Here is a 57,671-nt window from a genome sequence, read left to right as displayed (position 1 = left end):
GTACTGCACCGAGAAGTAAGAGAGCCTGCCCCGCCGCCGCATAGCTTTTTATCTCGGCACCTCCTCCCGCAAGGATCAGGGCTTCACGTACAGGTTTAAGGACGTAATAAGCAGTCAGAATAAGAAACAGGTTTATGGTCAATAGAAGGACGGTCGGTCCTTCCCCGGCTCGAACTTCGGTGAAGAGCCCAAGGAACTGCTCTAGCACGCTCTTTCTGGATCTGACTTCTACAGTCCTCATAAACTCCTACCCGGAAATCCGTTTTCTTTGATCCGGATAGGCCTTACATCGGATCAATGAAGACGGGTTTCTCCTCTGACTTTTGGTTAAATCCAGGGCAGTCTCCGTTTTCCTACTTTAATTCTCTCTCTCAATGCCTACAACGGTTCTATGTGAACCGTTTCGTATAAACACTTCTACCTTCTTCTTCCAGTTTACCTGGTTTTTACTTATCGTTCGTATCCTTACCATCCAATAGGGAGAACCATCCTGTGGAAGAGGTAAAGAAGGAGAAGATAGCGATTGAGGGGGACCTAAGGGTTCCGATGAGCCTCGTTGATTATCGAATCGGAACCATTGATACTCATAAGCTTCCACCGGAGCCAGCTTAGCCTCTACTCCCAGGTTTTTGAAGTTTAAAGTTCGGGTCTCGTCGTTTAGTTGAAAATCATCCAGGGGATTAATCTGACTCAAGTAGTACTGAATAATCTTATCTCTTCTTCGAAGGAGGGTTTCAATCAGGTAGTTCTCGGCTTCTGGATTGGAGATTTGTCCGGTTTTCACAATGGCCCGGATGGCTTCATCATTGAAATGCATGACGGTACGGGTTGCCCAAAAGGCATCTTCGTTCTGCATCCGAATGAATGCAGGATTGGGATAGTTGGGTTTCCAACTCTCCGGTCTGAAGAAGGAAGATTCGAATCTTCCTATCTCGGGATAATTGGGATATTTGATATGCTGCCAGGGACGACCTTTAAATCCTAACGTCAAAGCAGACTTCCATATAGGGTCCCATTCCAGGAGATAGGCAAAACCTTCACGACGTGCATTGGGTTTTACAGAGGCACTACCCAGCGTGGCGCCAAAATCGATGAGGTAATGTTTAACATAACTCCGTCCTTCCTCGGTGACGTACATATCCAGAGAGTTAATACTGCGGGAGTCGTTGTGATTCAACCAGGCAGCAAAGACGCGTAGTCCCCGTAACTCGCGCCGATCTTCATGGGGGAAAATATCGTTGGGGTCATCACTTCGTGTTCCATAATATTTAAAAGGCCCTAACGGCTCTCCAGGAAGTTTAAGGCTTGCAACAACTTGAATGGTTCCATCTGGACGTTTAGGAACCTTCTTGAGAAGCTCTACGACATCCTCCAGGGTCATCTTTCTTTTCTTGCCATCTTCCCCGGTAACCACGGCTTCGGGATCGATTTGAAGTTGATCTGGTTGCAGAAAGGCCAGATAGTTTTCGGGCACGTTATATCCAAAGGCATAGAAAAACTTGGTGCTGATTACCTCGGTAGAGGTTGCCATCTGGGGATATTGTAAAGGATCGAACTTGATAAAGTAGATATCTCCTCGTCCATCTCGGATTACAAACCCGGGTGTAATTCCTTCGGATTTAGCTTTAATAATCGTCCAGGGTTGCGACCTGTCAGGTCCATCCCCCCGGTTGGGACCCCGAACCAATTGCTCCACGGTCATGGGATGAAGTCCAATTCGGTTGGTAAACCAACTGGAATCAGGGACCTCTCCCAAGGTATTAATATTTTGAGCCCGCCGGTTAAAGCTACCCCCTGGGTCTGCAAAGGTGTTCTCCAGGAAGTCATAGACCTGGCTTAACTCAATTTGCCGGGGCTTAGGGATGGAAAATCGATCGGGATCTACCCAGATGGGATCATCCGGTAAGAATTTTGGGCCTTTATCGGTTGTTGAAGGTTGCCTGTCTCCCTTGAGCTGAGGGGAAAGATATGTGGCCGGTTGGTTCTGACTTTTAGCGATGGCCCACGGATGGCCCATGGTACCCAACAATAATATCAAACTGATGACCTTGAAAGGTCGTTCGAACCATTTTTTATTCTTTGTATTCTTTACCATGGTTATCCATACAAAAGTCTGAAGTCACCTCATTTTCCTTTGTGAGGTGATCTAAAACATTCTAAGAGTTTAGAACGACGATCCGAATTTAAAATGAAACTCAGTGCCCTCGCCGCTATGACCTACATCAAATCTGAAGATGACTGCCGAAGGGGCCTTAATTCTGATTCCAAAACCGTAGCTGTTCTCTAAGTCCTTGAAATTAAAATCTGAACGGTCGGGAAAGACTTTTCCCGTATCATAAAAGAGGGCAAGTTCTAAAGCTGAGGCAGCCTCAAAGCGATATTCTGCCGAAAGGTACAACAGGTCGTTATCTTGAAATCGGAAGGTAGCAAAACCCCGAAGCGTATCACCTCCACCGAGCGTTTCTTGAAGATAGAAGGGAACCTGGCTCCCCTTGTCCGCATCGCTCAAGGACGTGAAGAAACGTAAAGCCAGTATCTGGGATCTTGAAAATAATGGCAGGAATTGCCGGGTTTCGAAGATAAAACGGTTAAAGTCAAATTGACTTTTATCCACATCATCAAATCGAGTAAATGAAAAACCTACCAAACCCCCTTTATGAGGATTCCCGGATACATCCCGGTAATCAAAGAGTACAAAGGGTCTCAAGAGAAAAAAATCTGGTTGCTCTGTCAATCCCGGCGCCGAAGTCTCGTTGAATAAAGCCTGGGTATCCGGAAAACGATCATCGGTCCCGCCACCGATATCGAATTGTTGAAACCCTAACCGGGTCCCTACTCGAAGCCATCGAGAAAATCTATATCCTATAACGGCATCATAGGAAGTGTTCTTGAGCCTGAAATTCGACCGATCTTCTTCTCTGGATTGGGGCCCAATACCGAAAAAGTCCTCTTGGGGAAAATCCCGATAACGAAGGTCCACGTAATAAAAGGAACCTCGTTGTTTTATCGGAATATCTCCCAATTGGTAGATACGCTCGGAGCGAATAGACTCCAAAAGAAGTCCGGGCTCCGCTTGTGGAATCTTTCCAAATTGAAAGGCATATTCTTGATAACCATGCAATGAGCCAGCTGCCGAGAGTTGAAGGTCAAGGGATGAATCGCCCAAATCGGGTTTCCAATAACGAACCCCCAGGGAGATACCAGATCCTGTACTAATACTTCCGGCTTGAGGGTAGAATCCTTTGTAGTTAAGATGTAAGAGTTTGTCGAGATTTTGTTCTACCCAAAGGAAATCCCTTTCCAATCCTGTCTGACGATAAGGCTCGATTTTTTGAAGCTTTTGAAGACGCTGTTGTTCTAGCTGTTCGGTTCGACTGCCCGGGCCTTCCTCTGAGGCACTTAAAACTCCACCCGGGATAAGTAGAAGAATGATGAGAAAGAGCTTTTGTATCATGGGTATGACTTATGTGGATAAACCGTCAGGATCAAGTTTTCCTCAATTTTTCCTCCGCGTTTTAATTTGTCAACATTTAATTATCATACATTCAACTTATAACAGGTTATAAAAGATCACGATCAGGATGTACTAAAAGAAATTTGGATACATCTCTTTCCTTTATAAGTTATAAAGTATAAAGCAACTTTATTTTTTGGCAAGTTTTATAAGTAAAAAGTAGGGGCGTACGGCCGTACGCCCCTACTCTTCTGGGTTAACCTCTAGTTTCGACAAACATCTTTTCTGCAACCAGGGACACGCAGGAGGTTCAGCTAAGCCTTATCCTGGCGCGTGTGGGGAAACACCCCCCCTTCCCCCTCGAGGGGGGGTGTTCAGACCAAAAATAAGGCTTTTCCCCTTCTTAGCTTGATAGGTATGCCGTTTACCCCATGCCATGGCCTGTCCCAAGCTCAAGGGAAATAGGTGGAGGGAAAATTAGGATGGGGGGGCTCATATCCAAATGTCAGATCTGATTAAAGTTTAGGCATCTATTTACTAAGTTATAGGCAGTTTGTGTAATACTTTCTCTTTCTATATTTTACCTTATCCTCTTAGCTTTTATTTCCCAGCAGATCTAGAAGAAGGTGATTAAAAAATCATCAAAATTTTTATCAACCCACTACTCCGTCGTAATTAAATTTTAACCAGACAATGGCATTTAGGTTGCACTTTTAGGGATTTGCTGGTAAGCTGTTTTCAAGCATTATCTATCGGGTTTCAACCGCTCTGATAGAACGGAAAAGGTAAAGCCGCGGCCTGGAAGGTTCGAGTAAAATTCCCTTTTCTCCCTTTTATCGTAGGGAGAAGAAGGAGTAATCCTGGGCCGGGCAGATACATTTTTGGATTTGGAAAGTTGAGGAACCCCGTTTTCCATGGGAACAGAGGTTTCTCAATGAAGGAAAAGACATGTATTTAACCGAACGAGAGCAAGAAAAACTCTTGATATTTCTGGCCGGTGAGTTGGCCAGAAAGCGGCGAGCACGAGGACTCAAGCTTAATTACCCGGAAGCCGTTGCTTTGATTACCTCTGAGATCCTGGAGGGTATTCGGGACGGAAAATCCGTTACCGAGCTTATGGCTTACGGGGCGACTATCCTCACCCGGAACGATGTAATGGAGGGAGTTCCGGAGATGATTACAGAAATTCAAGTAGAAGGGACGTTTCCCGATGGGACGAAGTTGGTTACGATCCACGACCCGATAAGATCCTAGAAGGACAAAAACCCGGAAGTGTGGAGGCAGGAAGATACGAGGGCAGAAAGTTCCTGTATCTTTGAGTTTTCACGCTTCGAATCAGATGATTCCAGGTGAATATATTCTCAAAGAAGAAGATATTCTTGCAAATGTCAGTCGGAAGGTCATCGAGCTGGTTGTTACCAACACCGGAGATCGGCCTATTCAGGTAGGTTCTCATTATCACTTCTTTGAAGTGAACCGGTTTTTACAATTTGATCGAGAGAAAGCTTATGGTATGCGGTTGAATATCCCCGCAGGTACGGCGGTTAGATTTGAGCCCGGAGATCAGAAAAGGGTCGAGCTGGTAGAAATTGGAGGAAGCCGCACTATCTATGGGTTGAACGGTTTAGTTGGAGGCAATTTAGAGGAGAAGAAGGCCATAGCTCTAAAAAGGGGAGAATCCTATGTTAAGAATACCTAGAAGAACCTATGCGAATTTGTTTGGTCCTACCACAGGAGATAAAGTTCGACTGGCCGATACCGAATTGATCATTGAGATTGAAAAGGATTATACCCATTATGGAGACGAATGTGTCTTTGGGGGTGGTAAAGTCCTTCGGGATAATCTGGGCCAGTCGGCACAGCATACACGGGCCGACGGGGCCTTAGATTTGATTATTACCAATGCCATCATCCTGGATTACTGGGGAATTGTAAAGGCAGATATTGGAATTCGAGATGGTCGTATTTGGGGTATTGGCAAAGGAGGGAATCCGGGGGTCATGAACGGGGTGGATCCTTCCATGGTGGTAGGGCCTTCTACCGAGGTGATCGCCGGGGAAGGCTTGATCGTTACCCCGGGGGGTATTGATTCCCATATCCATTTTATCTGTCCGCAGCAGATCTGGGAAGCCTTATATGCCGGTATTACAACCATGGTCGGAGGCGGTACGGGGCCTGCTACGGGAACCAACGCAACCACCTGTTCCCCCGGAGCCTGGAATATTCACCGGATGTTGGAAGCTGTAGAAGGTTTTCCCATGAACTTTGGGTTCTTAGGAAAAGGGAATTCGGCCCTTCCCAAACCTCTTATTGAACAGATTGAAGCAGGAGCTATTGGATTGAAACTTCATGAGGACTGGGGGACCACCCCGGCTACCATTGATTGTGCCCTCTCGGTGGCAGAGGATTACGATGTACAAATTGCCATTCACACCGACACCCTGAACGAATCGGGATTTGTTGAAGATTCCATTGCCGCTTTTAAAGGTCGGACGATCCATACCTATCATACGGAAGGGGCAGGCGGGGGGCACGCACCGGATATCATCAAAGTTTGCGGGGAAGCCAACGTCCTTCCCTCTTCAACCAATCCCACCCGTCCTTTTACGGTTAACACTGTAGAAGAACATCTGGATATGATGATGGTGTGTCATCATCTAGATCCTAAAATTCCTGAAGATGTGGCGTTTGCCGAATCCCGGATTCGGGCAGAAACCATTGCTGCCGAAGATATTCTTCACGACCTGGGGGCCTTTAGCATGATGAGTTCAGATTCCCAGGCTATGGGTCGAGTAGGAGAAGTTATTATTCGAACCTGGCAGACGGCCGATAAGATGAAACGACAGCGAGGACGTCTCCCCGAGGAAACAGGAGATAATGATAACTTCAGAGTGAAACGATACATAGCTAAATACACCATTAATCCGGCTATTACCCACGGTATTTCCAGTTATGTGGGTTCTATCGAAATAGGGAAAATAGCCGATTTGGTACTTTGGAAACCGGCGTTCTTCGGAGTAAAACCGGAAATTATCCTCAAAGGGGGATTCATCGCAGCCAATGCCATGGGTGATCCCAACGCTTCCATACCAACTCCCCAACCGGTTATCTATCGCCCCATGTTTGGCTCCTTCGGAAAGGCTCCGGCAAGTACGGCTTATAGCTTCGTATCGGAAATATCTCTGAAGAAGGGAATCTCGTTTAAACACGAACGTCCCCTTCTACCGGTTAAAAATTGCCGTAATATCGGAAAAAAAGATATGAAACTCAATGCCTATCTTCCGAAAATGGAGGTTGATCCGGAAACCTACGAAGTTCGGGCAGACGGGATACTCTTGAAATGCGAACCGGCTTCAGTACTCCCCATGGCTCAGCGATACTTTCTCTTTTAAAGACGGGGGGGATGAAAAGTAGGACATTTTTGTCCGTATCTTGTTTCTGGACTCCTCTCTCGAAATACCCCTGAGGTTCTGCTGCAAACTCTCCTTGCACTGCGGCAGGACCTCTAGACCTTATTCTCGATTAAGATTGGATCACAAGAAAAAGTACGGGCGGACGGCCGTCCGCCCGTACTCTGAGTTATAGGCATAGCCCTGGGTCTTTACCTTTTATATGATCCTGGTTCAAGAACTCAAGCGATGGGATCTGACCGGAAAAGAAATTGAATATATTCCCATGACCTGGGAAGACCGGCAGAGGACCCGGCAGCGAATTAAAACAAAAAGCGGACTGGAATTAGGTCTGACTTTACCCACGGGAACCCTTTTACAGCCCGGGGACGTCCTTCACGTCGAAGGAAATCTTGCTTTTATCGTGGCTGCCCGTGAGGAAGATGTGCTGGTGATTAAACCCGACGATTGGAGAGAAGCCGCCCTGGTAGCTCATCACATAGGCAATCAACATAAAACCATTGCCATCGAGCCGGACGGTATTCTCGTTCTCTATGATCTTCCTCTGGAAGTTTTTTTAAAAAAAATAAAAGTTACCTTCCGGCGAGAGCTTCGTCCCTTTAAGCCACACTTTCAAAGTCATTCCCCATGACAAAAAAAGAATTTAATTTTTCCTAAAATATGGGCCTTCGACATCTTCGACTTCTCCAAATAGCCGATTCTCTCTTCCCTATTGGAGCCTACTCTTTCTCGGAAGGGCTAGAAGCCTATGCTCAATCCCATAGCCTTTCTAAGGAAAATCTGCTAAAGTTATTAACGACCGCTCTCCGACAGGGAAAAGGAAAAGGGGATGCCCTGGCTTTAAAGTTAACCCTGGAAGCACTCGAGAAGCAGAACCTGAAAGAGGTTTTGGAGCTGGATGGGTTATTGACAGCCCTTAAACCGGTAAAAGCTTTCCGTGAGTCCAGTATTCGAATGGGGATCCGATTTTTAAAAACCCTTCAAGAGGTCTATCCGGACCCTCTTCTGAGCCAACTCCTCCAGGCTATCACCCAGGGAAAAATGCAGGGACATTATGCCATAGCCTATGGAGCCGGATGCTTCATTTTGAAAATTCATAGGGAAGAAGCCCTACAGACCTACCTTTCCTCCTGGACACTTTCCATGATCTCGGCGGCCATTCGCCTCTTTGCTTTAGGACAGGTAGAGGGACAGAAGCTTATCCGGGATCTTCATCCTATCATATGGGAGGTAGTCCATCGGGTCCTTACAGGTAAAAAGGAAGATCTAGCTCCATTTACCCCGGCCCTGGATATCCGGGGAATGCAACACGAATTCTTGTATACGCGGTTGTTCAGGTCCTAGAAATTATCTCTAACCTCCTTTCTTGAATCCGACCAAAAAGAAGGGTGACATTTTGCCTTACGGCAGGGACATGTAACCCTCCATTCCGGCTTTTGTTCAGCCCTTTTGAAATGGGTTCTTGAGTTTTACCCTATTCTACCCTGACCTTTATAACCTCTGAAAAGAGAATACGCCCCGAAGGTCCCAGGATCCCTCCCTTGAGCCCTATCTGGGAAGCTTTTTCGGTTCCGTACAAGAAAGCTGCGGTAAGGGTATATTCTCCAGGGGTTTGAGGAGCTTTCAAGGTGTAAATAACCCTTGCCTCCGGAAATTTTTTCTCAGCAAGGTCGGATTTGATTCCGTTAACCAAAATAAAGTTGATATTCCTCTTAAGTTCCGGAAGACGCTTCTCCAACCACCAAGTTTGAGATTTTCCATCGGGTCCAATAACCTGAGGAGCTTCCAGGATTTCCCAGCCAGTTGCAGACACAGGACTTGCCTGATCTCGTAGATTAATATCGACGAGCATAATTCCTATCACCGGGCCTGCTCCTCCCTGGGTGGTAACCATGACCTTAATCGTCTCTCCCGGTTTGGCAGATGGGGGGGCCTGGAGGGAAACTTTGGCATTTATATCTACCATTCTGACATCTTCCAGTAATCGAGCCCGATCCTCGGGACTGACCTGCTCGTAGGGCCCTTTTCCATCCCGGATAGCTTTATAATGCTTATATTCGATCAATTGCTCTGGAATCTTCTCTGGAGGAAGATCTCTTAGATACTCTGGATCTGCAACGGAATGACAGGAGGCACAAAAAGGTCCCGCGTTGGTTACATACTGAACCGGACCTTTAGGATAACCGGAGATCGGAGGATTCAGAAAAAAGGTTCCTAAGAAGAGAAAACCTGCATAAATTCCTGCTTTCTTTAAGCGGACTCCCATGACTCCTGATCTGAAAGGCGAATAAAATGAAATAACCCCCGAATCATTTCATTCGCGAACCTTGATGACAATTTCTTCGGGTTTAACCATGTCCAACTCTTCCCGGGCAATCTTTTCGGTCCAGAAAGGATCCTTACGTAGGGATAGGATTTCATCTGCCAGATTTTTATTTTCTTCTTCGAGCTGGTGGATTTCTTCTATCAATCTTGCCTTGATTCGCATCACCTCGTGAACTTTAAAAATTCCCGTTTCTTTAGAAAGTAATCCCTTTAATAAAAAGATCAAAATAATCGATAAAACAAAGTAAATCACCGAGTCAACACCCAATTTTGAAAACATTAAAACAAAAGACAAAGGGCAAAAGACAACAATGAGCCTAGTTATTTTTACCTTTTGCCCTTTGCAATTTCCGGTAAAAAGTATAAGCGATTTTCCAACCAAAGAGAGGCAAAAATCAAGAGATTTTTAAAAGTTTTTTCTCTTTTAATCAAATCACAGAAGGAAAGGAAGATCTGAGGAGGGCTTAAGGTCGTGTATTTCCCAATAGGACTTGCAGGAATCCGGATTCCTTCTTTAGGGAAGTTAAACCCCAAAGGGGAATTTTGATAGGGGAGACCCCATGCCCAAAACGGTATCAAGGGACTGACTGCAATCTCTCTATTATTTAGGAATTAGGGATTGGGAATTGGGGGAATTAAATCTCCAATTCCTAATCCCTAATTCCCAATTCCTAGTAGATTTTTTCTGGGGTCTCGGGTCCTGTCTGGAAGGTTCTCTAGGTGTGATTCCTGTAAGGAGTTATCCCACCCAGACGTATTTCCCCGTGGCTGAAGCCAAGATATCCCCGTCTGGGGACTGAATTTTACCTTCGGTTTCGAGAATATTTCTTTTCCTGCCGGCTACCCATCCCATGATGTAAATCTCTTTTCCAATGGGAACGGGTTTTGAAAATCGGGTCTCCATGCGAGCAGTTGAAACCCTACCGGGCCGGCTGGCATAAAGAGCGGCATAGGCCATGGCTTCATCTAAAAGCGTACATATGATTCCTCCATGGGCAATACCGTTATAACCCTGGTAAGGGGTCGAGAGGATGGTTTTTGCACGAACAACCCCTTTTTCTACTTCATGAAATTGAAGTTTAAGCCCTACCTGGTTATCCTGTCCACATCCAAAACATCTGTCTGCACTGGCTCGGATTTCCTCAAAGGTCATTGCATTGAGCTAAGGAGTCTAAAGTACCTAAAGCATAAAATTAACTTTGACTCACTTTAGGCCCTTCAGAGCGCTTGAGAACTTAAAATGTTACAGATATTTTAAACGTTAAACCGTATCTCCATCACATCTCCATCCTGGACTATGTAGTCTTTTCCTTCCAGTCGAAGAAGCCCTTTATTTCTGGCAGCTGCCAGAGACCCACTTTTAATAAGGTCTTCATAGCTAACCACTTCAGCCCGGATAAATCCCTTCTCCATATCTGAATGGATAACTCCCGCGGCTTGTTGAGCTTTGGTTCCTTTTCGAATCGTCCAGGCCCGTACTTCTTCCTTACCTGCAGTCAGAAAAGAGATGAGTCCTAAAAGCTCATAGGAAACCCGGATCAGCCGGGTTAATCCGGATTCCTTGATCCCCAGGTCTTCCATAAAAGCCTTTTCGGTTTCCTTATCCCCTAATTGAGAAATCTGGCTTTCTATTTCTGCACAAAGCTCGATGACAGGGATACCCAGGCTTTGGTATTTTTCTTTTAAATCCCGATAACGCTCCGGGAATTTGAGTTCTTCCTCACCGATATTTAAAACGATCAGCATGGGCTTGGCCGTTAAAAATTGGAAACCTTTGATGAGTTTTTTTTCATCTTCCGATAACTCCAACTGCCGAATGGGAATGCCGGCTTCCAAATTTTGTTTCAATTTGGTTAGAAGTTGAAGTTCTGCGACTCCCTCCTTTTCTCCTTTCTTCTTGATATTGATTTCAACCCGTTCCATCCGTTTTTCCACAATATCCAGATCCGACAGAGTCAGTTCCAGATTGACGGTGGAAATATCTCGTTCCGGATTAATGTCTCCGCCGGCGGGAGGAACCTTATCATTCTTAAAGGTTCTTACGACATGAATCAGTGCATCCACATTTCGGATGTGAAACAGAAGTTCCTTACCTAATTCCCCCTTCACACCCCCCTCTCGTCTCAATCCGGCTATATCGATATACTCCACAGTAGCCGGCGTCACTTTTTTTGGTCGGAACATTTCGGCCAGCCTATCCAGTCGTTCATCGGGTACTTTTACAATACCGATGTTGGGTTCCGCATCGGCGGGCGTAAAGGTACCCGTCTGTACCTGGCGCCCCGTAAGTACATTAAACAACGTTGTCTTTCCACTGTTTGGAAGACCGATAATACCTAACTTCATTAACTTCAGTGGGCTAAAGTGTCTGAATTAACTTCAGTGCCCGAAGGATCTTTTAATTTTAATTCCTTTTAGGTTCTTTAGGGCACTTAAAAACCCAAAACACTTTAGGCGTTAATCAATTTTCTTCTGAGAATTTCCAGGCTCATCATGGCAATTCGGGTCTGCACGAAACTTGCAGGCCCTCCCATTCCATATTTTTCTGTAACAGGTTGCGGACCCAACCCTGCAATAGAGATAAAGGTCGTGGGAGGGGTCTCCGGGGGTTGTTTCTCATTCCAGTTGAGGATTCCCGCAACCCCCAACCCCAAGCTAGCACCGGTGAGGGATCGAATTCTAGAAGCCATCTCCTCGGCTACCCGGGCACTGGCCAGACCCTGTTCCTGGATCAACTCCCGAGGAACTCCCAACAGGCTTACGACTGCCTCTTCTGTCAAGGTAGTCACACAACCTCTAAGGATAGAGAGGGCTTCCGGGGTAGTCGATAGCTTGGAAGCAATAAGTCCACCCGTGTTAGATTCCGCCACGGCCAGGGTCTTATTTTGCCTTTTGAGGGTTTCTGCCACAACCCCTTCCAAAGTATCTTGATCGGTTCCAAAGATCTGGTTAGGGAGTCGTTCCCGGATTTTTGCTTCCATCTCTGCAATAAGTCGATCTGCCGTAGCTTCATCCTCTGCCTTTGCAGTAATCCGAATATCTACCTGGCCTACATGGGCCAACAGTCCTACAGTAGGATTGGAACTGTTGACAATAAGATCTCCGATTATATGGTCTATCCTGCTTTCTCCGATACCACTGTTCTTTAAAACCTTTGATTTAATAAGCCCCTTCAATCCAAATCTCTTTTTTAAGAAAGGAATAACGGTCTTCTCCATCAGATACTTCATTTCCGATGGAACTCCCGGGATACTGATAATAACCCCCTTTTCATCATCCACGATAAACCCAGGGGCTGTTCCTACGGGATTTTCAATGGGGATGGCCCCTTCCGGGATAAATGCCTGTTTTCGGTTATTCGGACTGATACTGGTAAAACCCCGACTTCTAAATATTGCTTCAATTTGATCCATCAAATGTTGCTGAAAAACTAGCTTACGTCCCGTTGCTTCGGCTACCATCTCCCGGGTTAAATCATCTTCGGTAGGTCCTATCCCTCCCGTTGTAATTACCACTTGAGACCGGTTATGAGCCCGCTCCAAAACTTCTTTTATGCGACCGGCATTATCCCCAACCGTTGTTTTGTAAAAAAGGTTCAACCCAATGGCGTTAAGTTGCTGCGCAATATAGGTTGCATTGGTATCAACGATTTGTCCTAATAAAAGCTCCGTACCGATAGCAACAAGTTCGGCTTGTACTTGCATAGGATCCCTCCTTGTCCTGTTCGGCTTTCGCCTCTGAGTTTAAAGTTTTTCTAAAGCCTTCTGGTAGATCAATTTGCAAGTAAATTCAAATTTATTTAAAGCTTTTACTCCACGGCCTTTAAACGGATTAGTATTTTCCAGCTTTACCCGACCCAACTCCTTTAGACCCTATAATCCCTTTCACAAAGGAATCCATTTACCTGTGGGAGTTATTCTGACAACTTCACTTCCCTTCAAACGGGTGACCGGCGAGTTTCTTTCCTTATCAAAAGTAAGGCCTGGGGAAGTTTTAAGGTTTTTTGCAAAAATAAGAACTTTTTTATCTGAAGTTACTTTAATAACTCCGTTGGTACTCCAGCAGGCCCTGAAGAAGTTACCCTGCTTATCAAAACCTCTTCCGGTAGGAAGTAAGCTTATGAAGGAGAATCTGGCTCTATAGAAGTCTCCCTCAGCCTCTGAGGAAAGGTCGAAAGGAGCGTTATATGCAGGCAGTGGAGTTTCGATATTTCCGGATTTTAAACCATAAGCTGGATAAATAGATATGCCTATTCCAATCCTACTCCTCTGTATCAACTGGAGACCGTTTTGCATATTTAACTTTAATACGGTTATCTTCAACGGGCAACAGAAAAATCATGTAACTATACCAATTTAGTAGGTGTCACTTTTTCTGTCTGAACACCCCCCCCTCCAGGAGGGACTGACATAGGGTTGCTGCTGCTGAATCCCCCCTGGAGGGGCAGAGGGTACTTCTTTTTCCACCTACTAAATGGATACGGATACAAAAATCATCCAGGTGAATAATGACCCTGATTTTCCATTGACTTAGCCGTTAAATTATTGTAAATATGGATCTATGGACCATCTTGTGGAGCTTTACTTAAATTATCTTACAGTGGAAAAAGGATTGGCTCAGAATTCGCTGGAGTCTTATCGACGGGATCTAACAAAATATCTAAAATTTTTGGAAACTTCAAGGATTACGGACCTTACCCAGATTACTAAACGGGAGATCTGGAATTATAAGATCCGGCTCAAAGCCCAGGGACTGGCCCCCACTTCTATAGCCAGGATGATGGGTACTGTCAAAGGATTTCACCGCTTTCTAATCTCAGAAGGACTCACCCAGGAGGATCCGACCTTATATCTTGAATTTCCTAAAACTGAAAGTAAATTACCCCAAGTCATGAGTTTGAAGGAAGTAGACAGGCTGATGGCAGTTCCCGATGTTTCTACAACCAGTGGACTCCGGGATAAAGCCATGTTGGAGGTTTTATATGCCACCGGAGTTCGGGTTTCCGAGTTGATCTCCCTGACCCTCCAGCAGGTTAATTTAGAAATGGGATATATTATTTGTGTTGGGAAGGGATCCAAGGAACGTCTGATTCCTTTGGGAAGTGAAGCCATCTTATTTGTAAGACAGTATCTGGAGCGTGCCCGGGGAAAATTAGTTAAAAACCCTTCAGTGCCTTATCTTTTTTTGACCCGTTTTGGAGATAAATTTACCCGCCAGGGATTCTGGAAAATCATAAAAAAATACCTGCGCAAAGCCAGGTTAAACCCGGCGATTTCTCCCCATACGCTGAGACACTCCTTTGCAACTCATTTGCTGGAACGAGGCGCAGACCTCAGATCCCTACAAATGATGCTGGGGCATTCGGATATTTCCACAACTCAAATCTATACCCACATTGCCGGGCACCGATTGCGAGAGATCTATAACCGGTATCATCCCAGAGCTAATTGAAGGAGCCGATTAAACATAAATGGGTCATTTCCCTCGCCGTTATGCTGGGGCCGATGATGGAAGTCATTGACTCCAGTATTATCAATATTGCTCTTCCCAACATGATGGGGAGTTTGGGGGCAAATCTGGATGAGGTTACCTGGCTGGTGACCGGTTATATGGTAGCCAATGTAACTATTGTTCCCATTTCTGGTTGGCTGAGCATGCGGTTTGGTCGTAAGCGCTACTTCCTGGTTTCCATTTCACTTTTTACCATAGCGTCGGTTTTATGCAGTTTTGTCCATAATCTTTATCTCCTTATTTTAATAAGGATTCTTCAAGGAATTGGAGGAGGTGCCCTGGTTCCTACCTCTCAAGCTGTCCTTATGGAAACCTTCCCCCCGGAAGAGCAGGGGACCGCCATGTCTATTTTTGGATTTGGGATGATGGTCTGCCCGTCCCTGGGTTCCATCATCTCCGGCTGGGTAACCGATAATTACAACTGGTCCTGGAGTTTTTACATCAATGTTCCCCTGGGAATTCTAGCCTTTTTCCTGGTTTTGTTCTTCATCGAAGATCCCCCTTACTTAAAACCTGCTGGCTCTCGTATCGATTACATGGGATTTATCTTATTGGCTATAGGAATTGGATGTCTGCAAACCGTTTTACAGAAAGGAGAACGGGCCGATTGGTTTGAATCTAAACTTATTACCTGGCTGAGCCTCGCAGTAATGATAACTTTACCCCTATTTATTTTACGAGAGCTTAAAACAGATCACCCGGTTGTCAACCTGCGTGTACTGTCCAACCGTTCCCTTTGGGTTGGAACGATCTTTACAACAATCATAGGGTTTGGATTATATGGAAGCCTGGTATTAATCTCTGTCTATTTTCAGAATCTTCTCCACTATACCAGTTGGGAAACCGGTAAATTTTTCTTCTACTCGGCAGCAGCTATTGCTGTCGTAATGCCTATTTCTGGGAAGTTGCTTAATAAGATTTCTCCCCGGTATCTGGTAGGTACCGGGGTAGGCTTCTTTGCTCTGGCCATTTATCGTATGTCCCACTTTACCCTGGAGACCAGATATGAGGAAGTATTCTGGAATCAGATCATTCGAGGAATCGGCCTTGGGTTGTCTGTGGCTCCTCTGAATGTCATTGCTTTGAAAACCCTGGATAAAAAAGATATTCCATCGGCCTCAGGGATTTATAATTTGATGCGTCAATTGGGGGGTAGTTTTGGAATCGCCATTTTGGTGGCACTACTTACCCGGGGAGAGGCCATGCATCGGGTAAATCTCATTCAGCATATCCATACACTCAATCCCCTGGTCGTTCAACGACTCGATACCTTAGAACAAGGGTTGCTGGCCCGGGGAGAAGATTTGGTCTCTGCTAAACTGGGAGCCCTGAAACTCCTGGATCAGACCGTTCATATCCAGGCACTTATGTTATCTTTTGTAGACAGCTTCCAGTTCCTTGTCACTCTGATCTTGTTGTCCTTACCCCTTTTATTTTTATTCAAAAAAAGGTAAGTATGAGCGGATCTGTAAAACATAAATGGATTATATCCCTGGCCGTCATGTTAGGGACGATGATGGAAATCATCGATGCCAGTATTGTTAACGTGGCTCTGCCGGATATGATGGGCAATTTAGGGGCCACCCTGGATGAAATAACCCTCATGGTCACCGGATACATCGTTGCCAATGTGATTATTATTCCCCTTTCCGGCTGGTTGAGTATTCAATTCGGTCGAAAACGCTATTTCCTCGTTTCCATTGCCATCTTTACCATAGCTTCATTTTTCTGTGGTTTTGTTCAAAACCTCTATTTCCTTGTCTTTGCCCGAATTATTCAGGGAATCGGAGGAGGTGCCCTCGTTCCTACTTCCCAGGCTATCCTCATGGAAACGTTCCCACCGGAAGAACAGGGTACGGCAACATCCATTTTTGGGTTGGGTATGATGGTAGGTCCGACCCTGGGTCCGACCCTGGGAGGATGGATTACCGATAACTACGACTGGCCCTGGATTTTCTATATTAACCTCCCTATCGGCATTTTGGCTTTTTTTCTGGTGTTTTTCTTTATCGAAGATCCTCCTTACTTAAAACCGGTAAATACCCGGGTAGATTATATTGGATTTATTTTGCTGGCCGTAGGTATTGGATGTTTACAAACCCTTTTGGAAAAGGGAGAGCGAGAAGACTGGTTTGAATCTAACTTCATCATCTGGCTCAGCATCATAGCAGGGCTGACACTCCCCCTGTTTGTCTGGTGGGAGTTGAGGATAGAAAATCCCATCGTTAACCTCAGGGTCATGGCAAACCGCTCCCTTTGTATTGGATCTATCTTCAGTATGATTATCGGTTTTGGATTATATGGGAGCAATGTTTTAATTTCGGTATATTTTCAAAACCTCCTCAATTACAGTAGCCTGGAGACCGGCAAGGTCGTTTTTTATGCGGCCTCTACCATTGCCCTGATCATGCCGATTTCAGGAAGATTGGTCAACAGAATTTCTCCCCGTTATATGGTAGGACTGGGGATTAGCTTCTTTGCCCTGGCTATTTATCGGATGTCCCATTATACTCTGGAGACGGAACATAGTGAGGTGTTCTGGACCCAAGTTATACGGGGAATTGGCCTGGGACTATCCTTTGTCCCCCTGAATATTATTGCCTTGCGAACCCTGAATAAAAAGGATATTCCCGCAGCCTCGGGTATTTATAATCTTCTGCGACAGCTCGGTGGGAGTTTCGGCATTGCCATCCTGGTCGCTTTATTAACCCGAGGGGAAGCAGTCCATCGGGCCAACTTGATTCAACATGTCCATCTGCTTAATCCTCTGACAGTTCAGCGATTAAATACCCTGGAACAAGGTTTACTGGCCCGGGGAGAGGACTTTGTATCGGCTAGAATGGGTGCTCTTAAACTTCTCGATCATACGGTTAATAACCAGGCCTTGATGTTATCTTTTATCGACGCCTTCCGATTTATCGTCCTCTTAACCCTGCTCTCTCTACCCCTTCTGCTCTTGTTCAAGAAAGGATAAAAACCCCAGGGAGTCCCAGGAGAAAGATTTCCAACCTGGAATGTGATGCCTGTTTCTATTTTATTGTTTATTGACGTGATCCGAAATTGCTCATATTTTTAATTTAATGGACGTCATTACTACTCACATAACGGCTGACTTTGACAGCGTTGCCTCCATGGTCGCTGCAAAAAAGCTCTATCCACAGGCTAAAATCGTCTTTTCAGGCTCACAGGAGAAGAATGTCCGGGATTTCTTGAAACAAACAGGATTTCCCTTAGAGTGTGAAAAGCTTCGAAAATTAGATCTGGATCAGATAACCCGGCTTATCATCCTCAATACCAGCAGTTCTAAACGAATCGGTGACTTTGCGGAGATTCTGGATAAGCCTTCTTTAAAAATTCATATTTATGATCATCATCCTATAGAAAACAAAGATATCGAGGCAGAGAAGGAAATCATCGAACCTGTTGGAGCTACCACCACGATCCTGGTTCACATTCTAAAAGAAAAAGGACTTCCCATAACACCGGCAGAGGCGACCCTGATGGCTTTGGGCATTTATGAAGATACCGGCTGTTTAACCTTTCCCAATACGACAGAAAAAGATTTACTGGCCGTCGCTTATCTTTTATCTAAAGGAGCCGACCTATCGCTGGTATCCGATTATATCCAGAAGGAGCTTACCCCAGAACAGGTTGTTCTGCTAAATGAACTCATCCAATCCTCTACCACCCTTCATATCGAGGGAATAGATATTGTGCTCATCAAGGCGGTTTTTGACCGATACGTGGAAGAGATATCCTATCTGGTTCATAAATATCGGGATATGGAAGGGGTAAACGTCGTGTTTGCTCTGATTATGATGGAATCGAAAGTTTATCTTATCGCCCGGAGTCGGATAGAAGCGGTGGATGTGGGAAAAATTGCTCAGGAATTCGGTGGAGGGGGCCACCGTACGGCAGCGTCGGCTACCTTGAAGGATGTGACTCTGGCTCAAGCTGAGGAACAGCTTCTGGCAGTTTTACGTCGGCATATTCAAGCGGCTCACCTGGCCAGGTATATCATGTCCACGCCGGCCATTACCATTGATCAGAAAGCCAGATTGAGCGAAGCCAAAGACTTACTGGATCGGTTTTCTATTAACAGCCTTCCTGTGGTGGATCAGGAAAAACCCCTGGGATATATAACCCGTGAAATTGTTTATCGGGCTATCTTTCACGGATTGGAGAATGAAAGCGTGGGGGATTATATGATCACCGATATTTATACTGTAGCTCCCGATACGCCCTTTTCCCAAATCGAGCTTCTTATGAGCCAGAATCCACAAAAAATTATTCCGGTTGTTGAGGGCGAAAAAATTGTGGGTATTATAACCCGGACAGATATCCTCAAGGTTCTTCAGGAAAGTGCCCTCAAGAAAACCCTGGCAACCAGCGATCGAGAAGTTACCCATGGCAGATCCCTGGAGAAACTCCTCCAGGAGCAGCTCCCTCCCAGGGTTTTTCAGCTTTTATATGAAATCGGACAGATTGCAGACGAAATGGGTTATTCGGCCTATGTGGTGGGTGGATTCGTTCGAGATTTACTCCTGCGGGCTGAAGAAAATTTAGATATAGATATCGTGGTGGAGGGAAACGGTATTCTTTTCGCGCAAAAGGTGGCCGAAAAATACCAGGCCCAGGTCAAAAGTCATCCTAAATTCGGAACTGCTGTACTAAAATTCCCGGATGGCTTTAAACTGGATATGGCTACGGCACGAACCGAGCATTATGAATACCCGGCTGCCTTGCCTACCATTACCCATAGTTCTCTAAAACTAGATTTATACCGCCGAGATTTTACCATCAATACCCTGGCCATTAAGCTCAATCAGCGGGAATTCGGAAAAGTTTTTGATTTCTTTGGTGGCCTTCGGGATTTGAAAGATAAAGTTATTCGGGTTCTCCACAGTTTGAGCTTCGTAGAGGACCCGACTCGGGTCTTTAGGGCCGTGCGGTTTGAACAGAGATTCGGTTTCCGTATCAGTCCATTTACCCTAAACCTCCTGAAAAATGCCGTACATAAGCATTTTATAGATAAGCTAAGCGGAAAACGTTTGTTCACAGAGCTTTTCTTGATCTTGCAGGAAGTCAATGTTCTTCGTATTGTGGAAAGAATGATAGAACTGGATCTCCTGGAAGCGATCCATCCCGGCCTGAAGATAGATCCTTCCCGTCGGGATGCTTCCATAGAGGAAATCAAAAGCCTGTTGCGGGGTATTCGAGCTGCAATCGCCTGGTACGAACTCCTTTACCTGCCTAAAATAGACACCTGGCTGGTTTACTTTCTTGGATTGGTGGATCCTCTATCCTCGACCCAAATAGAAGAACTCATAAAACGGCTGGCTCTACCGGCCAAAGCCGTCCGGTTACTCCGAACTTATAAGACCTGGTATCAGGTTGTGGAACAGAAGTTCTCAAATCTCTCAGAGGGATCAACCCAACTCCATGACGAAACCCGAGAGACTTTAAAAAATAGCGAGATTTACCGTATTTTTAAGCCGATCCCAACAGAAATTCTTCTGTTCATCATGGCCAAAACAAAAAACGATCCAATTAAGAGGGCTATCTCGGCTTACATGAGTAAACTACGGGGAATCAAACCTTTAATTACCGGCCAGGACCTGATTAATTTGGGACTTAAACCGGGTCCTGTTTTCCACCAAATCCTGGATGAGATACTGGAGGCCCGGTTAGATGGAAAAGTAGAAACAAAGGAAGATGAACTGGAACTTGTCCGCCGTCGGTTGTCCATTATTCATGGTACGGAACAACAGAAAATAGACAACGGACAACGGACAACAAAGTAATGGCCTACAAAATAGCCGTATTACCCGGAGATGGAGTGGGGCGGGAAGTTATTGCCGAAGCTGTGAAAGTATTAAAGGCCCTTAAGTTAAAAGGGTCCCAGGAGTTTATATTTACCGAGTGTTTGGTGGGGGGTGCAGCTATTGATGAGGTCGGGGTTCCTCTACCCCCAGAGACCTTAGAGACCTGCTTGAACAGCGATGCCATCTTATTTGGAGCTGTAGGAGGCCCTAAATGGAATGACGTGGCTTACCATCTTCGTCCAGAAAAAGCCTTGCTGGATATCCGGCAGACTCTGGGACTTTACGCAAACCTCCGACCTGTTAAAGTTTACCCAGCATTGGTGGATGCTTCTCCTTTAAAGCGAGAAATCGTGGAAGGGGTGGATATTCTGGTCGTGCGGGAACTTACCGGAGGGATTTATTTTGGAAACCCCAGAGGAATCGAAATTGTAGGGGCGACCGGTGGGTCGCCCGTACATGAAGAGCGAGGATTAAATACCCTGGTGTATACGGCTTCAGAGATACGACGGATTGCCAAACTGGCCTTTGAGATAGCCAGAAAGCGCCGTAAAATCTTGACCTCTGTTGACAAAGCTAATGTTTTGGAGACAATGCAACTCTGGAGAAGAACCGTAACCGAAGTAGCCAGGGATTATCCCGACGTGACCGTCGAGCATCTCTACGTGGATAACTGTGCCATGCAATTGATTCGATCTCCCAAACAATTTGATGTCATTGTTACTGAGAACATGTTTGGGGATATTCTCAGCGATGAAGCCGCCATGCTAACAGGCTCCATTGGCATGCTTCCTTCTGCCAGTATCGGGGGTAAGATAGGTTTCTATGAACCTATCCACGGAAGTGCTCCGGATATAGCCGGGAAAAACAAAGCAAACCCTATTGCGGCCATTGCTTCTGCCGCCCTCATGTTACGTTATTCGCTTCATTTAGAAAATGAAGCAACTCGCATAGAAAGGGCCATCTTAACGGCTTTGGAGAAAGGATATCGAACCCAGGATATTGCCCAGGAAGGAACCCGGATCTTGGGAACCCAAGAGATGGGAGATGTGATCGCGGAAAACCTGGCCTAGCCCATAAAAGGATACCTGTCTTCTCCCATGAAAATCATCAAAGGACTGGAAAACGTTCAAGAAAGATTCACCTGTCCCATATTAACTATGGGAAATTTTGATGGGGTACATCTCGGCCATCAGAAGATCTTTGAGCTGGTCCGGAACCGCGCCCGGGAAGTTGGTGGCACTTCCATCGTTCTGACCTTTGATCCCCACCCTCAAAAAGTTTTATTCCCGGAAAAAGAGTTTTTTTTGCTTAATACCCTGGAAGAAAAGATTCAAATAATAGAAAAGATCGGGATCGATGTGGTTATTTGCGCCAGGTTCACCCGGGAGTTTGCCAATAAAAGTTCCTATGAATTTGTTAAAGAAATTCTTCACGAACAGCTTGGGGTCCAGGAAGTCTATGTGGGCTACGATAGTACCTTTGGAAAAGGAAGAGAGGGGGATACCCAGGAGTTAAAATACCTGGGAGAGAAGTTCGGATTTAAGGTGGTAGTGGTCCCTCCGGTTCAGATCAAAGGGAAACCGGTGAGCAGTACCCGGATTCGAAAACTCTTAAAAGAAGGGAATGTAGAAGAGGCCGCTCTGCTTCTCAACAGAAGATACTCCATCGATGGAGAGGTTATTCAGGGTAAGGCCTTAGGTAAAAAATTGGGATTTCCGACGGCCAATTTAAAACTTCACCACGAACTTATTCCCAAAGAAGGGATTTATATCGTAGGTGTTCTATGGCGGAATAAAATGTTTAAAGGAGCTTTAAACATAGGCTTTAACCCCACTTTTCCTAACGAGAAATTCAGTGTCGAAGTTCATATTTTGGATTTTGATCAAGACATTTACGGTGAACGAATCAAAATTATCTTCTACAAGCGAATTCGCGACGAAATTGCCTTTTCAAGTGTCGATGAGCTCGTCAGGCAAATTGGCAAGGATGTAGAAATCACCAGAAAATATTTTGCGGAGCTTGAAGTACAGGAGTCAAAAGTCAAAGACCTGGACGTGGTTGAGCAGGAAAATTAAGCCTCCCTAGAATAAATCCCTTTTTCTATGAAGACCCTGACCAGATCTGGATCCAAATGGGATCCGGCTGCAACTTTTATCAGGCTTAAGGCCTCCGAAAGGGGGAGACCCTTCCGATAGGGTCTATCAGAAACAATTGCGTTCCAGAAGTCAACAATGGCTATAATTTTGGCCAGGAGAGAGATTTCTGAGCCTTTCTTACCCTGGGGATAGCCTTTACCATCAACCCGTTCGTGATGTTCCTGAACGGCTCTGATAAGCTTATCCCTATGCCTGCTCTTTAATTCGGCTATGATTTCTGCACTGAATTGAGGATGTTTCTTCATGATGGTACTTTCTTCTTCGGTTAATTTACCGGGTTTATTCAAGATAGCTTCCGGGATTTTTATCTTTCCCAAGTCTCGAAATAAAACAGCCTTTCTAAGTATACGTAGATCTTCTTCGGAGAGTCCTATGGCTTTCCCTATCTCCATGGCCTGGGTAACCGTACGGTCCACATAACTCTGCATAAAGCCCGATTTGCCGTCCAGAATCTTAACTAAACTTTTCATAAAGTCATTATATTCCTGGACTTCTCCTTGCAGAGTCTGAATTTCTTTTTTTAAAGCTTCGTTCTCTTTTTTTAACTGAGTTAACAGCGCCGTCTCCTGATCCATAGGATTTTTGTCTTTCATGTTATAAACCCCTTGAATTTTCTGCAAATTATCGGTTAAACTGAATTAATTATAACATGTTAATTTTAGCCGGGTATCTTGTCAAGCTTTATACAGAAGCCTGAAGGTGACGCGGGGGAACTCTGTGAAAAATATCGGGAGAAGCCTTTTAACCTTTCCGGGAAAAAGGAATGGTAAATTTCAAAGAGGAACTTTTTTAACATAGTTACGTCTTTATTCACAGAGTGAAGCCCTATGGTCACATGAAAACAGGTTTCCCGGACTATATAAGTTCCATGTCGGAAAATCTGCCGGATACTATTTCCGAAGAAACGATCATCAGACGGTGTCAAGATGGCGATCATCAGGCTTTTAATTTACTGGTCCAGAGATATCAAAAGCTGGTTTATAATTTTATTTATCGTTTGGCTCCTAATTGGAGAGACGTAGATGATTTAGCACAAGAAGTCTTCATAAGAGTTTATAAATCCATTTCGATGCTTAAGGAAGCCAAACAGTTTAAAAGTTGGCTGCATCGCATTGTTATTAATCTTTACTATGATGAGATCCGCAAAAGGAGACGGGTTAAAGAGGTCGACTTAGAAGATAATCCAAAAATAGAAGCCGAAGCGTTGTATACAACTTCTTCAGGAAATAATCCGATTCGATCCCTTGAAGAAAAAGAACTGGAGAGGGTTTTACAAAAAGCAATGGATCATCTCTCACCGGATTATAAAGTAGCCATTATGCTTAGAGAGATCCAGGGTTTATCCTATGAGGAAATTGCACAAACTTTAAAGTGCTCTGTCGGAACTGTTAAGTCGAGAATATTCAGGGCTCGGGAACTTTTAAAGGAAGAATTAAGGGAATATTTGCAATGATGGAGGATGAAGAAGGGTTGTACGGGCGACCGGCCGGTAGTCCCTACATCTTTCATCTTTCATTTCTCAGACAGATATGAATTGTGACAATTTTAAAATACTCCTCTCAGCTTATGTAGATGGAGAAGTAGATCCAAAGGAACGGGTTGAGGTGGAGTCCCATTTGACGACCTGTCAAAACTGTTCAGCCGAGCTTAATCAACTTCATCGCCTCAAAGAGTTATTTCGTTATTTGGAAGTCAAAGAACCCGCTTTAGGTTTCAGAGGTCGTTTAAGTGCTAAATTAGCTACGGCTCGGCAAGCCTCATCTTTCTGGTATCGTATCAAAGTCTGGACTTCGGAACAACTTCCCCAGTCTCTGGTTTATGCCTTCCTCTGGCTGATTTTAGTTATCGGAGGTACATCTATTTTTTTAAAATATCAACCGATGAAACCGTTTGTAAATACGGCTCAGGTTCAATCTTCCCAATTAGAGGAACTTTATGCGGAAGATATTTTATTTGAGCCACTCCACCATTCTAGGCAAGGAGAGGAACTGATTTCGTTTAACTTAGAAGCCACTCCTTTTGATGATCTTTTCGAGGAGCCTGACTCAGGAGGGTAAGTTATGAAAAATAAAAAATTATGTATAGGGCTGTTTGTGGGTCTAGTTTTAGTGTTGGCCGGTATTCCTGTTTTTAGCCATCGGTCTGTTACAACCTGGGTGAAGGAATCCTCAGACCCCCTTCTCATGGCCGGAGAAAAGGAAAAAGGAGGTGAAATCCCATCCGATTCCGAAAATTATCTCTCCAGAAATGAGCCCGGGCAGAAGAGGAAACCAAAGGAAGATCTTCCGGAATCATCTCAAGAAAAGGGCAAATCCTGGCAACAAGATGCGCCCGGTCCCTTCAGATTTAGATTGGATTGGAGTGCTCTAGATCTTTCTCCGGAACAAAAAGCCCAGATCAGGCAGAAACGAAGAGAATTTGTGATTGCAACTTCAACACTCCGCGAAAAACTCCGATTTGCCAAAGCCGATTTAGGGGATACGATCTCTAAAGCCCCATTAAATCCCGATAAAATTAGGGAACTGACCGATCAAATCCTGGAACTGGAATCTCAGTTGATCCAGTTGGCCCTTCGAAATCTCTTAGAGATTAAGAAAATTCTGACCCCTGCCCAGGTAGATAAGCTCCCGTTTCTGGCATCCGATTTTGCAAAACGCTGGAAGGATTTGGATTTAACTTCCGATCAACTGACTAAATTGGGCGGGATTCTTAGGGAGTTTATCCCAAAACGACGCGAAATCGATAACAGAGTTCAATCTCTGACCGGGGAATTGAGGGATCTCTTTATCCAACCGACGACAGATCAAAAGCAGGTAGAAAAAATAACCCAGGAACTTATCCAGGCAAAGAAAGAGCAGGCCCAACTCCGCGCAGACTTTATCATCAAATCCAGAGAGGTCCTCACGCCCTCCCAACTGGAGAAACTGGCTACCCTCTCTTCTTCTCGTTCCCAGCGTTCTTCCCCTCAAGGTTCGGAAGAACCTTCCGGCGAGGATAAGGAAAATTGAGGGGATATGGAACACGGGGACGCAGGGACATTTACCATGGTTTTCTATTCCCGTGTCTTTATATCATACGGCGAATCGTTAATTTAGATCCCTGTAAGGGGCGACCGGCCGGTCGCCCATACTCTCCCTGTCCCCATTTCCCCGCGTCCCCGCGTCTCTATTCCCCGCGTCCTATCTTCTTTTTACCTTCCCATAAATACTTTTCTAAATCCACACGTCCGGTTTTGTCAAAAACTACGCCTTCGGCTTCTAACAGCATTCTTTGAATAAGGGGTTCATGGGGCATATCTAAGGACGATCTTGGGCTTATCTTCCCTTGGGAGTTAATAACTCGTTGCCAGGGAACTTTTAAATGGTCCGGAGCCAGATGGAGGGCATAACCTACCGCACGGGCGGCATGGGGACGGCCCAGAAGGGTTGCAATCTGACCATAGGTAGCCACTTTTCCAGGCGGAATCTGTAAAACCAACTCATAGACCTGTTGATAAAAATTCATATTTCTAAGTCCACCATTTTATCAATCCGATAAAAATGGCAATAGCCAGGGTGAAACTTAAGGCCAACACGCCTAACAAAAACAGGATTCTACCCCATAGTTCCTTCTTTGAAACCATATCTGCCTCCTTGAAGAACTTCTCTTTCAACCCCTTTGTACTTACATAAGAATCACTTCAAGAACTGTCAAGTCTAATATTTAAAGAAAACTGTAGGGGTGACCGGCCGGTCACCTGTACTAGTACCCGTAACCAAAGGAATCGCCTGGAATAAAGTTCCCTATCAAGGATAACAAAAATAACTCCCTTGATTTAAATTCTCTGAGCCCCTATACTGGTTGTATGATTACAGTACTTGCTGGTGGGGTGGGAGCCGCTCGATTTCTGCAAGGTTTGGTTCAGGTCGTGGCTCCGCAAGAGATTACCGTCATTGTTAATACCGGAGATGATATCGAACTCCACGGTTTACATATCTCTCCGGATATCGATATTGTTATCTATACCCTGGCCGGAATTGTAGATGAATCTAAGGGTTGGGGTATCCAGGGGGATAGTTTTCATTGCCTGGATATGCTGGGGAAGTATGGTCATGCTACCTGGTTTATGTTGGGAGATCGGGACTTTGCGACGCACATTTACCGAACCCATTTACTCAGACAGGGATGGAGTCTCTCTCAGATTACCGACTCGATTCGTCGGGCCTTTAACCTCGAAGTTCGTATCCTTCCCATGACGAATCAGCCGGTTCCTACCCTGATCTTGACAGATCAGGGAATCCTTCATTTTCAAGAATATTTGGTTCAGCGCAAAATGCAAGATCCTGTGAAAGGCGTTCAATTTAGAGGTATAGAGGATGCGGATCCGGCTCCGGGGGTATTAGAAGCAATTTTGCAGGCAAAGGGTATCATCCTCTGTCCCAGCAATCCCATCATCAGTATTGGACCCATTTTAGCCGTGAGGGGAGTTCGGGAAGCTTTACGGAAAACTCAGGCCAGGATTGCAGCTATCAGCCCCCTTGTTGGTGGGGCCCCCCTAAAGGGTCCGGCAGATAAGTTGATGCGAGGACTGGGTCTTGAAGTCTCGGCTTATCAGGTCGCTCAACTCTATCAGGATTTCCTCGATATTTTTGTCCTGGACCCAATCGATCAAAATCTGGTTACAAAGGTAGAATCTTTAAGGCCTCCACCGGAACCTCCGCTACGGGTTGTGGTAACCGATACGATTATGAGAGGGCTCAAGGAGAAAATAGAATTGGCTCAACGTGTTATGGAAGAACTTCTAAGATAAGTGCTGGGTATGTCCGAGCTCCGAATTATTGGGATTACCGGTATTCCTGAGATTATGCCGGGGGATAATCTGGCAGAGATTCTCCTTCAGGCACTTTTACGCCAAAGGATTGTCCTGGAGGAAAAGGATATTTTAGTTGTTAAGCAGAAAATCGTCTCAAAAGCCGAAGGGCGACTGGTTTGGCTCAAGGATGTAATCCCGTCGGAGTTTGCCCGATATATTGCCGTGCAGGCGGGAAAAGATCCCCGTCATATCGAAGTAATCCTTCGTGAAACGAAACGGATTGTCAAAATGGATCGGGGGATCCTCATTGTAGAAACCAAACAAGGATTTGTATGTGCCAATGCAGGAGTAGATGAGTCTAATATAGCCGGAGAGGGGGTTGTGTCCCTGCTTCCCCTGGATTCAGATGCTTCGGCTCAAAGAATTCGAGACTACTTGATTCAGAAAACCGGAATATCCCTCGCCGTTATTATCTCAGACACCTTTGGCAGACCCTGGCGAGAAGGCCTTGTGGATGTAGCCCTAGGAGTTTGTGGCCTGAAACCTATCCAGAATTATAAAGGGCAGCGGGATCCTTATGGACATCTACTTAAAGCCACAGAAATAGCCGTTGCCGATGAGCTGGCTTCGGCGGCGGAGCTGGTCCTGGGAAAAACAACCGGAGTCCCAGCAGCTCTCATCAAAGGATACTCCTACACCCTCGAAAACGGTAAAGGAATCGATCTGATTCGACCTGCGGAAAGGGATCTATTTCGATAATTTCTCTTCAGTTTTCAACTTTAGTCGCCATAAAACGTAAAAAAAGTTTAAGAAGTTCGTGTTTAGATTGATTTGCAGACGGTTTGAACTTTTTCTCAAAATCGTCGAATATTTTTTTGAGGAACTTTGCAGGGAGTCCCGTCTGTTCTCGGATGGATTCCCGAAATGGATCATCAATGGCTATCTGTTCCAGGTAAAGTTGGAAAGCCTCTTGAAAAGGGGAAAGTCTGGCCTTAAGGGAGTTATGAGTGCCTGGGGGAGCTGCAAGAGTTTCTTTTCCCCGTTCGGCGAAATAAAGACGGATCTTGGAAGTCAGATCCTCAATTAATCTGGGTAAAACAACCGGACAATCGCCGTAACCATACTCCTCTTGAAACTTGATTTCAAGGATTTCAGGAAAAAGATGGCTGAAGAGATTATTACGCTGTTTAGCAATAAAATAAAGGAGATGTTCTCGTAACAGAGGAGAAAACCGTTTACCTGGAATCTGCCATTCCTTTTCTACGGTATCTGAAATAATTTTTCTTAAATTCTCCGCATGTTTAACCCCCAAGGTTTCATGTATAAATTCCCTGGTTTTTGTGAAATCCATAAACTGATGACTACCTGGAGCGCCTGCTACAAACGTTTTAAAAGAGACGAGGCTGCTTTATAACTTTTGTTTTTAACCTCCATTCACTAACTTTTTCAAATCTTTACCGGGTTTGAAAAAGGGGACCTTTTTGGAAGGTACTTCAACGCTTTCCCCGGTTTTAGGGTTCCGTCCCACCCGGGATTGACGATCCCGTGCTCGAAAGCTACCAAACCCTCTAAGCTCTACTTTATCCCCCTTGGTTAGAGCCTCAATAATACTTTGGAAGACCGTATTTACCACGATTTCGCTATCTTTTTTTGAGAGTTTGGCTCGCTCGGCAATTTTCTCCACAAGATCGGCTTTAGTCATCTGAAATCCTCCTTAAACCTTAAAAATAAAAGGGATTTTCCTGATTTTCACCTCTGCTGCTAACAGGAAAAACATTAACAACATTATTTATGCCCGTCAAGTACTTTTTACTTTAGTATCGATATTCCTTAACGTTATGGTAGAGTCCGCAGTTTAAATCGCTGAATCTTTCCCGTAGCTGTTTTCGGTAACTCTTTTACAAATTCAATCCAGCGGGGGTATTTGTAAGGAGCTATTTTGTTTTTCACAAAGGCCTGGAGTTCCTCCACCAGTTCAGGGGAGGGATGGTATCCTTCCCGGAGGACCACAAAAGCTTTCGGCTTGATAAGGTTTTCTTCGTCCAGAGCCCCTACAACAGCACTTTCCAATACAGCCGGATGTTCAATCAGAGTACTTTCTACTTCCACCGGAGATACCCACATTCCGCCTACCTTTAGCATGTCATCGGATCGTCCGCAGTACCAATAATATCCTTCTGAGTCCAGGTAATATTTATCTCCGGTCCGAATCCACTCCCCCAAGATTGTTTGCCTGGTTTTTTCCTGGTTATTCCAGTAGTAGGCGGCTGTACTATCCCCCTTAATAAGTAAATTTCCTATTTCCCCAACGGGTACTTCTTGATCCCCTTCATCCACAATCTTGGCTTCATAACCCGGAACCACCGTGCCACTACTTCCGGGTTTGACCTTACCCGGTTGATTTGATAAAAAGATATGAAGAACCTCCGTGGATCCAATTCCGTCCAAAATTTCTACTCCAAACCGATCCTTCCATCTTCGATAAATTTCTGCAGGAAGAGCTTCTCCGGCTGAAATACAGAGTCGGACCGAAGGGGGAACTTCATACTGTGCATCCTTCTCTGCAACCTGAAGCATAGCCCCATATAAGGTAGGAACTGCGTAAAAAAGGGTCGGTCGATACTTTTTTAAAATCTCAAACATCTTATCCGGAGTCGGGCGACCTGGATATAAAACTGCGGAAGCCCCTACCCTGAAAGGAAAATACATGTTATTTCCCAATCCATAAGCAAAGAACAACTTAGCTGCCGAAAAGGTAATATCCTGTTCGGTAATCCCGAGAATACCCCTGGCATAATATTCGGCACAATACATCATATCATGCTGTAAATGTACAGCTCCTTTGGGGAGACCGGTACTTCCCGAACTATAAAGCCAGAAAGCCACATCGTCTTTATGGGTCTCTGCGGCTTCCAAATTCGGCGAAGCCCGGTCCAGCATTTCATAGAAGGATAGTTGACTCTCCTTAGCCTTTCCTACCACAACAATATGGCGAAGATATTTAAGCCGTTTCTGGATCTTTTCGATCTCGGGTAATAGGGCTTCATGAACAACCAGGACTTTAGCTCGACTGTTGTTAAGGAAATATTCATAATCTGCTGCCCTCATCAAGGTATTGACCGGAACCGGAACCGCTCCAATTTTAATCGCTCCCCAAAAAGTTGCCACAAACTCAGGAGAATCCAGCATGATCATTAATACCCGCTGCTCCATCTCAACGCCCAATTCTTTGAGGGCATTTCCGGCTTTATTAACCCTATCGAAGACCTCTTGATAGGTGTAGGTTTTATCTTCATAATATAGAGCGATTTTCCGTCCCCGCCCTTGGACGAGGTTTTCATCGATAAAGGCGGTTGCTACATTGAAGGTGTCCGGAATCCTGAGCTCTCTCATAACTCTTTAGCCATCCGAACACTCAGACATCAAAACTGAAGATCCAGGATAAAAGCAGGGAGTCTTTTATCCTTAATTTCCAATTCTGGATGCTTGGATCCGGATAGCTCTATCCCTCTTGAGGTAGAAGGGCTTTCTGCAAATCCAATAACTTTCTTCTGATCAATTGGAGTTGGAAAAGCTTTTCGTCTAAAATTTTAACCGTCTGCTCGGCTTTTTTCTTGCTCTTCACCTTGACTTCCAGGGCCCGTTTTAAAGCATTTTGAACACTCTCCATAACCGCGTTAATTTGTTGATCCATAATCTCCGGCAGTTTACCGGCACGCTGTTGGATTCGTTCCGCGAATCCCTGGCAGAGTTGTTCTCCCTGTTGCTTCAATTCGCTTTCTACTTTTCTGAGCATTTCCTGCCACATAAGCCCCTGGAAGTACTTTTTAGGTAACAAGAGGGAAAAAGGGGAAATTTTAAAAAGGGGTTGATTCTCCGTTTCCATTGAGGGGAAGTAAAAGTCTGCCTCTTCAGAAGGTTTGGCAGGGAACATTTCGCTTTCAGATTTTTGCAATTCTGCAAGCTGGGGCTTTTCTATCTGGATATCAAAGAGTTCCGCAGCAAGTTGTCGGATCTGCCCGGCTAACCCATAGATTCGGTCTATAAATCGGGTAACCGCTTCATCAAATTCCTTCTGAATCTCCAGGTACTCAGGTAACACCGAGGCTTTTAAGGCATTCTGGACAGATTGTTTAAAACAGGTTTCCAGCGTCTGTACCAGGGCTTTTCTCTCATCATCCTGATGGGCTTCATAGCAGATCTGAAAAGCTTCCTTAACAAAAGCGACTTGCTCTGGCTTTACAGGTCTTGGTTTCAAACTTTTTAAGAGTCTCTGGGTGGTTCCCTGAATTTGATCTCTTAAATCCTTTTGTTCCTGTTGTAAAATAGCCAGACGTTCGTTAAAGATTTTTGCATTACTTTCTAAGTTTCGATGGGAAGTCAGGTAAGCCCCCCTCTCCATTTCCAGAGCTACTTTGACCTCTGCCAAAAGCTTCAAACCCTGCTCAATAGCAGTTAACAGCACAAACCTCCCCTTTTCCCGAAGAAGAAACTCCTCAAGGGCTCTCTCAAAGTCAGGGAGGAGACTGGCCGCGACTTTTTGGGGATTTTTTTCGAGCTCCCCCTCCAGAGCTAATTTAGCCGAAATGGGATAGATTTTCAGGTTTTGAAGATCCAAAGTCGTTTCGATGATACGCTTCGAGAATTCAAGGGATTTCTGCTTTTCTGCTTCATTTACCTGATCAATCTTATTTTGGAGGATGAAGATTTTATTGGTGAAATTTTTGATCTCCTTCAGGAACTCAATTTCTACCTGGCTGATCGGCGGATCTGCTGTGATCAGAAACATCGCCACATCGGCCTCTGGAAGATAATTTTGCGTAATCAGCGTATTGCTTACATGCACGGAACTAAAACCCGGGGTGTCTACGACTATGATTCCATTTCTTAAATAAGGGGCCGGAAAGGAGATTTCAATGCGCTCGACATTCTTTTGGTTACGAGGATTTCCTTCTTCGGTGGCATAATCTGAAATTTCTTTAACGTCTATTTCCCGACTTGTCTTGTTTTTGAAGTAAACATCGATTTTAAAAGTTTCTCCATATTTTATTAACGTAATAACAGACGTAAGGGGAATAATGGAAGTAGGTAAAAGATCCTCTCCTAAAAGACTGTTGATAAAAGTCGATTTTCCTCGATTAAAATGTCCCAGAACTACAAGATTAACCTTGTCTTCTTTAAGTTTTGTAACCAACTCTGCAGCTTCTGCTTCTCTTTCTCTATATCCCCGTTCTGCTATAAACTCCTGAAGCGCCTGAAGTTGAATAACAACCTTTTCTTTCAAATCGGTATAATTTAATGTACGATGCTCCAAAAATCGCCTCCTGCTAGCTGGGCTATCCAGGAGTTTGACCCTACCGAAATCTCCACTCTTTCACCGGGTCTATCCTGGAATCACTGATAAAGACTTTTAAAACTCCATGGTTTGATTTTTTGTTATAAAATAATATCGGGTTATTTTCAACTATTTTTTAAAGTCCACAGACATAATACTTTGTAAAGTTAGATTTGAATAACCGTTCTGCCCTCACCCCCGACCCCTCTCCCCCCTTCCCTCCCCGTCCACGGGGAGGGTGAGAGAAGAGGAGAGGAGGTATTTGGGAAGTTGATCTGGGGATTTGCCAGCTCCCCTTTCTCGCAGCGTGGGAGAGGAGCCGGGGGTTTCGTATTTTTTATATTCCTGCCCTAAACGGACTTTATCCACTGACTGATTACCTCTCTCCCTTCATCTTTTGTGGGGTCTTTCATCCCAGATAATAATACCCCTCTTTACCCTCAAGGTGGGCTTTCGGGAAGTTCTATCTCCAACAACACAATACTAGGATGAGATCGATTTCTACGCAAGAAAAATATGGGTCGATATTCAGGAATAATCCCATGGTCAGGTTTTCATTTGACAAATCTGTTTAAAAGAAGTACAATAAAATTACCAATATAGATTAAAATTTCATTCCATCTAGATAGAACGAGAGGGATATTCCTATAGAGTATTTCCCTTAGATTCTCCTAGATAGGAAATCATAAAGGGAGGGGTTATATGGGTATCATCTCTTGGATTATTTTCGGTCTTATTGTTGGAGTTATTGCCAAGTTTCTCATGCCGGGGAGTGATCCAGGTGGTATTATCCTTACTATCATCCTAGGTATTGTAGGTGCCCTGGTTGGTGGATTCATTGCAAGTAGTATAGGTTGGGGAAGTATAACCGGGTTCAATATCCGTAGTATAGTGATCGCCGTATTGGGATCTATCCTTCTGCTGGTTATCTATCGCTTACTCAGACCCGGACCGAGAACGCCTGCTTAATTGAGATTACTTAACCGGTAATTTCCGGGTAAATCCGGGTAGAAAAGTAAAAACGCAGATTTTTAGTAATGAACAGATACCGGTAGATCCTTAAATCTGTTTATTCTAAAAATCTGCGTTTTTTTTATCCTTATCGAAAGGTTCCCGGGCTAAATTCATAAGTTCGGGAGGGATGGGACTCCAGGGTATTAAAATCCCACAATGTCTGCTGGATGGCGTCTCGATCCTCTGTGATACGTTTTCCTCGAAGGGTTATAAATTTTTGAGCCCGGCTTGTAACCACGCCCAATCGATCTAAATCCTTTCGATCCCTCAACAGTTCCCGTCTTCGATACCGAAGAATCCGTTCCACAGATACCGGACCGATCCCGGGAACTCGAAGCAATTGCTCCCAATGGGCGGTCTGGATCTCCACAGGGAATTGTTCGGGATGATGGATCGCCCAGGCTACCTTGGGATCCATCTCTAGGGGAAGATTTCCTTGCTTATCAAAGACCATTTCTTCGAGTTGATATCCATACTCCCGCATCAGATACTCTGCCTGATAAAGTCGTTGTTCTCGCAACACAGGAGTTTCTCTTCTATTTTCTAAGGGTGTATCCCGAATGGGACGGAAAGCACTAAAATGGCTATGATGAAGAATCTTCTTTCTCCTGGATAAATCCTCCACCAGCCCTAAGATTTGCCGATCCGTATCCTGACCGGCTCCTACTACAAACTGTGTGGTAATTCCGGCCGGTAAGACAGGGTGAGAGGGGAGTTTTTTGGAAAAACCCGACTCCGCCCGGAGACGTTGTTTCGTTTCATGGGCGAGTTGAAGATCTGCCAGGGATCGGGATAAATTTTTTTCTGGGGCAAGTTCATTCAGGATACTCTGGCAGGGTGCTTCCAGATTTAACGAGACCCGATGGGCCAGTTGAACAGCCCGCTCAATCTGAGCTGACTCGGCTCCCGGCATTATCTTAACGTGAATGTACCCATGGTACCGATACCGAAACCGAAGGATTTCTAACAACTTGATGAGTTGATCCATAGCCTGAGCAGGACGTCCCGGAATTCCGGTGGTTACAAACAGACCATCGGCCCATCTTTTTCGTACGGCCTCCAGGTAAGTAGAAGCGATCGTTTCGGGTTCTAAAGCGACACGGGGAAGATGACGGTCCTTACGCATAGGACAGTACGTACAGTTGAACCGACAGGCATTGGTCATTAAAACACGCATGAGTGGCATACCTTGAGATCCCCGATAAGCCAAAGGACGAAGGTTCAAGGGATTTAAAATAGGATCTCTACCTATAGGAATTCGCCGGGTATCTCGATCCTCCAGAGCCATCTCGGTTAAAATTTTAATTTTTTCTTGTAGTTCCATCGCTTTACCCTCCGGGTTGTTTTGATAAGGATTGGAAAATAGCCTGAAACTCTTTCTTAAGAAGATAGGCGAATAAAATACGAATGTCAAATAAAAAAGATCCAGACGAAAGGATCAGGCTTACTATTTTTCATTGACATTTAGAGGGAAGGATATAAAGTAATCTTGATCGATTCCTGCCAGACAGATCTATCAGGTTTGAGGATAAAAGTCGGCGGGCCTAACTTCCTGTGGAATCCCCTGCAGAATATATCCTCTTCCCTGGAACTCACACACATTCTACCGGTATCGGTGTTCCGACAACTCATTTTAACTTTTAGCCGATCTGGGGATATCCTTTGCTGGATACTCTGGTGAGAAAAAACAAAAAGTTTCTGAGGGCGTAACGCATTTTTCATAACCTTTCAAAGAAGGGAGGATGAATCTATGGCCTATCAAGAATTGTATGGAGGGAAGTGGGAGGAAATTCAATCTAAAAGGGTGGATACGCTATACGGGAGGAAACTTCTCCGACCGGAAGATTTCAAGCACTACGAAGTTACCACGCAAGATCCCCGGGGTTATGAAGTAAAGTTTCATTATGTACGAGAAGGAAGCGGAGAGCCTTTATTCCTTTTGCATGGGTGGCCGGGTTTCTGGTATGATTACTGGATGAACATTAAAGAGCTTGCGAAGCACTTTGACGTTATAGCTCCGGACAATCGAGGATATGGGGACTCTGGTAAACCTGGTTATGATCCTACCACAAGGCGTATTAAGCTAGATCCCCTTCAGCATTATGACCTCGATACCACCGTGGATGATCAGATGAGGCTGGCAAAGGCTCTGGGGATAGAGAAAGCCTATTGGTGTGGGCATGACTGGACATCCCTGACCATGCATAAATTTGTTAGAAGATACCCGGAGATGGTAAAAAAACTTGTCCTGGTCAATCCCTTCCTTCCGGGAGCCGAGGCGAGATATCTTTCTCCAGCTTTCTTTGCCCATTCCTGGTATTCCCAGTTCCATGGAACTCCCCTGGCCGTAGAATTGGTTGAATCCAGTAGAGAAGCAACCAAGATTTACTTTAGATGGTTTTTCCAATGGTGGTCTTACAATAAGAACCTTTGGACCCCGGAAGAATTGGAGATCATTACTGACAACTTCACAAAACCCGGAAACATAGAGGGAGGATTTAGCTGGTATCGGGCAAACCTCGGTCCGTTGTCTAAAGGTTGGGAACCCATAGATTATACCCCTACCCATATTCCGACTCTGGTGCTCTGGGGGGAAGGAGACACCTGTGTGGTGATTAATTGGGCCGACCTTGTTGTTCAGTACTACTTAAATCTGACCTTTAAACCGGTTAAGAAGGCCGGTCACTTCCTGATGCGTGAGGCTCCCGATGTCTTCAACAAAGAGGTCACGGAGTTTCTTAAGCAGGCTTAGGAAAGATAGAACGACGGGGAAGTTTGTCTCTACACCCGCTTACTCTTCTGCTGCAGCCAACGCGCTTTAGCGCGTTGGCTGAGCCTGACCTGGATAGGTAGCCTTGGGTTTCCTGTTGAATGTCTTTCCCTCCAGAAGGCCAACCGGAAAACCTCAGTTATCCAGAAACCCTGTACTCAGGGAATAGATGGGGGGTAACCACTCTGCCAAAACCTCCCAGGTAACTCCCTCATCTCGGCTATAGAACAGGTGTCCCCCTTTGGTTCCTACATAGACCCCACAAGGGTCACAGGCATCGGTCACCAGAGCTTCTCGGAGTACATGGAGATAGGCATTTTCTTGAGGTAAGCCCTTATAAGCTGCCTCCCAGGTTTGTCCGCCATTTCGACTCCGATAAACCCGGAATCGCCCATCTACGGTTACCCGATTCTGATCGCTTTCCTCCGGGACCACATAGATTGTTTCAGGATCATGGGCATGAATGGCTATAGGGAGACCGTAACGGGAAGGGAGTCCTTCGCTGATGTCTTCCCAGGAAGCACCTGCATTACGGCTTCGGTAAACTCCGCAATGGTTTTGTTGGTAGAGGACCTCGGGGCGTTTGGGGTGGAAAGTCAACTTATGGACGCATTGTCCGGCTTCTGGGAAAGGATTCGGAAGATAATCCGCACGAACCCCCCGGTTGACAGCCTGCCAGGAATGACCTCCATCATCGGTACGAAAAACCCCACCGGCCGAGATTCCTACAAACATCCGTTGAGGACGGGTAGGATCTAGAAGGATACTGTGAAGACTCAAGCCGCCTTTGGCCGGTTGCCAGAGGTGTCGGGTAGGATGGTTGAGGAGAGCCTCCAGGGGGGTCCAGGTATTTCCTTCGTCCTGGCTCTTGAAGAGGGCTGCTGGCTCAACGCCTGCATAAAAGGTCCCCGGCTCTCCCTCGCGTCCGGGTTTAATCTCCCAAATCGAATTTACTGTCATCCCAAGGCCCGGCGGAAATTTGGGACTTTCCTTGGGAACTTCCCAGGTCTTACCAAAATCTCGACTTCTTTGGATATGGCTACCCCACACCAGATGGGATGTTGCGGCAAAAATCGTTCGGTTATCTCGTGGATCTAAGACCATATGAATCACCGTGGATCCTTCCAGGAAAGGACCCCGGACTTCCCACTTTTTGCGATCCCGGTCGCTGGTAAGCAGAAAACCTCCTTTTTGGGTTCCAACTAGAAGAATAATCGAATTATGCTGTTTCATAGGCTCTTTCTTAAATTCTTAACTCTGGATAAGGCAAAGAACAGGGAAAGTAACAAGGTAGCGGTCCGGTATCAGAATAATTTCGACCCCACTTTACACTTTCCTTACCCGGATAAGCCAGAAGTTTAATTATCCATCTGGACCTCTGGCTTTTAAACCACTCCTCTTTAGTTTTAAATATCTCCCTTCGGGGAAAAAAGGTCAACTTCTCTAACTGGTCGGGATAGTCATAGGGCTTCCAATGCGGCCCGGGCACGGTCCCGATCATAGATTGCTCCTAGCCGATCAAAAATTTCATAGGCTTGCAGGAGGTGGGTACGTCGCATCAATGCTCCTGTCTCTAAGTGCCGGCCCATTTCATATTGAGCATGTCCTTGCTCGTAGGGCATATGGAGTCGTTCAGCCAAAGAAAGGCTCTTTTGCCAGGCTTTGTAAGCTCGAGAGGGCTTACCTGCCAGCCAGTTATATAAACCTTGACAAAGCCAGGCTCGGGGTTGACCGATCAGAAAGATTCTCGCATACCTGCGTAAGGCCTTACAAGCCTGCTTTGCCGATTCTGGAATTTTTGACCCGGGATCTTGGGCTTTGCCTTTAAACTTATCTGCCTCCCACAGGGCCAGATATACTTCGGCAACCCCGGCGTATCCTTCCAGTAAGTAGTGGGAAGTAGGCGAGGAATTTGCAATGGCTTTTACTGCCAGATCAGCGGCCTGCCGGGCGAGTTGCCATTCCCCCTGACGGAGGTATCCGAGGGCCAGAAGCCCATAGGTGGTGATAACCGAGGTACGATCTATATTATCGGCGTATAGATCCAGAGCCGCTTTCAGTTGGGTTATGGCTTCTTCTATCTGGCCTAGACGTAGTTTGTTTTCAGCCTGTCCGCCTAAAGCCCAGGCCTGATGTAGAAAGTTGCTACTTCGACAGGCCTTTGTGTAAAGATCTACAGCTAGTTTCTCACCCTGGGCAAAGCCCCCCTGGTAATAGGCTATCTGTTCCAGAAGAATCAAGCTTTCTGCCCATTGTTGTTGATTTCCTAGGCGATTGCAGATTTCAATAGCCTGATTAAGAGCCTCTTGAGCTTCAGCCCAACGACCCATACCGAGGCGGTAGACACCGGTTATAATCGACACATAAGCCAGCGTGGGAAGTTCATTCAAGTTCTGAGCCGCTTCCTGTGCCCGACGAAGATAAACTTCAGCTATGGAATGCAAGGGAATAAACCCAATTCCGACACACATATTTGCATAGCTTTGGGCTAATTCAGGTGAAGGACCCACCCAGCCGGCCAGATGGAGGGTATAAAGGGTTGCATGGATAACGGCCCATGTTTCATTGGAGAAGTAATATACCTTTCCCAACTGAGTGTAAGCCCGGGCCGCTTCTAACCAGATGATACACTCCTCTTCTGGGGTTATCTTCTCTATTTTCCTCCCATCTGAAGGTTGGCTTATCGGTCTTCTTGGCCAGAATAGTCGTAACACCTGTCCTGCCAGGCTTAACATCAATTTCCGCCGTGTGGCAGGCACCGACCAGCCCAATAAAGCCAAAGCCCGTTCGAAATGATCTCGACTCTCCGGTAATTGCCCCAACTCCAGACAAATTTCTCCCATCTGCCGTTCCCACCGTGCCCATCGTAATTGAGATTTGGCAATAGGTCGCTGAGTTGATAAGGCAACGGTCATCTTATTTTTGCTTCTATCCTCTCGAATATCCCGTCTTAAAGCTTCGCTGAAAAAGGTCAGGGCTTCTGGGTAAGCACCGGTGCGGAAGGCCTGCTCCCCGGCCTTTTCCAGATAATGGATGGCTTTTGATTCTTCTTCGGCTTTACTCCAATGATAAGCTAAAAGGGAATAGAAGGGGGTTAAATCCCGGGCATATACACACTCATACCATCTTGCGATAGCCCGATGCAGTCCGCGTCGTTGGGAAAATAACATCAAATTGTAGGCCACTTCCTGGGTTATGGCATGTTTAAACCTATACACCAAATCTGATCCCAGCGTTTCGAGTAAAATGACATCCAGCTTTTCCAGGGCATTAAGTTGTTGAACCAATTGCGCTTTGTCTGATTTAATAGGATAAATATCCTGGAGGAGGCGGAATGGAAACGCGCGCCCGATAACACTGGCTACCTTTAAGGTTAATTGTTGCTGCGCCGTTAATCGATCGATCCGACTGATAACCAGGCCCTGGAGGGTATCTGAAAAGTTCAGGGTACTGAAATCCCCTGCTGCAGGTGAAACATAACATTCTCCATGGGAGATGAGAATCTGACCTGCATCCCGTAAGGCATAAGCCAACTCCTCACTGAAGAGCGGATGGCCCTCTGCCTTCTCTTGAATCAATTTAGCTACCGATTCCGGAAGGGCAGTGATCCCCAGCCGTTGGGTTATCATCTCCACCGTTTCCTCCGGTAAAAGAGATCTCAACTGTAACCGATGGATCTCAGAACCCCATCGACCCGGTTGCATAGTAAGAAACTGATGATATTCAGCCGGGAGGGAGTCCATCATCGGACGTGTACTGATAATCAACAGCAGGTTACGGATCCGACGACCGATGGTTAAGGTTAAAGCCCACGAGGCCGAATCCAACCAGTGGGCATCTTCCAGAATCACCATCATAGGCGCCCGGTCGGCAGCTTTTTCTATCACCCTTAAGAGCAGGTTACGGGTATTTTCAGCCCGTACCTGGGCAGACATCTGGTTTGTGATTTCATTTTCCGGTAAATCCAGTGATAAAATCGAATTGAGTAACGGTGCCCAATTTAACCACTCAGGGTCGACTTGCAACTGGGCCAGGACCTGCCTACATCGGCTCTCCAGGTCATCGGTCAAATGATCCAGATTGAAAAGTTGATGAAAAATAGGATACCACGCGTGGTAAGGAATAGATTTCTCAATGGCATCCCCAACTCCCATCAAACTTGCGATTCCTAGCTCCTGAGCGTGCTGAAGGAGATCTTGTATCAGCCGGGATTTACCCATGCCGGCTTCACCTTCTATGATTACAGTACTTCCGTGACCTTCCCGCAAAGCTCTGAGTCGTTCCAGTAAAAACTTACGTTCAGTTGTCCTTCCAACCATTTTTGTTGGGGATTTGGGGGTTATCTTGGTCTGACCATAGGGGGAGTAAACAGCAACGGGTTCGGCTTTACCTTTGACCGTTATCGTGGGTAAAGTTTTAAAGGCCAAACGCATTCGAGCTGCCTGATAGGTGGCTGCATCACAAAGAATACTTTGACCTATGGAAAGATCTTCTGTTACCACCTGCATCAATCGGGCTGCCAGATTGACTACGTCTCCGATCATGCCATACTCACGCCGAATCAGGCTCCCTCGTTCCCCACAAAACACCCGACCGGTGGCAATACCGACCGCACTCCGCAATCCCAATTGTCGAAGCTCGGCCTGCATTCCCAGCGCAGCCTGTATACCTCGTACCGCATCGTCTTCATGGGTTAAGGGAGGTAATCCCAATGCCGCTACCAGGATGGTTCCTTTATCATCTACCATGAATTGATTGACACTTCCTTCATAACGGTATAACACCGTCTGTAAAACCTGCATCACCGTTTGCAATCTGTCCAGGATATAGGGGGATGTGTAATCTAATCCCATGACGTTGACGAACAATACCGTGATACGACGAAGTTCGGCCAGCCATTCAGTTTGTTCTGCATCGAGGCGAGTCAGAATCGCAGCCGGAATATAACTTCGTAAAATAACCTCAAAGCCCGGTGGAGGATTAATCGGGAACAAAGGACGAAGTGGAAGAGGTTCACGGAGTGATTGGATCAGGAAACCCCCTTCGGGTAACTGTTGGCCTGAACCTTGATCCTGAATAAGCTTCCAGGCTTCAGAAGATAGGACCACCTCACCGGGATAGGCCTGTCGCTCTGCGTGGCACATTTGAGTGATGGGCTCGCCGGCTACCAGAAATTCCCAACGTCCTCGCACACCTCCCACACTCGCCATGAGAACCTCCCCTGCTCCAATACCTACCCGTAAGGAAAGGCGCAGACCTTCCGCCACCTTATATTCATTAAACATCGATTGCAAGGCTAAACCGCACTGGACTGCACGACAGGTAGCCAGGGAGAGATTCTCATCTCCCATATTCCGAATAAGATGGCGATTACGGGGTTGGGCAACGGGCCAGAGCGCAATAGGGGCATCCCCGGCAAATTTAAAGACCTCCCCTCCATGGGCCATAATAAGCTCGATAAGCTGACTAAAATAGGTATTGAGGACGTTGGAGAGTTTTTCTATACCGGCCGGACCCTGTTGGGTGAGGCGTTCGGCCAGAGTCGTAAAGCCGGAAATATCGGCAAAAAGTATCGCGGCAGGGAAACGCTCGGCAGAAGGCGTAACGAGAGGCTCGGGATGGGAAATCAGGTGATTCACCATCACTTGAGGGACATAACCGGCCAGAATCTGGAGTAATTCAGGCATAGGAAAATAATAAAAACAAAACCCGAGGCAAAGGAAAAGTCGATGTTACTTGCGAATGATCTTTTCTAGCCCCTTTAAAACATCCTGACATTGAGAGAAGTCGGCCCGTTTTCTGTCGGTGTCTGCCAGACCATTAGAAAAGTACATGACACAATCTGGATTTTTGGAATGCCGCATCCCATAGGTATGCCCCAGCTCGTGAAGGGCTTCTTTTAAAGCTCGCTCCCGAAATAATGGCTCATTACCGGGCAGGTCGTAAAATTCTTGCCTTAGTCGGGTTAGGGAAATGATAGCCATTTTACCGGGACTTTCCGCCTCCCCAAAAACAAAGTTAAGGGCAGGAACAAACAGATCTACATCCACGATGATAAGAACTTTATCATAGTCCCAGGGGCGTAAATTTCGAATCTTATCGAGAATAACCGATGAATAATATTGTTTACGTTGGGGATTATAGGCAGACTCCGGAAGTGAGGAAGCCGGGAGTACCTCGACCTGGATATAAAGCCGCTTCTCTAGTTCGGTTCCCAACCAGGTCAAAAGCTCGGAGGATATCTCTCCCAATGGGAGAAGGCCAACTTGATCCGGTTTTCTCTCTGCTGAGGCTTCAGAAGACGGAAAATTCATGCTGACCAGCATTGGAAATAGAATTACAAATATTCCCATCTAGATGTTGGGGTTAAAAATTTTCTCCCCATTACTTTCCTTGATTCCTGTCTTGTCTTAACATCTTTTATAATTTACAAGGTTTTATCTAAAATACCAAACTTCTTTCTTATTGACAAGGCTAAAATCTTGGCTATAACTAAACTATAGTGAGAACTTTGGAGGTGATTGGAAAAAGATTTAACAGTATAACAGTATAGAGGTAATAGGCTGACCTACCCAGGTTGGCACAGGGGATGATCTCAAACTTAGCTTAAACTTTATTCCTAGGAGGTAGAATCATGTTACTTTGGAAACCGGATCCAACCTTTTATCCTTCCCCAAGACTTGCCATGCAGGCTCCAGCGGAAGGACTGGCTTATGTAGCAACCATTCAAAAAGGCAAGCCGGATGCACTCCGTGTGGTGGATTTGAATCCCAACTCATCTGCTTACGGAAAGATTATCCACTCTGTGGAGATGCCTTATGTAGGGGATGAACTCCATCATTTCGGTTGGAATGCTTGCAGTTCGGCCCTATGCCCCTATGCCCCTCATCCTTATCTGGAACGGCGTTACCTGCTCGTACCGGGTCTCCGCTCCTCTCGGATTTATATCATGGATACAAAACCCGATCCCATGGAACCTCATATTGTCAAAATCATTGAGCCGAAAGAAGTCATGGCCCGGGCCGGCTATACCCGACTCCATACGGTTCACTGCGGACCTGAGGGAATCTATATCAGTGCTTTAGGTTCGACAAGCGATGGAGATGGGCCTGGGGGAGTCTTTTTACTTGATCACTACGACTTCCAGATCTTAGGAAGGTGGGAGGTAGACAGGGGTCCCCAGTTCCTGGGTTATGATTTCTGGTGGCATCTGGGATATGATGTCGGTATTACCAGTGAGTGGGGTCCTCCATCGCTTTTTGAGAACGGTCTTCATTTGGAGGATGTAGTCAATCGTCGTTTTGGTCACCGTATCCACTTCTGGGACATCCGTCGTCGCAAGCATATTCAGGCTCTGGATTTAGGCGATGATTATCAAATGGTACTTGAACTACGCCCTGCCCATGATCCGACCAAAACCTACGGCTTTGTGGGCGTTGTAGTGGATGTACGAGATCTTTCCAGCTCTGTATGGTTATGGTATAGAGAGAAGGACCAGTGGGCCATAAAGAAGGTCATCCAAATCCCTGCCGAGTCCGCAGATCCCGAGGCCTTACCTCCTATTTTAAAGGATTTAAAGGCCGTACCTCCTCTGATAACAGATATCAATCTCTCTTTAGATGATCGTTTCCTTTATGTTTCATGCTGGGGTACCGGTGAACTCCACCAGTACGATGTTTCCGATCCCTTTAATCCCAAACTTACCGGTTCGGTACAGGCAGGTGGTTTGGTCCGTCGAGCTCCCCATCCCAAATCCGGACCTTTAGAAGGGGGTCCCCAGATGGTGGAAGTAAGTCGAGATGGTCGTCGCATCTATTTTACCAATTCCCTTTATAGTAGCTGGGATGATCAATTCTATCCTAATTTGCGTGGCTGGATGGTGAAAGTAGATGCCAGACCCGAGGGGGGAATTTCATTGGATCCCAACTTTTTTGTGGATTTTGGAGAGATTCGACCCCATCAAGTTCGATTGCAGGGTGGGGATAGTTCTTCCGATTCATTCTGCTTTCCATGAGTGAACTTTGGCCCTGGATTGCCCTTGCCTTGCTGGGTGCTTACCATGGAGTGAATCCGGGCATGGGATGGTTGTTTGCGGTAGCCCTGGGATTGCAGGAGAAGAGTCGGCAGGTAGTTATCAAAGCTTTATTCCCCATCGCATTGGGGCATGCACTTTCGATTGGCGGGATTGTGCTTCTGGTAGGAGTAGCTCAGGTCATCCTACCGGAGCCTATCCTACGCCGACTGGGTGCTTCGATACTCTTTGCTTTCGGTCTTTACCGGCTTTTCCGTTCCCGCCACCCACGGTGGGTGGGCATGCGGGTAGATTTTAAGGACCTTGTGATTTGGTCCTTCTTCATGTCATCTGCCCATGGGGCCGGTCTGATGCTTGTGCCCATTCTTTTAAACTGGCCTGCCTCCGGGCAGGTTCACCCTCATGGGATGACTACACCCTTGTTGGGTCAGATGGCCGGTTCTCCCGGGTTGTTGCTTGCAGCAACAGGTATCCATACCCTTAGCCTTCTTCTGGTCACAGGCGCCGTGGCTCTGTTGGTTTATGAAAAACTGGGACTGGCTCTGCTGCGTCAAGCCTGGTTCAACCTGGACCTTCTATGGGTGATAGCCCTTATGGTGGCAGGAGGGATGATTCTGGTGTTCTAATCCTTATCAAGATCAGGCGGGACGCCTGACCTAGTGGTTCTTTTGATTTTGGGTAAATTTCTCAAACCAGCTCCGATCCCATAAACTGGGAAAAGCATTCTTTACGTAGGGGTGAGCGGCAATAATGTTTTCGTCTATATCTACCCCAAGACCCGGACTTTCCGGGAGGTAAAAATAACCCTGTTGGAGGGGATTCCACCCTCGAACCAAAGCATCCCGCCACGGTACGTCGAACTCGCCATAGGCTTCTTGAATCATAAAATTGGGTGTACCTATATCCACATGTAAAGCTGCGGCCAAGGCTACCGGACCGATCGAGCAATGGGGGGATATCCGTATATCTTGAACAGCCGCCATGGCTGCAATCTTTTTACTGGTTAGGATGCCGCCGCAATGTGCCACATCCATTTGTACCACATCAGCGGCCCTTTTAGATATTAAGCGATAAAAATCGGAGACGGTATAGAGACGCTCACCGGCTGCAAGGGGAATTTTCACATGGGATTTGACTTCATAAAGCAGGTCGATGCTGTCCGGGGTAACCGGCTCCTCAAACCAGGTGGGATGATAAGGCTCCAGATCTCTGGCTATTTCCACAGCGGTTTCCACGGAGAATCGTCCGTGACCTTCAATCAGGAGATCGACGTTTTCTCCAACGGCCTGTCGGACCGCTTCTACAATTTTCATAACCTGTTTACGGTCTACGCGGGGTAACTCTTTCCAGGCTACTCCGAAGGGATCGAACTTCAGGGCTGTATATCCTCGACTTACAACTTCCTTCGCCCGATCTGCATACTGTTGAGGAGTATAAGCCCCTCCGTACCAACCGTTGGCATAAGCTGGAAGACGCTCATGGCAACGTCCCCCAAGGAGATTGTAAACCGGCTGACCACAGGCCTTTCCAACAAGATCCCATAGGGCAATTTCAATCCCGCTAATGGCGGTCATGATCGTAGAGCCCCCCTGATATTGATCGCGAACCATACGGGTAATCAGGTCTTCAATGTCGAAGGGATTAGCTCCCAGTACATAACGTTCTTCTAAAAATTCGTGGATGAGGGTTTGAACCGTTTGCTCTTGCCATTCCAAGGATGCTTCGCCGATTCCTGTTAAGCCAGTGTCGGTGTGCAGCCGTATGAACAGGTAGTTCCGCAACCCTGCATTGGTGAGAAAAGTTTCCAGTTTGATAACTTTCATGGCACCTTTCCTTGGGCAAAGATTAAGATAACTCCGGGCAAAGATTAAGATAACTCCAGATTTTTTGTGATCTCACCTCTATAAAAAGTAAGGGCACGGCGCCACCGTGCCCCTACTTCCGCCGAGAAAGAATCTCTTTTGCGGTCTGTATTACGTGCCAGGTAGAAAGACCGTACTTATCGGTCAAATAGGGAATAGAACCACATTCCACAAACTGATCGGGAATCCCGATTTTAGCCAGGGTTACAGACAACCCGGCCATACAGAGGGTCTCTGCAACGGCAGAACCCAGTCCTCCCAGAACAGAATGGTTTTCCAGGGTCAGAACGGTCCTGGTCGCTTCAGCTACCTGGATAATGGCATCCTGATCTAAAGGCTTCAAGGTAGGGACATGCAAGACGGTGGCTTCAATACCATCCTGTTTTAACAAATCGGCTGCCTGCAATGCCTGTTGGGTCATTAAGCCGGTGCTGATCAGGGTCAGATCTCTCCCCTGACGCAGCAGCTTTGCTTTACCCAATTCAAACCGATAGGTCTTCGGATCCAGGACCTGTTTTACCTGTCCGCGTAGTATGCGCATATAAACAGGCCCTCCATATTCGGCGATGGCCGGAACTACCTGCTGGATCTCTGTGGCATCGCAGGGATCGATAACAACCATGTTAGGTATGGCCCGCATGAGGGCCAGATCATCGATCCCCTGGTGGGTAGCCCCATATCCGGTCGTCAATCCCGGTAAACCGGCAATAATTTTTACATTAGCCCGCCCTAAAGCGATATCCACCGCAATAAAATCATAGGCTCGACGCGTAGCGAATACACAGTAGGTGGTCGCAAAGGGAATGTATCCAACCCGGGACAAACCTGCCGCGACCCCTATAAGATTTTGCTCGGCCATACCCATCTGGAAATAACGGTGGGGAAATTCCTGACCGAAGATATCAATATCCGTATATTTACCCAAATCTGCCGTTAATCCCACGACGTTGGGATTCTGACGTGCAACTGCAATCAAAGCATGGCCAAACGGTTTTTCAACGGTGGTGAGGGCTTCAGTAACCGCTTCGGAAACACTCATGGCTACGGTAAATCCGCGATGGGTCTGAGGGTTGTTCATACTTTAGATTCCTCCAGTTGACGTAAGGCAAGATCCCACTCATGGGGTTCCACCCGAATAAAATGGGCTTTGGGCTTCTGCTCGATGAGAGGAACACCCTTTCCCATTAAGGTATAGCAGAGGATGACTTTGGGTTGATTCTGGATAGATCGGGCGGTTTGAAACGCGATCAGTAACTCCTCCAGGGAATTACCATCTATACTCTGGGTATGCCAACCAAAAGCTTTCCATTTGTCTACCACAGGTTCTACCATCATAACGTCGGAGGTCTTTCCATCGGCTTGCATGTTGTTGATATCCACCAGGGCAATAAGATTATCCAATTTATAATGGGCTGCAGCCATGGCGGCTTCCCAGGTAGCTCCTTCTTGCAGTTCTCCGTCTGAGAGAAAGTTGAAAACCCGAAATTTCCGTCCACTTAGGCGAGAGCCAAGGGCCATCCCCACGGCCTGGGATAACCCATGTCCTAATGAACCACCGGTTATTTCAACCCCCGGGGTAGTTTCACACGCCGACATTTCGAATCGGCTCCCGTCGGCACCGTAAGAAGATAGCTCCTCCGGAGGAAATACCCCCAGTTCGGTGAGAGTGGCAAACAGCACAATGGAGTAATGTCCGGTGGAGAGCAAAAAGCGATCCCGATCCGGCCAATCCAGACGGTGGGGATCGAAACGCATTTCATAGAAGTAAAGAACCGTTAAAATATCTGCCGCTCCAAGCCCCTGTCCTACATAACCTTCCCCTTTTCCTTTGGCCATCAAAAGGACGTTCCGTCGGATTTGTCTGGCCTTAAGACGAAGGGAATGGACGAGTTCAGGGGGTGGTGGATTTGGCTTTACTTGGGGCATATTCTCATTTATGGGATTCATACCTGGCCATTTCCATCTCGGCTATAACGTCCTGGAGTCCCAGTTCTTTGAGTTTTGCTTCACCGGGTATACCATCCTTTGTCCAACCTCGAAGGGTGTAATACTCATCCAGCATGGCATTCAATTCATCGGGAGGACAATACATTCCCTTCAAGGGTCCGGAGGGGATAGGTTCCGTCATGACCCGGTGGGGAAGGGTATCATCCTTACGTCGAATCCCTTCTCGGACATTGAAAGCGCGTTCCAGATTGCAAATCCGCTCTCCGATCTGTTCGATTTCCTCCGTCGTCACATCCCAACCGGTGATTCCCCGGATCATTCGGGTATACTTATCGTTGATCATGGCACCGAATCCGCCCCGTTCACTGGTGAATCGACACTGAACCAGAGAATCATCCAGGGCCGTAAAGTTTTGAGTGCGGATGGCAAATTCAGGTTTTCCCTTTGTGGAACGGTGGTCAAACGTAGAGGCATACTGGAGGGTTGGGCGGGTATCGTGATGACAACCACCACGGGTTCCGGTTGCATAACCGATACTCATCCCTTTCAATCCCCGGGCGGAATGGCCCGGTACTTCAACTCCCTTTACCGTATAGAGGAATTCCTTTGCTTTCTCACCCAATTGTTCTGCAATCCTGGCTGAACCCTCGGCCAACACATTCCCAAATCCTCGACGGAACGCCGTAGCCTCAATCAGCTCATTCATCAGGCGATAATCTCCAAAACGAAGATCGATGCCCCCGGTATCTGAGCGGGTCAATAAACCCTGCTCGAAGCACTCGGTAACAAAAGCCAGGGTTACTCCCAAACTGATGGTATCCATCCCCAATTCATCGCAAAGTTCATTGGCCTTGATAAGAGAAGCCGCATGGGAATTATCTAACATGGACCCAAAGGCAAAAATCGTCTCAAATTCCGGCATCTTCCATCGAAGCCCTGCATATTCTCCTTCTTTAACCGCAAAATCCTTTCCACAAGCAATAGAGCAGTGATAACAGGTTGTATCCTTTTCAAAATAATTTTCTTTGTAAGTATCCGCATTGACTTCAGAGGCCCGATCCCAGACTTCATAACGCAGGTTTCGGGTACCCAGGGCCCCTTTGGTATTGATCAGATCTACCAGGGCCTGGGTTCCATAGGCCTTAAGAACTGCAGTACCGGTTTTGAGAGCTTCCCGGTTTTCGTTGACCAGGGCTTTCAAATCGGCCAGGTCGGCAACTTCTGTTTTCCGGTTCCCCCGAACCACCAGAGCCTTAACGTTCTTAGATCCCATAACGGCTCCTATGCCGCCCCTTCCTGAGATCCCTCCCCGGTTTTTCCAGAAATGGCCCATGGCCGCAAATCGTACCCGGTTTTCCCCGGCCGGTCCGATGGCTATGGCATCTGCATCCGGACCTTCTACCTCCAGGATGGATTTAATGGCATCGGTAATTTTTAATCCCCATAAGGATTCCGCCGATTTGATAGATACTCCGGATTCATTTACAACCAGATATACCGGACGATCTGCTTTCCCGGTGATAACAATGGCATCAAACCCGGTCCGTTTCTGCGTTACCGGAAATCGCCCGCCAAAGGTAGAGTCAAAAAATAATCCGTTTAACGGGGATTTGGTCCCCACACAGATTCGACTATCACTGGGAATACAGGTATCGTTGATGGGTCCGGTGGCAAATACGATCACGTTTTCCGGATCAAAGGGTTTAACCCTGGGTCTAACCAGATTATAAAGCAATCTAATTACAAATCCATTCCCCCCCAGATACTTTCGAGCAAAACCATCTCCAAAGAAATCAATTCGAGTCGTGCGGTAATTAAGATCGATGGTTAAAATACGGCCTCCATAACCGTACATCCCTTCAGCCGGTAACTTAAACTGTACAAAACCGGTCTACCGACCGACTTTAGGGCCCACAGTTTAAGTTCCTCTCCTTTCAAAAACTTAACTTCATGCTGTTGGCTATCTCTGGAATTTGAGTGGTTCTTGAATCAATCTATCATGGGGAGAGAAGGAGGTCAAGTAGAAACTGCCTATAATTCCGGTAAAGATTTTGTAACTTCGAGATTCACAAGGGGGGAAGAAATAATATAATCTGCCGTAGAGCGGTTACAGGCTATGGGGATATTATAAAGCACGGCTAAGCGCAATAAAGCTTTCACATCTACATCATGGGGCTGAGGGGTGAGAGGATCCCAGAAAAATACCAAGATATCTACCTTACCTTCCACAATCATGGTAGCAACCTGGGCGTCTCCCCCCAAAGGTCCACTCTTCAGCAGGTTAATATTTAATCCGAGCTTGTCCTGCAAGATTTGTCCGGTGGTTTGAGTTGCGTAAATCTTAAAGGATTTGAGAGTTTCTCTATTAAAACCTGCCCACTCCAAAATGTCCGTTTTTTTAGCATCGTGGGCAACCAATACAATAACTTTTCTGTTCATAAAGATCTTCCTATCTCCTCACTTACTGGTAGCTGCTGGATTATCCACTGAAAGAATCAAGCTTTCCGATCCTATCTTTCCTTTAAGTCCTTTAAGTATAGCAAAATCTCTACCAAAGGTTTCAGCCTGTTTCAAAAACCCTATCCGATCCCTTTAGAGAAGGCCGGTTCAGACCCTGGAAGTTTTGAGCCAGAGGGGGACAGAATAAAGACAGAAACTGACTCTTTTTTGTGCAATTTTACCGAATCAACCCCATAAAAGGGGCCTATAGGGTTAAAGAATCCAGATAGGAAGACCCGGGTAGTTCTATCGGATCATTTCGGGATTGCTCCCAGGAGGCTCATCATCCAACGGTCTTTACCTCTTTTTTCTTTTTAAGCAAGAACGGATTCAACACGCGATAGCGTCTGCTTTTACTCCATTTCCGAAGCATCCTTCGAAGAGAGAGATGAACTTTATCCAGATAAGTCCGGGCCAGAAAATAGTAACTGTCTCCTACCTTATGGAGGGTTACTCGATTTCCGATCTTGAGATGTTTTAAACTACGACCCCGGGCGATAACCCAGTTTCCTTTGATATCTTTGATGAGTGCTAAGGGTAAAGGGGAGGGGAAGCCTTCTGGAGTTGTGTAGAGAACGGTAAAAGTTTCAATGACGCCTTCTTCGGCGATTTCTTCGTTTGTTTTTCGGACCAATAGAGTTTTGTCGGTTGGTAAAGGGTATACTCCCTGCCAGTTAGATGGGAAAGTTCTCCAAAGATCCGTTCTTTCAAGGATCGTCACAAAGTTGTTGGTAGCCAGACCACCGATACTTTGGGCCAATCCAATTCGGGCCTTGTCCAATTGCCGGGAGGGTTCAACTTGCCGACGTAGTTGCCAGACGATCTCCACAATCTGGGCCAGTCCTGAGGCTCCCACTGGATGCCCCCGGGCTTTGAGTCCTCCCGACGGATTAATGGGGAGTCGACCCTTTAGGTGAGTCTCTCCTTTTTCGAGGGCTTTAATCCCTTTTCCCGGGGGGAAAAAACCTAAATCTTCAGTGCCGATGATCTCGAAGGGAGTAAAAGCATCATGAACTTCTGCAAAGTCAATATCGTCGGGATTTAAACGGGCCATCTGATAAGCCCGGAAGGCAGCAAGTCGGGTTGCTCTAAACGAGGTAAAAGAGGTACGATGGCGAATAGCCAGCGTATCGGTCCCCTGTCCCAGACCTGCTACCCGTACGTTTGTTTTATCCGAGGTCAGGATAACGGCCGCCGCCCCATCGGTTATGGGAGCACAATCATAGAGTTTGAGAGGAAAGGCTACCACTTTACTCTCAAGATATTGTTTCTCAGAGAGAACATGTTGAAATTGGGCGTAGGGATTTAAAGAACCGTTATAATGGTTTTTGATAGCAACCAAGGCCAGCATCTTCTGCATGGTGTTATGGGAAATTTTGTACTCTTTAAGGTACCTCTCCGTCAGCATGGCGGCAAGGGCCGGCATCGTCGCCCCACAACTTCGTTCAGATCGATCGATAACTTCCGCCAGAATCTTTGTAGCTTGCGTGGTATTCAGATGGGTCATTTTCTCTCCGCCCAGGACGAGAATCCGCTTATAATAGCCAGAAGCTATAGCTTGATAGGCCAGGTGAAAGGCAGCCGCACCGGAGGATGAAGCTGTTTCAATTCGAACCGCCGGAGTCCCAATCAGCTTTAAATGGTCGGCCATTAAACTGGCAAAATTTCCTTCTTGGATAAAGGCCTCAGGGTTCATGACTCCTATGTAAATAGCATCCACTTCCTCGAGTCCTGCATCTTGCAAAGCTTTATAGGCAGCCTCGGTCATTAACTCCGGTAAAGATTCTTTTCTCTTTCCAAACAGAGTCATCCCGACACCCGAAACATATACCTCTAACATAATCTTGGGTCCTCCTCTGCCTGATTTCTTGAACCCTGACCCTGGAGAAGATCCGATCCTTGAAATCAAAAACAATTTTCCCCCCGGCAATGAGTTGGAGAGGAAAGTTTCTACGATATATATGATGCTCCACAAGATGACTGTCAAGGGGATTCTCTTCAATCTGGAAGGACCGTCTTGCTACCTCGAGACTTGTTGCCAAATCCGCATAAGCCAGCGGGTTATTCCCCTGCCTTTAAGTAAACCTAAAACTTGTAAAAAGGAGGAAAAGGAATGAAAACACCTAAAACTTCTGCCTGAAGGAATTACCTAAAAAGGAAGTAATAAATACATAATATAAGATAAAATAAAATATTTTGTTATAAATATTGCCAAAAGATTCATATGATATTAGGTTAGAATCAGAAAAATGAAAAGACAGTTGGTTGAGTAAAGAGAGTCATAAAGTCTTGATAGGGAAGGAGAGTGAAAACCTTCTCAGGGTTTAACTCAATATCCCCAAATAAGGAGGTAAGGTTATGTTTAAGAAGTGGTGTTTATGGATTGTGAGTTTTATATTCCTGATTTCACTGACCCATCTCGTCCACGCAGCCGTTTCCGATCCTCAATCCCGAGGGGTAGAACCCGGAGAATCCAAGAAGCCTGAAGATACCCTGAAGGAAGGACAAATGGGCAAGGAAGGACAAACAGAGTTCGGAGTGATTAAAAAAGTAGATTCTGACAGGCGAACCGTTACCATTGAAACGAGAACGTCTTCGACCGAGACCCAGGGCCAAGAAATAACTTTTACTTTGGGTGAGGGTGCCTTTAAAGGCGGGAATCTTTCGGACCTGAAACCGGGTCAATATGTACAATTTACTCGAACAGTCCGAGGGACGAAGGTAGGACCCAGTCATCCTCAAACTCCCGGGCAAGATATTAAGCAACCTTTAGAAGAGAAAGGGGAAGGGACGAAGGTAGGACCCAGTCACAAAGAACCCCCCCAACGAGATATTCAACAACCTGTACAACCCGGAGAACAGGCAACAACCGGTCAGGCCGGTCGACCCGCAACCCCGAAAGTTGCGGCTGAAGGAGATATGATTACGTCCCTTCAGGTACTTCCAGAGTCTGAATGGAAGACCAAGCTACAGAGTTCAGGGCAACCCTCCCGCTAACAGTAGAGGTAAAAACGGTGATCGGGTAGGGAAAGATTCTTAATCTACCCTCCTGTTTTGTTCAAGATCCCTCTAATTCTAAATAAAACAGAGTTAGAGGGATTTTTCCTGCTTACTTCCTTTCAAAGAAAAGGATTGGAACGTATATTTAGAAAAGAGTTTTATTCAAGATTTATTTCCCTTTGCATTTAATTACACGGTCCTTAGGAGGCTCTTTCAAACCTGCCCCTACGTCAGGAAAGGCAAAGAGGAAATCTAAGGATTAAAAGGGGGATTCCGTTGATCCGGGATCCTATGCGATCGGTCATGTTTTATCCCTGGATACGTTCTCTTCTCTTTAAACTTTCTCATAAAGACCCGGAGCTGGCCCATGAATTAGCCCTGAAGGTCTTCCAATACCTCGGGCGGAAGCCGGAGATTTTACAAAATTTTACATCTTTTCAGGATCCTGCTTTGGAGCAAGAGGTTGTTGGGCTTACTTTCAAGAACCCTGTGGGACTGGCGGCAGGTTTTGATAAGAATGCAGTAGCTATTCATGGATTAACTACTTTGGGTTTTGGCTTTCTGGAAATAGGTACCGTTACCCGATATCCACAGGAAGGTAACCTCCGACCTCGTATTTTTCGCTTTCCCAAAGATAAAGCCCTGATCAATCGAATGGGGTTTAATAATGAAGGTGCCGATGCCATAGCGAGGCGTTTTCAGGAGATGAAGCCGCCAACCATTCCCGTGGGAATTAGTATCGGAAAATCTAAAATAACCCCTTTAGACAAAGCCGTTGAAGATTATGTATACTCCTTTCAAAGACTTTACCCCTATGCCAGTTATTTTGCCATAAATGTCAGCTCACCCAACACGCCCGGGTTGCAAACCTTGCAGGAGAGAGATCAACTGGACAATTTGATAATAGCCCTTCAGGAAGAGTCTAAAGCCTTATCCAAGCAAATGGGAACTCCTAGAAGGCCTCTTTTCGTAAAGATTTCACCAGATTTAACCTGGCAGGTCCTGGATGAATTGATGGGAGTTTGTTTAAATCGCGGGGTCGATGGTCTCATTGCAACCAATACCACCCTTCGACGCGAGGGTCTGAGCCTCCAGACCCATGAGATGGGGGGGTTGAGCGGCAAGCCGTTACAAAAAAGAGCTCTCGAAGTGGTACGATATATTTACCATCATACCAGGCTCCCCGTTATAGGAGTTGGGGGCATCTTTCAAGCCGAGGATGCCTTTGCCATGTTGAAGGCCGGGGCGCGATTAATTCAAGTTTATACCGGCTTGATTTACGAAGGACCCTTCATGGTTTATAGAATCAACAAGGGATTACGAAAGTTGATGGAGATCCATGGGTTTAAACGAATTCAGGAAATTAGAGAATAATTTCCAGAGTCCTATAACGCCTTGGACATACCTTGGTATACCCTTTATTCAGAGGGTCCATCCCCTGGAACCTGCTGCCGGCACCTACCTCCCCTAAAGGATTACCCGATCAGGAAAAATATTAATCCCCGTTGAAATCTATTCTAAAGGAATTATCCTTAGAAAGTAGAGAACAATTTTCTTGACAGGAACAACTTTTCGTTACATGTTACGAAACACTCCCTGTTAACAAGTCATAAAGAATTTTTACAAGGAAAGGTGTTAAAAGGACTATGGAAGTTAATTATATGACTCGAAAAACCTGGAACCATCTGGATCAGAAACTGCAAAAACTTAAGGAAATGATAAGACCGGGTGGAACGATTAGCAAAGAAATTGGGCATGCTGCCAGCTATGGAGATTTAAGCGAAAATGCCGAATGGGAGATGGCCATAGCCAAGAAGGAAATGTTAAATCTGGAAGCGGCTAATTTACAGAACCGTTTGGCCAACGCCGTTATCATCGATACGCTAAACATCAGCACTGATAGGGTTATGTTGGGAACCAAGGTAACCCTTTACGATCTGGATACCGATAAGGAAGTTGTTTATCAGATTCTGGGTGGAGAGGATGCCGAGTTTTATGAAAACGTCATCTCTGTTAAATCCCCCATTGCCCAGGGGTTGATGGGAAAAAGGGTAGGCGATGAGGTGAAAATTAAAGTTCCCGACGGCGTTAAGACTTATGAAATCGTTAAGATAGAACGGTTCTCTTAGGGAGATTTGTTCGTTGTCTTTTGTTCGTTACTGAAGGATCCTAAAGGGTAACGACCGAGGACAGCGAACTATAGGCCATGAAAGAAGATCAGCTTAAGATCCTTTTGGAATGGGCGGTGAGTCTATGGGGAGCTGATAGAGCTGAAGCTCTTCGGCCGGCGCTTCAATCAACAGCTCAAGAGCTTGAACAAATCATCTCTTATCCAATGGATCCTCAACTTGAACCCATTTTCTTTTTGTAGGTAACCGGTCGTTCGTTGTCCATTGAGATTCCATAAGGAGTCTGTTCCTACGGATCTAAAAACAACGGGCAACGAACAACAGACAGCGAAGTCATGACGGAGCCTTATACCTGGACCATTACAGAAGCTTTGACGTATCTTTCCCAAGGGAAACTCTCGCCCATAGATTTGGTAAAATCCCTTTTGGAACGAATCGATAAGGTAGAGCCAAAGGTAAAAGCCTGGACGACATTGGATCGAGAAGGGGCTTTAGAGGCTGCAGCTCGTTGTAAACAAGAACTTGAGCAGGGAAAGCCTCGAGGCCCCCTTTATGGGATTCCGGTGGGGGTCAAAGATATTTTTTATACTCAGGGGTTGAGAACCACCATGGGGTCCAGGATCTTTGCCGATTTCGTGCCGACTTATGATGCAACAACCGTCCGACGCCTTAAAGAGGCCGGGGCTATCATTTTAGGAAAAACGGCGAGTACCGAGTTTGCCTATTTTGATCCGGCTCCGACCCGTAATCCCTGGAATCTGGAACATACTCCCGGAGGTTCCAGTAGTGGTTCCGCAGCGGCTGTGGCTTCAGAGATGTGTCCGGCGGCTCTGGGTTCTCAAACTGCTGGCTCTTTACTCAGGCCCGGCGCCTACTGTGGGGTTGTATCCCTAAAACCCACTTATGGGAGGATCAGCCGTCATGGAATTTTTCCGGATGCCTGGTGTCTGGATCATCCGGGCTTTTTTGTTCGCAGCGTCGAAGATGCTGCCCTCCTTTTAAAAGTCCTGGCTGGCCACGATCCTCAAGATGCCCGTTCATCCAAGGAGCCCGTCCCCGATTATCCTCAGGCTCTACAACGTTTTGAAGGTCCACCCCGAATCGGACTTGTTCGGGAGTTCTTCCTGGACCATGCTGAAGAACAGGTTCGTAAACACTTCGAGGGGGTTATCCAGCGTCTGGCTGGTGCCGGAGCTACCGTCCAGGACATAAAAATGCCCCAGAGTTTTTCTGCCGTCCAGGCAGCTCATCGGACCATCATGCGGGTGGAAATGGCGGCTGTTCATGAAGATCTGTTCCATCGACATAAGGAAAAGTATAGCGCAAAACTCCGGGAGCTCATTGAGACCGGCATGTTGGTTTCCGGAGTTCAATACTTGCGGGCCCAACGGATCCGAAATCAATTTATTCAGGACATGATCCCCCTTTTGAGTCGGTGGGATGTTTTGTTGTCCCCAACGACGGCATCTCCGGCTCCCAAAGGTTTGCAGGCTACGGGGGATCCTTCTTTTAATATTCCCTGGACCTTTTCCGGCTTTCCTGCAATAACCCTTCCGTCCGGTCTCAGTGAATCCGGACTTCCACTGGGAATTCAGTTAGCAGCAGCTCAT

The 57,671-nt window shown here is 46.2% G+C and carries 49 protein-coding genes (2 of these 49 running past the window's edge); 25 read left to right on the top strand and 24 right to left on the bottom strand.

The features are described 5' to 3' along the window. From VNM22_20495 to VNM22_20485, 3 genes are all read right to left on the bottom strand, one after another. Window positions 1–241: the start of a hypothetical protein gene (locus VNM22_20495; GenBank protein ID HWP49550.1), read on the bottom strand. The gene continues 1,112 nt to the left of window position 1, outside the view; the window shows 241 of its 1,353 coding nt (coding positions 1–241); it begins with the start codon at window positions 239–241; its stop codon lies off the left edge, out of view. 117 nt (window positions 242–358) lie between these two features. Further along, window positions 359–2,095, bottom strand: coding sequence for a hypothetical protein (locus VNM22_20490; protein HWP49549.1), 1,737 nt, complete (start codon window positions 2,093–2,095; stop codon window positions 359–361). Between the two features lie 69 nt (window positions 2,096–2,164). Continuing rightward, window positions 2,165–3,454, bottom strand: a complete 1,290-nt coding sequence (locus tag VNM22_20485) for a BamA/TamA family outer membrane protein (GenBank protein HWP49548.1) — start codon at window positions 3,452–3,454, stop codon at window positions 2,165–2,167. 948 nt (window positions 3,455–4,402) lie between these two features. On the opposite strand from VNM22_20485, the gene ureA reads away from it, so the two are divergent. The 5 genes from ureA (at window position 4,403) to VNM22_20460 (ending at window position 8,208) form a co-directional block, all read left to right on the top strand. Then, entirely contained in the window at window positions 4,403–4,708 is a 306-nt protein-coding gene (gene ureA / locus VNM22_20480; GenBank protein ID HWP49547.1) for an urease subunit gamma, read from the top strand. Window positions 4,709–4,769: 61 nt separating this feature from the next. Beyond that, a complete protein-coding gene (ureB, locus tag VNM22_20475; protein HWP49546.1) occupies window positions 4,770–5,153 on the top strand; it encodes an urease subunit beta in 384 nt (127 codons plus the stop codon). Next, window positions 5,137–6,846: an urease subunit alpha gene (gene ureC, locus VNM22_20470; protein HWP49545.1), complete on the top strand. Its 1,710-nt coding sequence runs from the start codon at window positions 5,137–5,139 to the stop codon at window positions 6,844–6,846. The genes ureB and ureC overlap by 17 nt, the downstream gene beginning before the upstream one ends. Window positions 6,847–7,066: 220 nt before the next feature. Beyond that, window positions 7,067–7,495 carry an urease accessory protein UreE gene (locus VNM22_20465; protein HWP49544.1) on the top strand — a complete coding sequence of 143 codons (429 nt, stop codon included), beginning with the start codon at window positions 7,067–7,069 and terminating at the stop codon, window positions 7,493–7,495. A 29-nt stretch (window positions 7,496–7,524) separates the two neighbouring features. Then, the gene (locus VNM22_20460; protein ID HWP49543.1) at window positions 7,525–8,208 is read left to right on the top strand and encodes an urease accessory protein UreF; all 684 of its coding nucleotides are present in this window, start codon (window positions 7,525–7,527) and stop codon (window positions 8,206–8,208) included. Window positions 8,209–8,338: 130 nt separating this feature from the next. Here the strand turns inward: VNM22_20460 and VNM22_20455 are convergent, their stop codons facing one another. From VNM22_20455 to VNM22_20435, 5 genes are all read right to left on the bottom strand, one after another. After that, window positions 8,339–9,130: a hypothetical protein gene (locus VNM22_20455; protein HWP49542.1), complete on the bottom strand. Its 792-nt coding sequence runs from the start codon at window positions 9,128–9,130 to the stop codon at window positions 8,339–8,341. Between the two features lie 48 nt (window positions 9,131–9,178). Next, a complete protein-coding gene (locus VNM22_20450; GenBank protein ID HWP49541.1) occupies window positions 9,179–9,442 on the bottom strand; it encodes a septum formation initiator family protein in 264 nt (87 codons plus the stop codon). Window positions 9,443–9,928: 486 nt separating this feature from the next. Then, on the bottom strand, window positions 9,929–10,342 hold the full coding sequence (locus VNM22_20445; GenBank protein ID HWP49540.1) for a PaaI family thioesterase: 414 nt from the start codon (window positions 10,340–10,342) through the stop codon (window positions 9,929–9,931). Window positions 10,343–10,443: 101 nt separating this feature from the next. Beyond that, window positions 10,444–11,535: a redox-regulated ATPase YchF gene (ychF, locus tag VNM22_20440; GenBank protein HWP49539.1), complete on the bottom strand. Its 1,092-nt coding sequence runs from the start codon at window positions 11,533–11,535 to the stop codon at window positions 10,444–10,446. Window positions 11,536–11,639: 104 nt separating this feature from the next. Next, window positions 11,640–12,893 (bottom strand): competence/damage-inducible protein A, encoded by a 1,254-nt coding sequence (locus VNM22_20435; GenBank protein HWP49538.1) that lies wholly within the window; start codon window positions 12,891–12,893, stop codon window positions 11,640–11,642. An 856-nt stretch (window positions 12,894–13,749) separates the two neighbouring features. Between VNM22_20435 and xerD the strand changes: the two genes are divergently transcribed. The 6 genes from xerD to VNM22_20405 all read left to right on the top strand — a co-directional run bounded on the left by xerD (window position 13,750) and on the right by VNM22_20405 (window position 22,600). Continuing rightward, the gene (gene xerD, locus VNM22_20430) at window positions 13,750–14,640 is read left to right on the top strand and encodes a site-specific tyrosine recombinase XerD (protein HWP49537.1); all 891 of its coding nucleotides are present in this window, start codon (window positions 13,750–13,752) and stop codon (window positions 14,638–14,640) included. Beyond that, window positions 14,637–16,154, top strand: coding sequence for a DHA2 family efflux MFS transporter permease subunit (locus VNM22_20425; protein ID HWP49536.1), 1,518 nt, complete (start codon window positions 14,637–14,639; stop codon window positions 16,152–16,154). The genes xerD and VNM22_20425 overlap by 4 nt, the downstream gene beginning before the upstream one ends. Window positions 16,155–16,156: 2 nt before the next feature. After that, window positions 16,157–17,674 carry a DHA2 family efflux MFS transporter permease subunit gene (locus VNM22_20420; GenBank protein ID HWP49535.1) on the top strand — a complete coding sequence of 506 codons (1,518 nt, stop codon included), beginning with the start codon at window positions 16,157–16,159 and terminating at the stop codon, window positions 17,672–17,674. 106 nt (window positions 17,675–17,780) lie between these two features. Then, entirely contained in the window at window positions 17,781–20,504 is a 2,724-nt protein-coding gene (locus tag VNM22_20415; protein HWP49534.1) for a CBS domain-containing protein, read from the top strand. Further along, window positions 20,504–21,595: a 3-isopropylmalate dehydrogenase gene (gene leuB, locus VNM22_20410; protein ID HWP49533.1), complete on the top strand. Its 1,092-nt coding sequence runs from the start codon at window positions 20,504–20,506 to the stop codon at window positions 21,593–21,595. The genes VNM22_20415 and leuB overlap by 1 nt, the downstream gene beginning before the upstream one ends. Before the next feature lie 27 nt (window positions 21,596–21,622). Continuing rightward, complete coding sequence (locus tag VNM22_20405) at window positions 21,623–22,600, top strand: bifunctional riboflavin kinase/FAD synthetase (GenBank protein HWP49532.1); 978 nt, start codon at window positions 21,623–21,625, stop codon at window positions 22,598–22,600. Here the strand turns inward: VNM22_20405 and VNM22_20400 are convergent. Next, window positions 22,597–23,274, bottom strand: a complete 678-nt coding sequence (locus VNM22_20400) for an HD domain-containing phosphohydrolase (protein ID HWP49531.1) — start codon at window positions 23,272–23,274, stop codon at window positions 22,597–22,599. The genes VNM22_20405 and VNM22_20400 overlap by 4 nt on opposite strands. A gap of 242 nt (window positions 23,275–23,516) precedes the next feature. Here VNM22_20400 and VNM22_20395 point away from each other — a divergent pair, with 242 nt between their 5' ends. The 3 genes from VNM22_20395 (at window position 23,517) to VNM22_20385 (ending at window position 25,689) form a co-directional block, all read left to right on the top strand. Next, a complete protein-coding gene (locus VNM22_20395; GenBank protein HWP49530.1) occupies window positions 23,517–24,134 on the top strand; it encodes a sigma-70 family RNA polymerase sigma factor in 618 nt (205 codons plus the stop codon). Between the two features lie 76 nt (window positions 24,135–24,210). Continuing rightward, the gene (locus tag VNM22_20390) at window positions 24,211–24,738 is read left to right on the top strand and encodes a zf-HC2 domain-containing protein (GenBank protein ID HWP49529.1); all 528 of its coding nucleotides are present in this window, start codon (window positions 24,211–24,213) and stop codon (window positions 24,736–24,738) included. A 3-nt stretch (window positions 24,739–24,741) separates the two neighbouring features. Next, window positions 24,742–25,689, top strand: a complete 948-nt coding sequence (locus VNM22_20385) for a periplasmic heavy metal sensor (GenBank protein HWP49528.1) — start codon at window positions 24,742–24,744, stop codon at window positions 25,687–25,689. A 157-nt stretch (window positions 25,690–25,846) separates the two neighbouring features. On the opposite strand, the gene VNM22_20380 is transcribed toward VNM22_20385, so the two are convergent. Then, entirely contained in the window at window positions 25,847–26,185 is a 339-nt protein-coding gene (locus VNM22_20380; protein ID HWP49527.1) for an MGMT family protein, read from the bottom strand. 340 nt (window positions 26,186–26,525) lie between these two features. On the opposite strand from VNM22_20380, the gene cofD reads away from it, so the two are divergent. Beyond that, complete coding sequence (gene cofD / locus VNM22_20375) at window positions 26,526–27,470, top strand: 2-phospho-L-lactate transferase (GenBank protein HWP49526.1); 945 nt, start codon at window positions 26,526–26,528, stop codon at window positions 27,468–27,470. Between the two features lie 9 nt (window positions 27,471–27,479). After that, on the top strand, window positions 27,480–28,232 hold the full coding sequence (gene cofE / locus VNM22_20370) for a coenzyme F420-0:L-glutamate ligase (GenBank protein ID HWP49525.1): 753 nt from the start codon (window positions 27,480–27,482) through the stop codon (window positions 28,230–28,232). 7 nt (window positions 28,233–28,239) lie between these two features. Here the strand turns inward: cofE and VNM22_20365 are convergent, their stop codons facing one another. From VNM22_20365 to VNM22_20350, 4 genes are all read right to left on the bottom strand, one after another. Beyond that, window positions 28,240–28,824 carry a hypothetical protein gene (locus VNM22_20365; protein ID HWP49524.1) on the bottom strand — a complete coding sequence of 195 codons (585 nt, stop codon included), beginning with the start codon at window positions 28,822–28,824 and terminating at the stop codon, window positions 28,240–28,242. Window positions 28,825–28,896: 72 nt separating this feature from the next. Continuing rightward, the gene (locus VNM22_20360) at window positions 28,897–29,175 is read right to left on the bottom strand and encodes an integration host factor subunit beta (protein HWP49523.1); all 279 of its coding nucleotides are present in this window, start codon (window positions 29,173–29,175) and stop codon (window positions 28,897–28,899) included. 134 nt (window positions 29,176–29,309) lie between these two features. After that, the gene (locus VNM22_20355) at window positions 29,310–30,866 is read right to left on the bottom strand and encodes a benzoate-CoA ligase family protein (GenBank protein ID HWP49522.1); all 1,557 of its coding nucleotides are present in this window, start codon (window positions 30,864–30,866) and stop codon (window positions 29,310–29,312) included. Between the two features lie 109 nt (window positions 30,867–30,975). Next, entirely contained in the window at window positions 30,976–32,787 is a 1,812-nt protein-coding gene (locus tag VNM22_20350) for a dynamin family protein (GenBank protein HWP49521.1), read from the bottom strand. A gap of 723 nt (window positions 32,788–33,510) precedes the next feature. Here VNM22_20350 and VNM22_20345 point away from each other — a divergent pair. After that, complete coding sequence (locus VNM22_20345) at window positions 33,511–33,777, top strand: GlsB/YeaQ/YmgE family stress response membrane protein (protein HWP49520.1); 267 nt, start codon at window positions 33,511–33,513, stop codon at window positions 33,775–33,777. A 130-nt stretch (window positions 33,778–33,907) separates the two neighbouring features. On the opposite strand, the gene VNM22_20340 is transcribed toward VNM22_20345, so the two are convergent. Beyond that, window positions 33,908–35,146 carry a radical SAM protein gene (locus tag VNM22_20340; GenBank protein ID HWP49519.1) on the bottom strand — a complete coding sequence of 413 codons (1,239 nt, stop codon included), beginning with the start codon at window positions 35,144–35,146 and terminating at the stop codon, window positions 33,908–33,910. A 426-nt stretch (window positions 35,147–35,572) separates the two neighbouring features. On the opposite strand from VNM22_20340, the gene VNM22_20335 reads away from it, so the two are divergent. Next, the gene (locus VNM22_20335; protein ID HWP49518.1) at window positions 35,573–36,574 is read left to right on the top strand and encodes an alpha/beta hydrolase; all 1,002 of its coding nucleotides are present in this window, start codon (window positions 35,573–35,575) and stop codon (window positions 36,572–36,574) included. Between the two features lie 153 nt (window positions 36,575–36,727). On the opposite strand, the gene VNM22_20330 is transcribed toward VNM22_20335, so the two are convergent. The 3 genes from VNM22_20330 to VNM22_20320 all read right to left on the bottom strand — a co-directional run bounded on the left by VNM22_20330 (window position 36,728) and on the right by VNM22_20320 (window position 42,906). Then, entirely contained in the window at window positions 36,728–37,825 is a 1,098-nt protein-coding gene (locus VNM22_20330; GenBank protein ID HWP49517.1) for a hypothetical protein, read from the bottom strand. Window positions 37,826–38,052: 227 nt separating this feature from the next. Next, entirely contained in the window at window positions 38,053–42,279 is a 4,227-nt protein-coding gene (locus VNM22_20325) for an adenylate/guanylate cyclase domain-containing protein (GenBank protein HWP49516.1), read from the bottom strand. A gap of 45 nt (window positions 42,280–42,324) precedes the next feature. Continuing rightward, a complete protein-coding gene (locus VNM22_20320) occupies window positions 42,325–42,906 on the bottom strand; it encodes an archaemetzincin family Zn-dependent metalloprotease (protein ID HWP49515.1) in 582 nt (193 codons plus the stop codon). Between the two features lie 320 nt (window positions 42,907–43,226). Here VNM22_20320 and VNM22_20315 point away from each other — a divergent pair, with 320 nt between their 5' ends. Both VNM22_20315 and VNM22_20310 read left to right on the top strand, forming a co-directional pair. Then, window positions 43,227–44,606, top strand: a complete 1,380-nt coding sequence (locus tag VNM22_20315) for a selenium-binding family protein (GenBank protein ID HWP49514.1) — start codon at window positions 43,227–43,229, stop codon at window positions 44,604–44,606. After that, on the top strand, window positions 44,603–45,250 hold the full coding sequence (locus tag VNM22_20310; GenBank protein ID HWP49513.1) for a hypothetical protein: 648 nt from the start codon (window positions 44,603–44,605) through the stop codon (window positions 45,248–45,250). Before VNM22_20315 ends, VNM22_20310 begins: the two co-directional genes overlap by 4 nt. Window positions 45,251–45,280: 30 nt before the next feature. Here VNM22_20310 and VNM22_20305 read toward each other — a convergent pair whose 3' ends face one another. The 6 genes from VNM22_20305 to VNM22_20280 all read right to left on the bottom strand — a co-directional run bounded on the left by VNM22_20305 (window position 45,281) and on the right by VNM22_20280 (window position 52,772). Beyond that, complete coding sequence (locus tag VNM22_20305; GenBank protein ID HWP49512.1) at window positions 45,281–46,447, bottom strand: mandelate racemase/muconate lactonizing enzyme family protein; 1,167 nt, start codon at window positions 46,445–46,447, stop codon at window positions 45,281–45,283. Between the two features lie 112 nt (window positions 46,448–46,559). Next, entirely contained in the window at window positions 46,560–47,564 is a 1,005-nt protein-coding gene (locus VNM22_20300; GenBank protein ID HWP49511.1) for a transketolase C-terminal domain-containing protein, read from the bottom strand. Continuing rightward, window positions 47,561–48,433 (bottom strand): transketolase, encoded by an 873-nt coding sequence (locus tag VNM22_20295; GenBank protein ID HWP49510.1) that lies wholly within the window; start codon window positions 48,431–48,433, stop codon window positions 47,561–47,563. Before VNM22_20295 ends, VNM22_20300 begins: the two co-directional genes overlap by 4 nt. Next, window positions 48,417–50,288, bottom strand: a complete 1,872-nt coding sequence (locus VNM22_20290; protein ID HWP49509.1) for an aldehyde ferredoxin oxidoreductase family protein — start codon at window positions 50,286–50,288, stop codon at window positions 48,417–48,419. Before VNM22_20290 ends, VNM22_20295 begins: the two co-directional genes overlap by 17 nt. A 176-nt stretch (window positions 50,289–50,464) precedes the next feature. After that, complete coding sequence (locus tag VNM22_20285) at window positions 50,465–50,872, bottom strand: methylglyoxal synthase (GenBank protein ID HWP49508.1); 408 nt, start codon at window positions 50,870–50,872, stop codon at window positions 50,465–50,467. A gap of 343 nt (window positions 50,873–51,215) precedes the next feature. Continuing rightward, the gene (locus tag VNM22_20280) at window positions 51,216–52,772 is read right to left on the bottom strand and encodes a beta-ketoacyl synthase N-terminal-like domain-containing protein (GenBank protein ID HWP49507.1); all 1,557 of its coding nucleotides are present in this window, start codon (window positions 52,770–52,772) and stop codon (window positions 51,216–51,218) included. Between the two features lie 518 nt (window positions 52,773–53,290). Here VNM22_20280 and VNM22_20275 point away from each other — a divergent pair. The 5 genes from VNM22_20275 to VNM22_20255 all read left to right on the top strand — a co-directional run. Continuing rightward, entirely contained in the window at window positions 53,291–53,929 is a 639-nt protein-coding gene (locus VNM22_20275; GenBank protein ID HWP49506.1) for a hypothetical protein, read from the top strand. A 279-nt stretch (window positions 53,930–54,208) separates the two neighbouring features. Further along, a complete protein-coding gene (locus VNM22_20270; GenBank protein HWP49505.1) occupies window positions 54,209–55,306 on the top strand; it encodes a quinone-dependent dihydroorotate dehydrogenase in 1,098 nt (365 codons plus the stop codon). A gap of 272 nt (window positions 55,307–55,578) precedes the next feature. Next, window positions 55,579–56,061 carry a transcription elongation factor GreA gene (gene greA / locus VNM22_20265; GenBank protein ID HWP49504.1) on the top strand — a complete coding sequence of 161 codons (483 nt, stop codon included), beginning with the start codon at window positions 55,579–55,581 and terminating at the stop codon, window positions 56,059–56,061. Window positions 56,062–56,138: 77 nt separating this feature from the next. Continuing rightward, window positions 56,139–56,303: a hypothetical protein gene (locus tag VNM22_20260; protein ID HWP49503.1), complete on the top strand. Its 165-nt coding sequence runs from the start codon at window positions 56,139–56,141 to the stop codon at window positions 56,301–56,303. A gap of 93 nt (window positions 56,304–56,396) precedes the next feature. After that, on the top strand, window positions 56,397–57,671 hold the 5' portion of the coding sequence (locus VNM22_20255; GenBank protein HWP49502.1) for an amidase. Its footprint extends 78 nt past the window's final position; 1,275 of the gene's 1,353 nt are visible here — the first part of the coding sequence; its start codon is at window positions 56,397–56,399; its stop codon lies beyond the right edge, outside the window.

This window comes from Candidatus Limnocylindrales bacterium (assembly GCA_035559535.1).
GTDB lineage: Bacteria > Moduliflexota > Moduliflexia > Moduliflexales > JAUQPW01 > JAUQPW01.
This window is presented reverse-complemented; position numbering and strand designations above follow the sequence as displayed.

Coding starts and splice junctions, on each gene's coding strand:
- VNM22_20280 (HWP49507.1), bottom strand. CDS start 52,772: ATGTTAGAGGTATATGTTTCGGGTGTCGGGATGACTCTGTTTGGAAAG.
- VNM22_20405 (HWP49532.1), top strand. CDS start 21,623: ATGAAAATCATCAAAGGACTGGAAAACGTTCAAGAAAGATTCACCTGT.
- VNM22_20325 (HWP49516.1), bottom strand. CDS start 42,279: ATGCCTGAATTACTCCAGATTCTGGCCGGTTATGTCCCTCAAGTGATG.
- VNM22_20445 (HWP49540.1), bottom strand. CDS start 10,342: ATGACCTTTGAGGAAATCCGAGCCAGTGCAGACAGATGTTTTGGATGT.
- VNM22_20260 (HWP49503.1), top strand. CDS start 56,139: ATGAAAGAAGATCAGCTTAAGATCCTTTTGGAATGGGCGGTGAGTCTA.
- VNM22_20400 (HWP49531.1), bottom strand. CDS start 23,274: ATGAAAGACAAAAATCCTATGGATCAGGAGACGGCGCTGTTAACTCAG.
- VNM22_20345 (HWP49520.1), top strand. CDS start 33,511: ATGGGTATCATCTCTTGGATTATTTTCGGTCTTATTGTTGGAGTTATT.
- VNM22_20490 (HWP49549.1), bottom strand. CDS start 2,095: ATGGTAAAGAATACAAAGAATAAAAAATGGTTCGAACGACCTTTCAAG.
- VNM22_20380 (HWP49527.1), bottom strand. CDS start 26,185: ATGAATTTTTATCAACAGGTCTATGAGTTGGTTTTACAGATTCCGCCT.
- VNM22_20465 (HWP49544.1), top strand. CDS start 7,067: ATGATCCTGGTTCAAGAACTCAAGCGATGGGATCTGACCGGAAAAGAA.
- VNM22_20420 (HWP49535.1), top strand. CDS start 16,157: ATGAGCGGATCTGTAAAACATAAATGGATTATATCCCTGGCCGTCATG.
- VNM22_20355 (HWP49522.1), bottom strand. CDS start 30,866: ATGAGAGAGCTCAGGATTCCGGACACCTTCAATGTAGCAACCGCCTTT.
- VNM22_20330 (HWP49517.1), bottom strand. CDS start 37,825: ATGAAACAGCATAATTCGATTATTCTTCTAGTTGGAACCCAAAAAGGA.
- greA (HWP49504.1), top strand. CDS start 55,579: ATGGAAGTTAATTATATGACTCGAAAAACCTGGAACCATCTGGATCAG.
- cofD (HWP49526.1), top strand. CDS start 26,526: ATGATTACAGTACTTGCTGGTGGGGTGGGAGCCGCTCGATTTCTGCAA.
- VNM22_20315 (HWP49514.1), top strand. CDS start 43,227: ATGTTACTTTGGAAACCGGATCCAACCTTTTATCCTTCCCCAAGACTT.
- VNM22_20290 (HWP49509.1), bottom strand. CDS start 50,288: ATGTACGGTTATGGAGGCCGTATTTTAACCATCGATCTTAATTACCGC.
- VNM22_20295 (HWP49510.1), bottom strand. CDS start 48,433: ATGAATCCCATAAATGAGAATATGCCCCAAGTAAAGCCAAATCCACCA.
- VNM22_20285 (HWP49508.1), bottom strand. CDS start 50,872: ATGAACAGAAAAGTTATTGTATTGGTTGCCCACGATGCTAAAAAAACG.
- VNM22_20390 (HWP49529.1), top strand. CDS start 24,211: ATGAATTGTGACAATTTTAAAATACTCCTCTCAGCTTATGTAGATGGA.
- VNM22_20415 (HWP49534.1), top strand. CDS start 17,781: ATGGACGTCATTACTACTCACATAACGGCTGACTTTGACAGCGTTGCC.
- VNM22_20365 (HWP49524.1), bottom strand. CDS start 28,824: ATGGATTTCACAAAAACCAGGGAATTTATACATGAAACCTTGGGGGTT.
- VNM22_20485 (HWP49548.1), bottom strand. CDS start 3,454: ATGATACAAAAGCTCTTTCTCATCATTCTTCTACTTATCCCGGGTGGA.
- VNM22_20305 (HWP49512.1), bottom strand. CDS start 46,447: ATGAAAGTTATCAAACTGGAAACTTTTCTCACCAATGCAGGGTTGCGG.
- VNM22_20455 (HWP49542.1), bottom strand. CDS start 9,130: ATGGGAGTCCGCTTAAAGAAAGCAGGAATTTATGCAGGTTTTCTCTTC.
- VNM22_20300 (HWP49511.1), bottom strand. CDS start 47,564: ATGAACAACCCTCAGACCCATCGCGGATTTACCGTAGCCATGAGTGTT.
- ureC (HWP49545.1), top strand. CDS start 5,137: ATGTTAAGAATACCTAGAAGAACCTATGCGAATTTGTTTGGTCCTACC.
- VNM22_20335 (HWP49518.1), top strand. CDS start 35,573: ATGGCCTATCAAGAATTGTATGGAGGGAAGTGGGAGGAAATTCAATCT.
- VNM22_20340 (HWP49519.1), bottom strand. CDS start 35,146: ATGGAACTACAAGAAAAAATTAAAATTTTAACCGAGATGGCTCTGGAG.
- VNM22_20460 (HWP49543.1), top strand. CDS start 7,525: ATGGGCCTTCGACATCTTCGACTTCTCCAAATAGCCGATTCTCTCTTC.
- VNM22_20310 (HWP49513.1), top strand. CDS start 44,603: ATGAGTGAACTTTGGCCCTGGATTGCCCTTGCCTTGCTGGGTGCTTAC.
- VNM22_20385 (HWP49528.1), top strand. CDS start 24,742: ATGAAAAATAAAAAATTATGTATAGGGCTGTTTGTGGGTCTAGTTTTA.
- VNM22_20275 (HWP49506.1), top strand. CDS start 53,291: ATGTTTAAGAAGTGGTGTTTATGGATTGTGAGTTTTATATTCCTGATT.
- leuB (HWP49533.1), top strand. CDS start 20,504: ATGGCCTACAAAATAGCCGTATTACCCGGAGATGGAGTGGGGCGGGAA.
- VNM22_20360 (HWP49523.1), bottom strand. CDS start 29,175: ATGACTAAAGCCGATCTTGTGGAGAAAATTGCCGAGCGAGCCAAACTC.
- cofE (HWP49525.1), top strand. CDS start 27,480: ATGTCCGAGCTCCGAATTATTGGGATTACCGGTATTCCTGAGATTATG.
- VNM22_20320 (HWP49515.1), bottom strand. CDS start 42,906: ATGAATTTTCCGTCTTCTGAAGCCTCAGCAGAGAGAAAACCGGATCAA.
- ureA (HWP49547.1), top strand. CDS start 4,403: ATGTATTTAACCGAACGAGAGCAAGAAAAACTCTTGATATTTCTGGCC.
- ychF (HWP49539.1), bottom strand. CDS start 11,535: ATGAAGTTAGGTATTATCGGTCTTCCAAACAGTGGAAAGACAACGTTG.
- VNM22_20435 (HWP49538.1), bottom strand. CDS start 12,893: ATGCAAGTACAAGCCGAACTTGTTGCTATCGGTACGGAGCTTTTATTA.
- VNM22_20395 (HWP49530.1), top strand. CDS start 23,517: ATGAAAACAGGTTTCCCGGACTATATAAGTTCCATGTCGGAAAATCTG.
- xerD (HWP49537.1), top strand. CDS start 13,750: ATGGACCATCTTGTGGAGCTTTACTTAAATTATCTTACAGTGGAAAAA.